Source organism: Dyadobacter diqingensis (genome assembly GCF_024220585.1).
Lineage (GTDB): Bacteria > Bacteroidota > Bacteroidia > Cytophagales > Spirosomataceae > Dyadobacter > Dyadobacter diqingensis.
Genome location: NZ_JAMXKF010000004.1, coordinates 634,386 through 692,056, shown reverse-complemented (window position 1 = coordinate 692,056; position 57,671 = coordinate 634,386). Strand labels below are relative to the sequence as shown.

The 57,671-nt window shown below is 43.3% G+C and carries 56 protein-coding genes (2 of these 56 cut by a window edge); 28 read left to right on the top strand and 28 right to left on the bottom strand.

The window, feature by feature from the left end; all coding sequences use genetic code 11:
* Window positions 1-1,155 carry the 5' portion of an aminotransferase-like domain-containing protein gene (locus tag M1L62_RS15165; protein ID WP_254560430.1) on the bottom strand. It extends 282 nt beyond the left edge of the window, so the window shows 1,155 of its 1,437 coding nt (coding positions 1-1,155); the start codon lies at window positions 1,153-1,155; the stop codon falls past the left edge of the window.
* A 131-nt stretch (window positions 1,156-1,286) separates the two neighbouring features.
* Between M1L62_RS15165 and M1L62_RS15160 the strand changes: the two genes are divergently transcribed.
* The 6 genes from M1L62_RS15160 to M1L62_RS15135 all read left to right on the top strand — a co-directional run bounded on the left by M1L62_RS15160 (window position 1,287) and on the right by M1L62_RS15135 (window position 6,837).
* Window positions 1,287-2,201 carry a DMT family transporter gene (locus M1L62_RS15160; protein WP_254560429.1) on the top strand — a complete coding sequence of 305 codons (915 nt, stop codon included), beginning with the start codon at window positions 1,287-1,289 and terminating at the stop codon, window positions 2,199-2,201.
* A 1-nt stretch (window position 2,202) separates the two neighbouring features.
* A complete protein-coding gene (locus M1L62_RS15155) occupies window positions 2,203-2,655 on the top strand; it encodes a DUF1572 family protein (RefSeq protein WP_254560428.1) in 453 nt (150 codons plus the stop codon).
* A gap of 23 nt (window positions 2,656-2,678) precedes the next feature.
* Window positions 2,679-3,026 carry a nuclear transport factor 2 family protein gene (locus M1L62_RS15150; protein ID WP_254560427.1) on the top strand — a complete coding sequence of 116 codons (348 nt, stop codon included), beginning with the start codon at window positions 2,679-2,681 and terminating at the stop codon, window positions 3,024-3,026.
* A gap of 4 nt (window positions 3,027-3,030) precedes the next feature.
* Window positions 3,031-4,422, top strand: a complete 1,392-nt coding sequence (locus M1L62_RS15145) for a pyridoxal phosphate-dependent decarboxylase family protein (protein WP_254560426.1) — start codon at window positions 3,031-3,033, stop codon at window positions 4,420-4,422.
* A gap of 94 nt (window positions 4,423-4,516) precedes the next feature.
* Window positions 4,517-5,014, top strand: coding sequence for a hypothetical protein (locus tag M1L62_RS15140; RefSeq protein ID WP_254560425.1), 498 nt, complete (start codon window positions 4,517-4,519; stop codon window positions 5,012-5,014).
* A complete protein-coding gene (locus tag M1L62_RS15135; RefSeq protein WP_254560424.1) occupies window positions 5,011-6,837 on the top strand; it encodes a M64 family metallopeptidase in 1,827 nt (608 codons plus the stop codon). The genes M1L62_RS15140 and M1L62_RS15135 overlap by 4 nt, the downstream gene beginning before the upstream one ends.
* A 25-nt stretch (window positions 6,838-6,862) precedes the next feature.
* On the opposite strand, the gene M1L62_RS15130 is transcribed toward M1L62_RS15135, so the two are convergent.
* From M1L62_RS15130 to M1L62_RS15050, 17 genes are all read right to left on the bottom strand, one after another.
* Entirely contained in the window at window positions 6,863-7,165 is a 303-nt protein-coding gene (locus M1L62_RS15130) for a hypothetical protein (RefSeq protein WP_254560423.1), read from the bottom strand.
* A 3-nt stretch (window positions 7,166-7,168) separates the two neighbouring features.
* A complete protein-coding gene (locus tag M1L62_RS15125; protein WP_254560422.1) occupies window positions 7,169-7,933 on the bottom strand; it encodes a ParA family protein in 765 nt (254 codons plus the stop codon).
* A gap of 292 nt (window positions 7,934-8,225) precedes the next feature.
* The gene (locus M1L62_RS15120; RefSeq protein ID WP_254560421.1) at window positions 8,226-8,591 is read right to left on the bottom strand and encodes a VOC family protein; all 366 of its coding nucleotides are present in this window, start codon (window positions 8,589-8,591) and stop codon (window positions 8,226-8,228) included.
* A 19-nt stretch (window positions 8,592-8,610) separates the two neighbouring features.
* Window positions 8,611-9,879, bottom strand: a complete 1,269-nt coding sequence (locus M1L62_RS15115; protein ID WP_254560420.1) for an MFS transporter — start codon at window positions 9,877-9,879, stop codon at window positions 8,611-8,613.
* An 18-nt stretch (window positions 9,880-9,897) separates the two neighbouring features.
* Window positions 9,898-10,134 (bottom strand): hypothetical protein, encoded by a 237-nt coding sequence (locus M1L62_RS15110; RefSeq protein WP_254560419.1) that lies wholly within the window; start codon window positions 10,132-10,134, stop codon window positions 9,898-9,900.
* A gap of 90 nt (window positions 10,135-10,224) precedes the next feature.
* On the bottom strand, window positions 10,225-10,812 hold the full coding sequence (locus tag M1L62_RS15105; RefSeq protein WP_254560418.1) for a TetR/AcrR family transcriptional regulator: 588 nt from the start codon (window positions 10,810-10,812) through the stop codon (window positions 10,225-10,227).
* A gap of 110 nt (window positions 10,813-10,922) precedes the next feature.
* Window positions 10,923-11,372 (bottom strand): DinB family protein, encoded by a 450-nt coding sequence (locus M1L62_RS15100; protein WP_254560417.1) that lies wholly within the window; start codon window positions 11,370-11,372, stop codon window positions 10,923-10,925.
* Window positions 11,369-12,850 carry an Eco57I restriction-modification methylase domain-containing protein gene (locus tag M1L62_RS15095; RefSeq protein ID WP_254560416.1) on the bottom strand — a complete coding sequence of 494 codons (1,482 nt, stop codon included), beginning with the start codon at window positions 12,848-12,850 and terminating at the stop codon, window positions 11,369-11,371. Before M1L62_RS15095 ends, M1L62_RS15100 begins: the two co-directional genes overlap by 4 nt.
* Before the next feature lie 6 nt (window positions 12,851-12,856).
* Window positions 12,857-13,306 carry a PIN domain-containing protein gene (locus tag M1L62_RS15090; protein WP_254560415.1) on the bottom strand — a complete coding sequence of 150 codons (450 nt, stop codon included), beginning with the start codon at window positions 13,304-13,306 and terminating at the stop codon, window positions 12,857-12,859.
* Window positions 13,303-13,590, bottom strand: a complete 288-nt coding sequence (locus tag M1L62_RS15085) for a DUF6364 family protein (protein ID WP_254560414.1) — start codon at window positions 13,588-13,590, stop codon at window positions 13,303-13,305. The genes M1L62_RS15090 and M1L62_RS15085 overlap by 4 nt, the downstream gene beginning before the upstream one ends.
* A 94-nt stretch (window positions 13,591-13,684) precedes the next feature.
* On the bottom strand, window positions 13,685-14,350 hold the full coding sequence (locus M1L62_RS15080) for a hypothetical protein (protein ID WP_254560413.1): 666 nt from the start codon (window positions 14,348-14,350) through the stop codon (window positions 13,685-13,687).
* Window positions 14,351-14,472: 122 nt separating this feature from the next.
* On the bottom strand, window positions 14,473-14,832 hold the full coding sequence (locus M1L62_RS15075) for a hypothetical protein (RefSeq protein WP_254560412.1): 360 nt from the start codon (window positions 14,830-14,832) through the stop codon (window positions 14,473-14,475).
* 83 nt (window positions 14,833-14,915) lie between these two features.
* Complete coding sequence (locus tag M1L62_RS15070) at window positions 14,916-15,932, bottom strand: acetate and sugar kinases/Hsc70/actin family protein (protein WP_254560411.1); 1,017 nt, start codon at window positions 15,930-15,932, stop codon at window positions 14,916-14,918.
* Between the two features lie 44 nt (window positions 15,933-15,976).
* Window positions 15,977-16,993: a hypothetical protein gene (locus M1L62_RS15065; RefSeq protein WP_254560410.1), complete on the bottom strand. Its 1,017-nt coding sequence runs from the start codon at window positions 16,991-16,993 to the stop codon at window positions 15,977-15,979.
* A gap of 12 nt (window positions 16,994-17,005) precedes the next feature.
* Window positions 17,006-17,683: a hypothetical protein gene (locus M1L62_RS15060; protein WP_254560409.1), complete on the bottom strand. Its 678-nt coding sequence runs from the start codon at window positions 17,681-17,683 to the stop codon at window positions 17,006-17,008.
* A 249-nt stretch (window positions 17,684-17,932) separates the two neighbouring features.
* Window positions 17,933-18,625 (bottom strand): LytR/AlgR family response regulator transcription factor, encoded by a 693-nt coding sequence (locus M1L62_RS15055; protein ID WP_254560408.1) that lies wholly within the window; start codon window positions 18,623-18,625, stop codon window positions 17,933-17,935.
* Window positions 18,622-19,659 carry a sensor histidine kinase gene (locus M1L62_RS15050; RefSeq protein ID WP_254560407.1) on the bottom strand — a complete coding sequence of 346 codons (1,038 nt, stop codon included), beginning with the start codon at window positions 19,657-19,659 and terminating at the stop codon, window positions 18,622-18,624. The genes M1L62_RS15055 and M1L62_RS15050 overlap by 4 nt, the downstream gene beginning before the upstream one ends.
* Window positions 19,660-19,841: 182 nt before the next feature.
* Between M1L62_RS15050 and M1L62_RS15045 the strand changes: the two genes are divergently transcribed.
* Window positions 19,842-20,762, top strand: coding sequence for a sugar phosphate isomerase/epimerase family protein (locus tag M1L62_RS15045; RefSeq protein WP_254560406.1), 921 nt, complete (start codon window positions 19,842-19,844; stop codon window positions 20,760-20,762).
* Between the two features lie 84 nt (window positions 20,763-20,846).
* On the opposite strand, the gene M1L62_RS15040 is transcribed toward M1L62_RS15045, so the two are convergent.
* The 6 genes from M1L62_RS15040 to M1L62_RS15015 form a co-directional block, all read right to left on the bottom strand.
* The gene (locus tag M1L62_RS15040; protein ID WP_254560405.1) at window positions 20,847-22,469 is read right to left on the bottom strand and encodes a hypothetical protein; all 1,623 of its coding nucleotides are present in this window, start codon (window positions 22,467-22,469) and stop codon (window positions 20,847-20,849) included.
* Between the two features lie 281 nt (window positions 22,470-22,750).
* Complete coding sequence (locus M1L62_RS15035; RefSeq protein WP_254560404.1) at window positions 22,751-23,752, bottom strand: alpha/beta fold hydrolase; 1,002 nt, start codon at window positions 23,750-23,752, stop codon at window positions 22,751-22,753.
* A 91-nt stretch (window positions 23,753-23,843) separates the two neighbouring features.
* Complete coding sequence (locus tag M1L62_RS15030) at window positions 23,844-25,013, bottom strand: MFS transporter (RefSeq protein ID WP_254560403.1); 1,170 nt, start codon at window positions 25,011-25,013, stop codon at window positions 23,844-23,846.
* A 318-nt stretch (window positions 25,014-25,331) separates the two neighbouring features.
* Window positions 25,332-25,754, bottom strand: coding sequence for a hypothetical protein (locus M1L62_RS15025; protein WP_254560402.1), 423 nt, complete (start codon window positions 25,752-25,754; stop codon window positions 25,332-25,334).
* 321 nt (window positions 25,755-26,075) lie between these two features.
* Window positions 26,076-26,957 (bottom strand): bestrophin family protein, encoded by an 882-nt coding sequence (locus M1L62_RS15020; RefSeq protein ID WP_254560401.1) that lies wholly within the window; start codon window positions 26,955-26,957, stop codon window positions 26,076-26,078.
* Window positions 26,954-27,541: a 3'-5' exonuclease gene (locus tag M1L62_RS15015; protein WP_254560400.1), complete on the bottom strand. Its 588-nt coding sequence runs from the start codon at window positions 27,539-27,541 to the stop codon at window positions 26,954-26,956. The genes M1L62_RS15020 and M1L62_RS15015 overlap by 4 nt, the downstream gene beginning before the upstream one ends.
* 131 nt (window positions 27,542-27,672) lie before the next feature.
* On the opposite strand from M1L62_RS15015, the gene nspC reads away from it, so the two are divergent.
* Window positions 27,673-28,830 carry a carboxynorspermidine decarboxylase gene (nspC, locus tag M1L62_RS15010; protein ID WP_254560399.1) on the top strand — a complete coding sequence of 386 codons (1,158 nt, stop codon included), beginning with the start codon at window positions 27,673-27,675 and terminating at the stop codon, window positions 28,828-28,830.
* Between the two features lie 50 nt (window positions 28,831-28,880).
* Here the strand turns inward: nspC and M1L62_RS15005 are convergent, their stop codons facing one another.
* Window positions 28,881-29,774 (bottom strand): PIG-L deacetylase family protein, encoded by an 894-nt coding sequence (locus tag M1L62_RS15005; RefSeq protein WP_254560398.1) that lies wholly within the window; start codon window positions 29,772-29,774, stop codon window positions 28,881-28,883.
* 382 nt (window positions 29,775-30,156) lie between these two features.
* On the opposite strand from M1L62_RS15005, the gene pyrG reads away from it, so the two are divergent.
* From pyrG to M1L62_RS14980, 5 genes are all read left to right on the top strand, one after another.
* Entirely contained in the window at window positions 30,157-31,803 is a 1,647-nt protein-coding gene (pyrG, locus tag M1L62_RS15000; protein ID WP_254560397.1) for a CTP synthase, read from the top strand.
* Window positions 31,804-31,899: 96 nt separating this feature from the next.
* A complete protein-coding gene (yidC, locus tag M1L62_RS14995; RefSeq protein WP_254560396.1) occupies window positions 31,900-33,723 on the top strand; it encodes a membrane protein insertase YidC in 1,824 nt (607 codons plus the stop codon).
* A gap of 121 nt (window positions 33,724-33,844) precedes the next feature.
* Window positions 33,845-35,554 carry an ABC transporter substrate-binding protein gene (locus tag M1L62_RS14990; protein ID WP_254560395.1) on the top strand — a complete coding sequence of 570 codons (1,710 nt, stop codon included), beginning with the start codon at window positions 33,845-33,847 and terminating at the stop codon, window positions 35,552-35,554.
* Window positions 35,555-35,561: 7 nt separating this feature from the next.
* Window positions 35,562-36,854, top strand: coding sequence for a glutamate-1-semialdehyde 2,1-aminomutase (hemL, locus tag M1L62_RS14985; RefSeq protein ID WP_254560394.1), 1,293 nt, complete (start codon window positions 35,562-35,564; stop codon window positions 36,852-36,854).
* A gap of 4 nt (window positions 36,855-36,858) precedes the next feature.
* The gene (locus tag M1L62_RS14980; protein ID WP_254560393.1) at window positions 36,859-37,869 is read left to right on the top strand and encodes a glycosyltransferase family 2 protein; all 1,011 of its coding nucleotides are present in this window, start codon (window positions 36,859-36,861) and stop codon (window positions 37,867-37,869) included.
* 38 nt (window positions 37,870-37,907) lie between these two features.
* Here the strand turns inward: M1L62_RS14980 and M1L62_RS14975 are convergent, their stop codons facing one another.
* Window positions 37,908-38,684, bottom strand: coding sequence for a class I SAM-dependent methyltransferase (locus tag M1L62_RS14975; RefSeq protein ID WP_254560392.1), 777 nt, complete (start codon window positions 38,682-38,684; stop codon window positions 37,908-37,910).
* 59 nt (window positions 38,685-38,743) lie between these two features.
* Between M1L62_RS14975 and M1L62_RS14970 the strand changes: the two genes are divergently transcribed.
* Window positions 38,744-39,133 carry a hypothetical protein gene (locus M1L62_RS14970; RefSeq protein WP_254560391.1) on the top strand — a complete coding sequence of 130 codons (390 nt, stop codon included), beginning with the start codon at window positions 38,744-38,746 and terminating at the stop codon, window positions 39,131-39,133.
* Between the two features lie 40 nt (window positions 39,134-39,173).
* Here the strand turns inward: M1L62_RS14970 and M1L62_RS14965 are convergent, their stop codons facing one another.
* Window positions 39,174-39,398 (bottom strand): hypothetical protein, encoded by a 225-nt coding sequence (locus M1L62_RS14965; protein WP_254560503.1) that lies wholly within the window; start codon window positions 39,396-39,398, stop codon window positions 39,174-39,176.
* A gap of 165 nt (window positions 39,399-39,563) precedes the next feature.
* On the opposite strand from M1L62_RS14965, the gene hisS reads away from it, so the two are divergent.
* The 9 genes from hisS (at window position 39,564) to M1L62_RS14920 (ending at window position 49,802) form a co-directional block, all read left to right on the top strand.
* Window positions 39,564-40,922: a histidine--tRNA ligase gene (gene hisS / locus M1L62_RS14960; RefSeq protein ID WP_254560390.1), complete on the top strand. Its 1,359-nt coding sequence runs from the start codon at window positions 39,564-39,566 to the stop codon at window positions 40,920-40,922.
* A gap of 89 nt (window positions 40,923-41,011) precedes the next feature.
* A complete protein-coding gene (gene hisG, locus M1L62_RS14955) occupies window positions 41,012-41,872 on the top strand; it encodes an ATP phosphoribosyltransferase (RefSeq protein WP_254560389.1) in 861 nt (286 codons plus the stop codon).
* A gap of 56 nt (window positions 41,873-41,928) precedes the next feature.
* Window positions 41,929-43,197, top strand: a complete 1,269-nt coding sequence (gene hisD / locus M1L62_RS14950; RefSeq protein WP_254560388.1) for a histidinol dehydrogenase — start codon at window positions 41,929-41,931, stop codon at window positions 43,195-43,197.
* Window positions 43,198-43,282: 85 nt separating this feature from the next.
* Complete coding sequence (locus M1L62_RS14945) at window positions 43,283-43,711, top strand: Xre family toxin-antitoxin system antitoxin (RefSeq protein WP_254560387.1); 429 nt, start codon at window positions 43,283-43,285, stop codon at window positions 43,709-43,711.
* Window positions 43,712-44,155 (top strand): RES family NAD+ phosphorylase, encoded by a 444-nt coding sequence (locus M1L62_RS14940; protein WP_254560386.1) that lies wholly within the window; start codon window positions 43,712-43,714, stop codon window positions 44,153-44,155.
* A 55-nt stretch (window positions 44,156-44,210) separates the two neighbouring features.
* Window positions 44,211-45,284, top strand: coding sequence for a histidinol-phosphate transaminase (hisC, locus tag M1L62_RS14935; RefSeq protein WP_254560385.1), 1,074 nt, complete (start codon window positions 44,211-44,213; stop codon window positions 45,282-45,284).
* A gap of 52 nt (window positions 45,285-45,336) precedes the next feature.
* On the top strand, window positions 45,337-45,840 hold the full coding sequence (locus M1L62_RS14930; RefSeq protein ID WP_254560384.1) for a hypothetical protein: 504 nt from the start codon (window positions 45,337-45,339) through the stop codon (window positions 45,838-45,840).
* Between the two features lie 118 nt (window positions 45,841-45,958).
* Window positions 45,959-49,300, top strand: a complete 3,342-nt coding sequence (locus M1L62_RS29580) for a UvrD-helicase domain-containing protein (RefSeq protein WP_254560383.1) — start codon at window positions 45,959-45,961, stop codon at window positions 49,298-49,300.
* Between the two features lie 16 nt (window positions 49,301-49,316).
* On the top strand, window positions 49,317-49,802 hold the full coding sequence (locus M1L62_RS14920; RefSeq protein ID WP_254560382.1) for a GNAT family N-acetyltransferase: 486 nt from the start codon (window positions 49,317-49,319) through the stop codon (window positions 49,800-49,802).
* Between the two features lie 4 nt (window positions 49,803-49,806).
* On the opposite strand, the gene M1L62_RS14915 is transcribed toward M1L62_RS14920, so the two are convergent.
* Entirely contained in the window at window positions 49,807-50,208 is a 402-nt protein-coding gene (locus M1L62_RS14915; RefSeq protein ID WP_254560381.1) for a DUF3224 domain-containing protein, read from the bottom strand.
* 299 nt (window positions 50,209-50,507) lie between these two features.
* Here M1L62_RS14915 and M1L62_RS14910 point away from each other — a divergent pair, with 299 nt between their 5' ends.
* The 5 genes from M1L62_RS14910 to M1L62_RS14890 all read left to right on the top strand — a co-directional run.
* Complete coding sequence (locus M1L62_RS14910) at window positions 50,508-53,939, top strand: response regulator (protein WP_254560380.1); 3,432 nt, start codon at window positions 50,508-50,510, stop codon at window positions 53,937-53,939.
* Window positions 53,936-54,751 (top strand): CheR family methyltransferase, encoded by an 816-nt coding sequence (locus tag M1L62_RS14905; RefSeq protein WP_254560379.1) that lies wholly within the window; start codon window positions 53,936-53,938, stop codon window positions 54,749-54,751. Before M1L62_RS14910 ends, M1L62_RS14905 begins: the two co-directional genes overlap by 4 nt.
* Window positions 54,748-55,341 carry a chemotaxis protein CheB gene (locus M1L62_RS14900; protein ID WP_254560378.1) on the top strand — a complete coding sequence of 198 codons (594 nt, stop codon included), beginning with the start codon at window positions 54,748-54,750 and terminating at the stop codon, window positions 55,339-55,341. The genes M1L62_RS14905 and M1L62_RS14900 overlap by 4 nt, the downstream gene beginning before the upstream one ends.
* Window positions 55,342-57,270 carry a response regulator gene (locus M1L62_RS14895; protein ID WP_254560377.1) on the top strand — a complete coding sequence of 643 codons (1,929 nt, stop codon included), beginning with the start codon at window positions 55,342-55,344 and terminating at the stop codon, window positions 57,268-57,270.
* A gap of 128 nt (window positions 57,271-57,398) precedes the next feature.
* Window positions 57,399-57,671, top strand: partial view of a hypothetical protein gene (locus tag M1L62_RS14890; RefSeq protein ID WP_254560376.1) — the beginning only. It continues 501 nt past the right edge of the window; the window shows 273 of its 774 coding nt (coding positions 1-273); it begins with the start codon at window positions 57,399-57,401; the stop codon falls past the right edge of the window.

Sequence of the window (57,671 nt, the reverse complement as noted above, 5' to 3'; positions counted from 1 at the left end):
GCATTGCGTGTGCAGTGCTTTTCTGAGGTTTCGCATGTGCAGGTCATATCGCCCGGTTTCAAAAAAAAGTCCGATTGCTGCCTGCGTAGGTGTGGCGGCCGATACGGTATAGTTCAGTTTAAGGCTGATCACTTTGTCGATAAACCTGCCCGGAATACACCAGCCTACGCGATAACCCGGTGCCAGCGACTTGGATACCGATGAGCATAACATCACCAATCCTTCCTTGTCAAAACTTTTACAGGTTTTCGGGCGGGTTTTGCCAAAGTACATTTCGCCGTAAATGTCGTCTTCAATCAGCGGAATCTGATGTTTTGCCAGAAGTTCAACCAGTTGTTTTTTACGTTGGTCGGGCATCAGACCACCCGCCGGATTGCAAAAATTAGGTACAAACAGACAGGCTTTTACAGGAACGGTTTTCAACGCTTTTTCGAGATATTCGATGTTAATACCCGTTTCCGGTTCCGCCGGGATTTCCAAAACTTTTAATCCCAGACTTTTCATCACATTAAATATTCCGAAATAAGTAGGGCTTTCAATCGCGACGGTATCTCCTGGTTCTGTCACTGCCTGCAAACAAAATACCAGCGCTTCCATACAGCCCTGTGTGGTTACGACATCTTCTTCGGTGATATTTCCGTTCCAGTTAAAAGCGTGTTTCGCGATCTGTTTTCTCAATGTAAGGTTTCCTTCAATTTCCTCGTAACCGGTACAGCTGTTCGGGCTGCGCCGTATCGCTTCCATCATCGCTTTATTCAGCTTGGCTTCTGGTATCAGCGATCCCGAAGGCGTGGCTCGGGACAATTTTACAATTCCCTCCTGATTGATGGATTTGTAAACGAGCCGTAACATTTCATCGACACTGGCCTTTACCGGATTAAAAGCAGGTTTGAGCGCTTGCGGCGTTTTAGGATATTGCGAAGGGCTGAAACGTACAAAATACCCGGACTTAGGCCTCGCTTCGATAAACCCTTTGTTTTCAAGTTCAATATAAGCTTTGTAGGCCGTGCTGATGCTGATACCCTGCTCTTTGCTCAATGCCCGAAGTGATAAGAGTTTATCGCCTGTTTTTAGTATATTGTTTTCAATCTGATTTTCAAGCCGTTCCGCAACAACAGTGTAAAGAAAATCTTCTTTCGTAAGTGTATCTTGCATAGGTTTTTGAATTTTAATTAACAGATCTGCATTATCTGTTATGCTGCTAATTTAAAAAAGTGAATCTGTTTTTTAATTAAAAAATGGAGAATTTTTGCAAAATCATTTATCACAAGTTTTGAAAGTATCACATGAATCCACATTTTAAAGCCTACGCAGCACTGATCCTGGTTTGTTTTTTCTGGGGGACGACCTATCTGGTCGCGAGGATCGGCGTGGCTAGTTTCCCGGCTTTTATGTTTATGGGTATCAGGAATACAATGGCCGGCAGTTTACTTTTAACTTTCCTGTTTTTTACCAAACAGCGGGCGCAGTGGAACTGGCGCGATGCCGGTTTGCAGGTGGTACCCGGGTTATGCATGATCACATTCGGGACTGGTATTGTTGGCTGGGCGGTTAAGTTTATCCCAAGCGGACTGGCAGCATTGATCTGTTCGATGATACCTATTTTTACCATTATTTTGAATCTTACGCTGAGAAAGAGCGAGAAGATCAACTGGCAGATTTTGGCGGGTATGCTGCTCGGATTTTGCGGTGTTGTCCTGATTTTTGGCGATAATCTTGAATTTGTTCATGATGCCAATGGGTTAAAAGGCATCATTGTCGCGCTTGTATCGTGTATTTTCTGGTGTCTTGGTGGCATGTATACCCAAACATACCGGTCCGGATCTGACGCTTTCTTCAACGCCGGCGTACAAATGCTGACAGGTGGTTTGGGCCTTTTTGGGTTAAGCATCCTGAATGAAGACTGGCATAATATTCCTGAAATGAATAACACTTCTTTCATGGCGTTACTTTACCTGATCCTTTTCGGCTCAATTCTGGCTTTTGCTTCTTATCTGTATGCCATGTCTAAACTGCCGGCCGGACTGGTTTCGGTATATGCCTATATCAATCCGTTGGTCGCCATTTTGCTTGGATTTATTATTTTAAATGAAAAGATCACCTGGTTTACGGCTGCGGCATTTATCGTGACCATGAGCGGCGTTTTTCTGGTTAAATCCGGTTACGTTTTACAACAGCGAAAACTACATAAAGAAATATAAAATGGAGATTGCAGTATTTGATTTTCTTTACAGACGGGACCTCAAAAAGCTACGAAACGAGATCCTGGCCTATACATCGGAGGATTCATTATGGGTGCAGATTCCTGGGACAATTAATTCGGGCGGTAACATATGCCAGCACCTGATCGGAAATCTGAGAACTTATATAGGGCTGCCGATTGGCGGATACGCCTATGTCAGGGACAGAGACGCTGAATTTTCGGCCAGGCTTTTTTCACAAGAAGAATTATTGAACGAACTTGACGTACTTCTGGAAATTATTCCGGACTCAATTATGAAACTGTCTGATGAGGCATTAGCACGCGAATATCCGCACGATATTCTGACAATCAATGCCGAACAAAGTTATAGCCTGGTACTTACCCATCTCGCGATGCACCTTGCCTGGCACACGGGGCAGATTAATTATCACCGTAGAATTGTAAATGCGTAAAACAACTTAGCAAAAAAATAGCCATGGTCAACGCCAAAGAATTTTCAGAAGAATGGGTTAGCGCCTGGAACAGCCAGGAGATCGACAAAATCATGAAACATTATGCAGAGGATATTGAATTTTACTCTCCCGTCATTCAAAATCTGGGGGTAAATCAGGAAGGTGTATTGAGAAACAAAACGGAACTGAGAGAATATTTTCAGAAGGCGCTGGCGCTTTATCCCGATCTATTTTTTGACCTGCATGAGGTGCTGTCCGGGACAAATTCCGTGATTTTATATTACACGAGCATCAATAACAAAAAGTCGGCCGAGTTTATGCAATTCGATGAGGCAGGAAAAGTAAATTTTGTAAGGGCGCATTATAATTAAGTGAATGAACGAAGTATTAAAAAATGATCTTGAAGACATTGCTTCAATTCTGGAAGAGATCAAAAGAAGCAGCATCGATTATCTGAATGAAATCAATGAAGTACCAACGACGAGGACTGATCAGCAGGTCGATTTTGCAACCCTGAATGAAGCAGGACTGGGTACGCATAAAACGCTCAAATTATTCAATGATAATTTCAGAAAGTTAATGGTTTCCAGCGCGGGGCCACGTTATTGGGGTTTCGTAGTAGGAGGGGTTACGCCGGCAGCACTGGCAGGTGACTGGTTAACCCCGGTTTTTGATCAGAATACACAAAGCACGCAAGGTAACGGTGATATTTCTGCGATTTTAGAGCTGCAAACCATTCGTCTGATGACCGAACTGCTGGGACTTCCTGATACGTTCAATGGCGGATTTGTAACGGGCGCGACGATGTCCAATTTCTCCTGTCTGGCCGTAGGGCGGCAGTGGGCGGGTGCGCAGCTGGGTCGGGATATTGCAAGAGATGGTATGGACAAAGAAATTGTCGTTTTGGCTGCCACGCCGCATTCTTCGGTGATCAAATCGTTGTCAATGCTGGGTTTTGGTAGTAATAACATCGTTAAAGTTAATAACCTTCCGGGACGTGAAGCCATTGATCTTTATGACTTAGAGCAAAAACTGATCAGTCTGCAAGGTAAATCGGTCATTCTGAATTGCAGTGCCGGAACGGTGAATACGGTTGATTTTGACGATCTGGCTGCCATTTCTTCTCTGAAACAGAAGTATAATTTCTGGATGCACGTGGATGCGGCTTTCGGCGGTTTTGCTGCCTGTTCAGACCATTATAAACACTTGGTCGCAGGTTGGGAATTTGCCGACAGTATTACAATCGATTGTCATAAATGGATGAACCTGCCCTATGACAGCGCCGTTTTTCTCGTGCAAAAGGCACATCAGCAGTTGCAGGTGCAAACTTTCCAGAATTCCAACGCGCCTTATCTGGGCAACCCGGAAGAAAACTTTTCCTATCTGAATTTCCTCCCTGAAAATTCGAGAAGATTTCGTGCATTGCCTGCCTGGTTTAGTCTGATGGCTTATGGCAAAAGCGGATTTAAGTCGATTATCGAAAACAACATCGATTGTGCGCAGCAATTTGGCCGTTATCTGGCTGGTAGCAGGGATTTTGAACTAACTGCGCCGGTACGGTTAAATGTCGTTTGTTTCAGGTTAAACGAGAAAGAGAAAACAGCCCGGTTTTTAGATGTTTTCAATAAACGCGGCAAAGTATTTATGACGCCCACGATTTTAAATGGTGAAACATGTATCCGGGCCGCTTTTGTAAATTACAGGACCTCCGGTAAGGACATCGCCATTGCTATTCAGGAACTGGAAGAAACATTAAAATTGCTGTAACCGTTTATTAGATTTCGGTAAAATATCCGTGAACTCGCAACGCTTTTTTGTAATTTAGTGTCTGTTAAGAAAGACCTTCAAAAAAGTAACACACATGCTAAGACGCTCTACGATATTGCTGCTTATTCTCTGCTTCCAGCTGGTACACTGCCGGCAGGCAAGATCGTATGTCAGAGCGCAGGAACTTCCTAATTATGACAAAGGCGTAGCAAATCACATTCTTTTTCTTGATTTTCAGATTACGCAGGACAAGGAGAAAGGCGCCGTAAAAGCAGAACTTATTAATGCCATTGCCGGTAACGGCAAAATGAAAGATCATGGCCAGGGCAGCATTTATCCCGATCAGATTAAAGTGGTTCATTATTTCAGTGACCGGAGAACACCGGTTGAAATGTTTTATGAACACCCGTTATTGAGAACGGCCGAGGTTTTTAGTCAGGATGGTAATTTAAGCAAAAGCACGCAGACAGCCCTTAAAGGAACTCTTTCAATTCGCTTTCAGGAAGACCAGGCCCGGGAAAAAATCGAGTTATACAGTGTCACTCCCGATCGGGGAGCAGTGAAAATATATAGCCTGCTGGTCAAAAAATGAAAACATCTTTTACCGCAATAGCAGGTTTGCTGCTTTTAAGTATTGGCGTAGCGGCTCAGAAATTTCCTGTGGATACCATTTATAAAGCCGGAGCAATCGACAATCGCGTTAATATCGTGATCCTTGGCGATGGTTTTACAGAGGAAGAGCTTCCAAAGTTTTTAAATGAGTCGAAAAAATTCGCTGATTTTTTCCTGAGTTACTCACCGTATAATCGTTACAGGAATTATTTCAATATTTTTTCAATCAGCACGCCTTCGAAGGAAAGTGGGATTACGAATCCGGGAACTGCTTTCGATGCCTATCCTGACCAGCCGGTTGAGACGAAGGAAACTTATTTTGGCTCTTCGTTCGGAAATTACATACATCGGCTGGTGACCATTAGCCGTTACACCACATTGTCGAATTTAATGGCCATGAATTTCCCTTCTTACGATCTGATCGTGGTCTTGGTAAATTCTCCGTGGTATGGCGGTTCCGGTGGTTCGTTTGCAGTGCATACGTTACATGAGCAGGCGAATAAAATTGGTGTCCATGAGATAGGGCATACGTTAACCCATCTGAATGATGAGTATTGGGCAGGTTCGGGATACGGGTGGGAGGCTCCTAATATGACCAGTAACAATAATACCGCTACGATAAAATGGAAAAACTGGCTTAATACTTCGCACATCGGCGTGTTCAGACATGGTGATGGTGATGCATCAAACTGGTTCAAGCCAACAACGACGAATTGCCTCATGGAGGTATTGCATAAGGAATTTTGCAATGTTTGCAGGGAAGCTACCGTAGAAAGGATTCTGGAATTGGTTGATCCGGTCGAAAAATTCACGCCCGACAATGAGGAAGCAGTGGTGATGAAAGAGAATGGCGCATCTTTCTCTGTCGAGTTATTGGCACCCAATCCGAATTCATTGATGGTTGAATGGAGTCTTGGTGGTAAGCCACTCGATGCAAAAACGCAACAAGTTGATATCCCTTTTTCTGCATTGTACACACGAATTACGGATTTGACCGCTTCGGTATTCGATTCAACTTTCACCAGCAGGCAGGACGACAGGAAAGTTAGGAGGACGAAAACGATTACATGGAAACTGGAACGAAAAGACATCCCTTTGAATTTTCATGTGGTTGCTGACCGGGATACGGTTTGTGCGGGAGAAAGTACTATCCTTACGGCGCAAGGTTGCCTGGGAACGTTAAACTGGTCAACTGGCGAGCATACCGAGGTTATTAAGGTAACACCTGCTTTGTCGGCTGATTATACCGTCGACTGTTATGAGCGGAGAACAGACAATGTTCATCCCGCGGCAATCAGGATCGTTGTGAACGCACTTCCAACAGTTTCAGCTTCCAATACCGGCCCCTATTTTAAAGGTGCACAGATAGAATTGAAAGCCAAGTCTTCGGACAGCTATGATTGGATTGGGCCGGATAATTTCAAATCTGCTTTACAAAATCCGGTAATAAAAAATGCCGATACGGTCAATCAGGGCACTTACACTGTAACAACAAAAAATAAGGCGGGTTGTATGGCGTCGGCGTCTACCCAGGTATTTGTTGATCCGCTACCAGTTGTGGACAATGATCTTCATAGTTCCGTTCAGGTATTTCCCAATCCTACGAAGGGGAGTATTTTTGTAAAAGTAAAACCGGCGGGATCTTCTGATTTTATTTTATATGACGTGGCTGGGCGGGAGATATTAAGAAAAACTTTTATCCAGACAACAGAAATCAGCCTGAATAAATTGGAGTCAGGCATTTATGTGTACAGTCTCTCGAATGGGAAAAATGAAACTTCAGGGAAACTATTGCTGGAATAAACTTCCAGCAATAGTTATAAGTTTATCAGCCTACCAATGACTTCGGTTTTCGTCCTACTTTCGTTTTGTTACGGATCTTGTCCGGGCGTGGCCGGATTTCCGCCGAGTCGAAGTAGCGGGTAAGCGCTTCGAGGATAATGTCTTTCTGTGTCAATCCTTCCCAGTATCCGTAATCCTTCATTTTTTCAAGAAGAATGTAGTCGCAGTCAAATGTGACTTTAGTGGGAGCAGAATTATTTTCAGTTATTGATGAATTTACTTCAAAATCGTCGTTGATGTCAGAGACAATGGGAAGAGGTGCGAAATCAAATTTCCTGTCCTTTGCCATATTTTAATTGTTTATACGTTCAAGAATTTCCTTGGTTAACTTATAATAATCTTCGGCTCCGTTGCTGCTTGGGGCATAGTCAAAGATATTAGTTCCGCCCGCCTGCGCTTCAGACAAAGCAATATTGTCACGAATATAGCTATTCATAAATACGTCACCAAGTTGCTCCTTCGTGGCGCTGATAAGTTCGTGGCTGATTTTCTTTCTGATTTTTGGATTATACCGTGTTGCAAACACGCCGCCAAGGTTGGTCGTCGGACTGATTTTTTTTATCTCAGCCGAGTAAACAAGGAAATTGCGAAGCCCTTCATAACTCAAAAATTCAGCCTGAAGAGGGACGTAATACTGATGACATGAAACTAGGGCCATTCTGGTGTTACCGTTCAGTGCGGGAGGGCAATCGATGATCACAAAATCATAACGATCCTTCACCTTCTCCAATGCGATTTTCAGGTTGAACGGAAATATCGGTGCCGATTTGATTGTATCCTCCTTATGGCTCATTTCTGCTGATCCTGGTAAGATATCCACTTCACCCACTTTTTTTACAATCTCGTCAAAAGTGTATTCGCCGGTTATAAATGAACCGCTGTCTTTTTTCAAACCACTGTGTGTAATCCCAAAACTTTTCGTCAAACTGGCCTGTGCATCCAGGTCAATGACCAATACACGGGCATTAGCAAATTTAGCAAGACCCGCTGCAATACTCTGTGCGGAAGTCGTCTTTCCAACACCACCTTTGTTGTTAACAATACTGATGATTTTCATTTAAAAGTATTATATGTATTAAAAGTTAAGAATTAATGATTTGTTTCGTTTGTAAATAAAGGTAAAATATTGATAGAACTAATCATTGTAAATAAAAAGTCTTTAAAGTTTTAAAAAATTAATAAGTATAAAAAATATAATAAGTATAAAATGTGAATTTCGTAAATAATTGATCATTAGGTTATTATTGAAATTGGAAATGTGCCTTAAACAAAAAAAAACCTTCAAAAGGAAGGTGTTTTTTTGTAAAAAAAATTAAATTGTTGAAAATGCTAATCTGCATTCAACGATATCAGACAGGAGTGGTAATCTCGATCATGATATTTTGAAGGTTAAAATAAAAGCCAAATGTTTTCCTGATCCTTTGCGGTTCCTGAGGCAGGTCGATCTCACCGGTTTTCAGTTCCTGGAATTTTGCCAGTACAGCTTCCTCATGATCCAGATAAAAACCGATGTGAAAAGCATCCGGATAAGTTGTACTGCCATTTTGATTAAGACGTTCATGCATTAAAACCAGTATGAAACCATCGGTTCCGGTTAAGACAGAAAGGCTGTCATTGGGTTTTGAATCGGCCGGCTTAAATTCGAAATAGGTTTGAAAAAATGTGCTGGCCATAGGCACATCCTGAACCGTTAAGTTGATATGATTTAGTTTCATTTTGTCATTACATTCATCATCAAACGGCTTCGCTGCTTACAACGGGTACAGGAGTAACAGGAGGGCCTTGCTTGGTTAAGATATATTTATGCAGGTTATACATTAAAAAGATGGTAAGGAAAACCGCGAGCACAACAACATTGCCCAAGGTGCCATAGTTGTCAAGGTATCCGGAGGTTGTTTCTTTAACGATAAGTCCGGCGATAATGGAGGCAACGCCACCGGCAATTTGCTGCACGGACGCATTAACGCCCATAAACCCGCCGCGGTCTTGTGGCTCCGGAACGGCCGTCATCAGGGCACTGGCGGAAATCATGCGTCCGGTAATGCCCACAAACAACAATACGTTCAGGATCATAATCGCCCAGAGCGGGGTGATGCCGAGGTTGCAATAGATGAGTGTCATGATGGACGTGATAACCGAGCCAACGATAAACATTTTAAATTTCCCGATCTTATCACTGAGTTTCCCGATCACCGGGCTCGCAAAAAGCATGCAAACGCCGGTCACCATGTATAGATAGGGAAGCTGGGTAATACTAATTCCCAGATTGTGAACCCCGAAAGCACTGCCAAAAGGCATCAGCATAAAGCCGCCTGTTGCCAGCAATGTTGTTGCTGCGAAGGCTTTCAGGTAATTTGCATTGGAGAATATCGCCTTTAAGTGCTGGAAAGCGTTGGATTTGTTTTGTAGTTTTAAATGGCCGTCGATCGGTTTCATATAGATGGAAATCATGATCGCCACGACGATGCTCAGTCCCACAATCATCTGAAACGGAGCATGCCAGTTAAACATATTGGCCAGGAACAGCCCTAATGGAATGCCCAAAACCTGACTGCTCGCAAACGCCATCTGAACAAATCCCATGACGCGTCCGCGGAACTCGATGGCAAACAAATCCGTGATGATGGCAAAACTGATCGAGCTCATAACACCTCCGAAGATACCGGTGACAACCCGCGCCATCAGTAAAAATTCATAGTCGGGAGCGATACCGCAAAGCAGCGTGCCGAAAATAAACCCCACGTAAAAGAAAAGCAGGATCTTTTTTCTGTCAAACTTGTCGGCGAAGCCAGCTGACAGTAATCCCGCAGCACCGGCGCTGAAAGCATAAGCTGAAACCACCAATGAAAACTGCGACGTTGTGATCGATAATTCTTTCAATAAAATGGCGCCCAGGGGAGAGAGCACCATGAAATCTAAAATGACCGTAAATTGTACTATTGCGAGAATCGCAATGATGAATTTTTGGTAGCCTGTAAATGTGTTTGGTGGAGTTTCCTGCATATATCTGGTTTTAAAATATTAATCAATGAGTTCTTCGCAATGAAATCCCTGGGTGGTAAGGATGGCGATCACGTGGTCTGTATGCGGGACATGCGACTCAACGCGGAGTACGTTGTCAATATCCGTCAGGTCGACGTTCCATTTTATAATCCTGCTTTCTGCATTCAAAACCGGCTCGATGTGTTTCATATCTCTCAAATGGAGATTCGTTTTAAATACAAGCACGTGTTTATTATCCTGATACTGAGTTTCCATGACTGATAAGTTTAAAAATTAATGAAGATTATTAACGTTTAACCGGACGACGTATGAGGAGACATATTACTTTAAATAAACTGATAATATTCAGGGTTTTAGTGCTTTCAGTACCAGCGACAATGCCTGATCGGTCCTTTCGTCATTGAATACGAACGGTTCTCTTCCCGGCATACTCGTTTTGGAAATGTGAAATTTGACCAGTTGGTAAAGCGGGGCAAAAGCAATGGACCAGTAAATCTCAACAGGCAGCGGAATCAGTTCTTTTCGTTCTATGGCCGTATGGACAAATTTTGACATGGCATCTAAAAACCTCCGGTCCATTACCGAGCGGTCGATCAGCGGCGAGTGTTTAACCTGCTCCATGAAAGTCATACTGTACGGATTTTCCAGGCAATACTTCAACCGGTTGCGCCACTGAACTTTCAGACCTATGTCGAAATGGCTTTCGGGATCAAAGTTTACCAGCGTGGCTTCCGCCATTTTCTTTGTTTCCTCGGTGTACAACGATTGGATCAGATCCTCTCTGTCTTTGAAATAAATGTATATGGTTGCTACCGAAACGCCCGAAGCTTTGGCAAGTTTGTGCATGCTCAAACCATCAAAGCCCTGATGAACAATCATTTCAATGGCTTTCTCTCTGATTATTATCTCCTTATTGATGTCTCTTTTTCTCATAATTGATACAAATATAAATGAACGTTCGTTTAGTTATAAAATATATCGAAAATATTTTTTGCGCAGGGCTGAAAAGCGCCTTGGCGTTGCAAAGAAGAGGAAAGGGAAACTTAGTAAGTCACCAGCTGTTTAAGATGATGTTCAAGATGGGTAACGTAATCCTGAATGTAAAAATGCAGCGGGAATTTCCGTCCGTCACCACCGACACCGTTCAGGCGTAGGTTTTCTTCCGGAATAAACTTGATAAGTTCGGTAAGATGCAGGTTGTATAATTTCCAGAATTTTATGAGATGGTGTGTGTCCATATCTTTATAATGGCTCAGATTCACCCACTGGTTTTGATTGTAGAAAATTATGGGCTCGTTCTCATATTGAATCCTGATGAAACGCTGGTGATTGTTGGCCGCGCTATCGATCAGATGCCCAAGAATTTCTTTTTTGTTCCATTTTTGAGGAGAAGGTTGAAACACAAAGTCTGACTCGGGAATTTGTTCCAGTAGTGGCGGAATGATGTCGCATAAATGACGAAGCCTTTCAAGTGATTCGGTTACGATAATCATTGCATAATGTCCGTTATGATGAAATTTTCGACTACTTTTTTATTATACCCTTTGTATCCGCCCTGAAAATCCCGGCCGGCTATCGCTATAAAATCGGCCATGCGCTGGGAATTGAGTTGTGATAATAAGGGCTCATATTCACCTTCATATTTAATAAAATAACCCGAATATACGGTGCAGTCGGGGTTGTCATACAACACAAAATTGGGGAAACGGTTCATCGGGGAAAAAATGATCTTTCTGCCGAAAGACGAATCCAAACCCTGGGCGCGACCAAAAGCATACCAGCCAACCGGATTTGTTTTCCCGTTATCGCGTTTCAAAAGTTCAGGCTTAACGCTTTTTAAATACTTGAAAGCATTTGGATATTTGGCTTTGAGTTCTTTTTCCGGAATGATCTTGTGTTTTCCGCATTCATCTTTTTCATAAGGGAAAAGGATGTACTCGGTAATCGGATCCGTGGACTTTTTGAGCTTGGAACCCTTCACTACGGGTTTCAGAATGTCTTTTTCAAGCCGGCTGACAATACCTTTTTTACTGACCGCATCAACGTTATGACCAATTTCTTCAACAATCGTAAACAGAAACAGATTGTCCGCCAGTGTCGTGATTCCTACTGAAATCTGGCATAATTCGCCGAGTGAAATGCCGTCCAGCACCGATGTTTTGGATACGGAAAGGTGCCACTGGCCGGCTGTTTCGAGCTCAGCAAAGGGGATATCGCGACCACCGTACTGGAACTCATAATCGCTGAGTTCATAATGGAACGTGTTTGATGATTGCTTTCCAAAAACGGTTATGGCTGCATAGGTGCCTGTGTTGCCGAAAATACGTACAGAGCGATAATTGGTGATACGGATCAGATTATTATTCTCGACAAAATAAGTGCGCAACGGTTTCCCGGCTTCTGAGCTAAGAAAAGAATTGGGCGTGATCAGTCCGCAGGTACCGTTTTCAGCCAGCAAACAGCCGGCAAGCTGAAAAAATGCAACATATGCATCGGTGGAGCCTGAGTAGCAAAAGGAATATTTTTTCTGAACGAAGCGGCGCAGTGAGGCGGGGAGGTTTTGTATCCTGATATAGGGCGGATTTCCGATGATTAGATCAAATTTTTCGTCACTGTCTATCTGTTCGAGCGCGTCCAGATGACGCAGCTTCCATGTTATTTCCAACCCGAAGGGCGATACCAGTTCGTCGAGGTTATGTCTGCAAAAGTTAATAGCCTGCTCGTCAATATCCCAGCCGTTTATATTTTCAAGATTTTGTTTTAAATCTTCTGATGCAGAGTTATCGATAATGTACTGAGCAATGGCGATCAGGAAACGTCCGTCACCGCATGCCGGATCCAGAATCGTTTGCTTCCCGAAATCCATTTGATGGAAACCCGTGTCTTGCAGGATTTTTTCCACAATATGGAGCGGTGTATATACCTGTCCGAGTAATTTTTTCTTATCGTAAGTGCGGGTTTGAGATGCCATTAACTGCTAGTAATCAATTCCTTTTTTCTTACCCAGAACCTTTGTAACAAAATCACCCGGGGTTATTGGTAGAATTTTGTCTTTTTTATTTGCCTTAAAATCAGTCACGTTTGAGGTAATGAGATAATCACATTTGGCTTTAACGGCTGTCATATATTGTAATGAATCTTCAAGATCGGTGAAAGAAGAATCCAGGCCTTTAAGCAACACCTCATTATTCGTGTCGGCAACGGTAATAAGTTTGAGGTATTCCTTCAACTTATTCCTCAGTTCTTCTCGCCGGACTCCGTTTTTCTGTAAAACATAAGCAAAGGTGTAAAAACTTCCAGAGGATATCAGAATTCGAACCTTCTCATTTTCAGCCCAAAAAATAATATAGGCAATTTCCATCGGTTGGCCGGTCTGTCTTACCAAGGCATGGTCTATTAAAGCATTGGTATCAAAAAACAAAGTCATAAATTAAACCTTTCCTTAATCCGTAAATTCTTAATCTCGTCATCCGTCATGGAGCTTATAGGTCCGTCCTTGGCGAAGCCCATCAGCTGGTATGCCAATGACTGTTTAAAATCCCTTGTGTCGGATTTCGGCTCCTGTTTATTTTTGGAATAATTTACAAGATAATCTTCCACAATATTGGACAAGGAGGTGCCAGCCTGGGAAGCATATTTTTTCGCCTCGTCAATCGCGGATTTTTTTACCGTCAGTGTGAGTTTGACCTTGGGCTCTTTGACAGATTTCATTTTAGAATCAATAAATTATTCCTTAAATAAAGATTTTCTAAGATTGAAAATATACGTGTGTTTCTGATTTTTAAGTCAAATATACGTATATTTTTCAAGCCGTCAAATAACAAACCCGATATCCTGCTGCGCTCCGAATATGATCCGTCACTACCGGCGAATCAATATCTTTCAGCAAAATTTCATAGGTATCCTCGTAGAAAGTAAAAGAGGTTTGGTCGTGTCTGATGCGTTTTGTTCCTGCTTTATAAAGCTGCCCGATTTCGCCGGTTTCCAGAGCCTGCTTGTCCATAAAGCCGATCAGGGAGGCGATGGTCCCCTGTGTTTCAGATTGATGAAAGGATATGCAGAAATAGTGAGATGTTTTTGAACCGGTTTTGCGCAGCTGATGTGCCGGGATATTCAGCACAAAATCGGCAGCTAAATTGCCCGAGCGCCTTTTCATGGATTTAATATCGACAGAAAAGGTATCGTTTTCCGATTTGATCAGGAAATCTTGTCCCCAGTCCTGGCCGTCGACAGCTCCAAATGATTTGAGGGGGCGGGGCAGGTGATAAAGGTCGGCGAAGACAATCTCACCCAGCGTTCCGGTATACCGCAACATTCTGGTCTGCGGTAACCGGTCATTGTGATGGTCCCAGATATTGGCAACCTGATGATTTTTTAGTGAATATTCAACCAGCTGACGAGCATATTGCTTCTGCTCGTCAGTGACTGAGATTTGTATGTAAAAGCTATTTCTCAAAACAGTTTGCTCCACGCAAATCTAATGAGCACTAATGCGCCGACAAAACCTACGACGATGTAGACAAAAGGTACGTAGGTGAAGGCCACCAGATGTATCCGGTCGAGAAACCACATCACGCCGATTAGCGCCGTGATCTACGTAAGAAATCCCGAGAGCTTTCCGAAGCCCGGTATCATCGAGAACGGGATTTTCTGTTTGATAATCATCAGTGTAAGTGCCATTGAAATGACAGGCAGAAACTGCATGATGATGTTGGCTTGCCAGATACTTTGCCTTTCAAACAGGAAAAGATAGATATTGAGTGTTACCGCGAAGATTCCCGGAATACAGACTGCATAAACCAGAACCGCATAAACAAAACCCCAAAACCGAACGTCACGGCTTCCGTTGGCAACCTGCCCGACGATCCAGGCAATTACAGGCAACAGAATAAAGTACAAAGCCAGAGGCCAGTAATTGGAAGAAACCTGATCAAATAAATCGCGAAGTGTCATGTATACTTTAAAAACGAAAAGGGAGCAATGGGGCAGGGGACAACCCTTCTCTCCATTCCTCCCTTCACCTTATTATGATAATTTTATAAAGTTAATAAGAAACCAATTGTAAAGTTGGCATCCCAGTCGAAAACAAATTGCTGGCAACCTGTGGCATCTCCAACAGCCTTGTAAATGTTTACACCCGCTTTTGATTTTGCATTGGTAAGTTTTGCATAATATGCCGGCGCACTCAAAACCGTGTAACGCTCTTTGTCTTTGCGAACTTCCTTCGCCATTTCGAACGGTACGCCGCCAATGATAAATGCTGTTTTACGCAAGCCCGAAGGTACTTGTTTTGACTTGGCAGTAACTTCATCATAAACTTTTTTGTCTTCCGTGCCATCCTGGAAATATTTGGCGCCGTAGGACTCAATGGCTTTGATACCGCTGCCTTCGATCCAGGAAATTTTCGTATTTCCTGATCCAATATCCACAACAAAGGCTTTGCTGGCATATTCCGTAGGTAAAACAGATTTCAGCGCAAGTTGTCCTTCCTGTTCAGCTGTTACCTGGTTAACAACATAACCAAGCGATTTCAGAGCGGCGGTAATTTTTTTGGTAACGTCTGCCTTTGCAGCACCAGAGCTTACTACAAAGTGAATGTCTTTCTTGCCAACACCGAAATCAAGCATGGTTCCGATGTATTTTTTCAGACCGATGCGCACATCTTCGTCCGTTGCCATGTTTTCTGTCACAAGGCTGTTTCCGAACTCTGACTTTTCCAGTTTCCAGCGTTTCTGGCTGTCCACTTTGATAATGAAAGAGTTAAATCCACTGGCACCAAGCTCTACGACACCTTTCAATTTCCCGTCAACAGGGTCTGGCGCAGCATAACTGAATACTTCTTTGGGGCTATCGGTAGCCTGATTGTCTGTTGAAGCGGCTTCTGAACTTTCACTGGATTCCGTAGTTGTGGTGGCAACATCCGCTTCTGATTTTTGTTCCTGCGCTACTTTTTCAAGCGCTTGCTGGCCGCCAAAATATTTATAGCCAACAAAAATGGCTCCTATAACCAGGGCTGTAATTAATAATCTTCCGGCAACGGTTAGTCTTTTCATTGTTTGTTTAAAGTAAATTGAAAAATGTAATGGTTAGAATCGGGTTAATCAAGCAAGCCTTTGTAACTGGAACCTTTCGGAGGATCGATCGAACGGGTAGGCAGATTTGACGCGGTGTCCAGCTGTATCAGTTTAAAATCTCCCTTATTGTATGCTTCAAGCATCGCCTGACCTTTGTCCGACAATAATCCGTTTTGAACGTCCACACCGTTGATAAAGTCAAGTGAAAGATCCATAGCACGTTTCATTTCTCCCAATTTCAGGCTCATGTCATCCTGGATGTACTCCATAGATTCGTCGAAATAGAACTTCTTATCAGGATTCCCTTTAAAAATGCTCACAGCGGTTCTCAGCGCATTCGAGCTCTCTTTCACGATCCGGTATTCTGCTTCTTTCAGTTTTACCTTGATTTCTGTTTCCTTGATAATATAATCAGCGCTCTTGTTTACTTTTTCCATAAATTCAAGAATCGTTTTCATATTACGTTGCAGTGGAAACAGCTTTTCGTTCATTTCCTGCAAGCCGGCGCCTTCAATTGTTGCCAAAGAAGCCGTTTCCTTCATACCAGGGCGGTCTGTCATCTGACTTGCTTTGTTGGCTTCTGCAAACTTCTGCTTGATCTCCTCGTTGTTTTCCGTGATCTTTCTATTCAGCTTCACCAGTTGCCCGGCCAGAATATTGATCTGTCCCTGCATTTTTTCCCGTTTTTCTTTCAGGTCATCAATATAAATCTTCATGATCGCAATAGGATCAAGTTTGATGATCAGCCCTGTGATTTTACGCATCAGCGTTTTAAAAAGGAAGAAAACGGCCGTGCGAACATCTTTGCTGGTAAAAAGAAAAACCAAAACTGCAAGCAATGCAAGCAAAGCACCGAGATACAAGGTGTTCTGTGTCACTTCAATTAAAAATGCCGCGAGTTTATTCCAGTAGTATAACCCTGCGGCTCCTAGGCCGCCGAGAAAAAGTAGCGAAGTAATCCCTTCCGGCTTGCTCCAATATGACCGCTTGGAAATATCCTCTTGTGAGCCGCCGATTTGAGTAAAGTCTGGTGATGCCATGGTTGAAGGTATCTATTTAAGGTATTGATTAATTTTATTGAGGTCAGAATTTATTTGCTCCACGAAGCTATGATAGGTAATCTCAAAGCTGTCACGGTTGGCGTTCAGTTTGGCGCTTTGTTCGGAAACCTCACCCGAAATCTGTCCCAAACGATTTTTGTTGTCGTCGATTTTCTTTTGAAGGTTAGCAATTTCCTGTGCATAAGCCAGGTTATTGTCTTCAAGTTTTTTCACTTCGTCCGTCAGCGAACCGACCCTTTCTTTTATAGCCTTTTCTACATCCTTTAAAAACGACTCCCGGTCTTTATTTAAAATGGCAAGGTATTGATCTGCTGATGTTTTCAGAATCGAATTATCCTTTACACCGCCCATGGCCTTAAAACTGGCCCAAGCCGCCTGAAACTGTTTTTCTTCTCCCAATCCCAGGCTGTCCATGCTTTGAAGCGCCTGTTTGAACTCGAAATAATCGGGTCCGGGCAGGTTGGCCTTTTCCAGTAAATCCACAAAATGCTCGACGAATTTCCGGTCGACATTTGCCGTTCCGGCAACGTTGGGTACGGTTGGTGCCGCAGCAGGTTTCGGCTGCTCGGCCGGTGCCTCAGGAACCGGTGTAACTTGTGTAGGTTCTGTACTCTCGTTGATGAAAAAGCTCAGTATCTTTTTACCGATACCAGGTTCAGAATCTGCCATGTTCAATTGAAATTTGTTGGTTGATACTCATTATGGAAAGCGTCATAGGGCAGGATTTTCGCCGGTTTTCCGCTTTCTTATGTCAATATTACTAAAATTCATGTGATTTATCAGTGCAGTATAGTTACAAATGGTAGCGGGGATTGATGGAGGTTATTTTTCCTTGATGAATTTATTTTGCGGCAAAAAAATCCCGGGCCTCTTTCGAAGTCCGGGTTATTCAATTTAGCAGGTTAAATAATGCAGTCGTTATGATTTAAATCTTTTCCCAAACGCTTCTTCATAGCTGGACCCGACGGGGATTTCTTCACCCGCCAGGCTGATGATTTTATTCCGGACATTTTCAATCCGGTCAAAAGGGATAATGAATGAACGGTGCACCCGGATAAAATCCTGTTCAGGTAATTTTTGAAGCATGGATTTCATCGTCATACGCACGACGAGCGGTTTTGAATTTTGGATGTGGATTTTCAGGTAGTCGTCCAGGCCTTCTATAAATAATATGTCTGAAAAGGCAATTTTGTGCAAACTGTAATCGGCACGGACCAGCAGATATTTCGAAGCCGCTGTTTCGGACGGATTTTTGAAACTGTAATAATCTTTTGCTTTGTTGGTCGCCTGCTGAAAACGTTCAAATGTGAAAGGTTTCAATAAGTAATCGACCGCGTTCAGGTTAAACCCTTCGACGGCATGTTCGGCATAGGCTGTCGTAAAAATAACCATTGCTTCATGCGGGATGACCTGATAAAATTCGAGTCCGGACATGGACGGCATATTGATATCAAGAAAAATAAGGTCAATGGGGAAATTTTCAAGATAATGCATGGCGTCGTCCGTCCTGCTGAATGTTTTTTGTAAGTCCACAAAATCGACACGACTGCTGAAATTCGTGAGAATACGCAGCGCCGGCGGTTCATCGTCCAGGGCAATGGCTCGTATCATGACAGATCAAGTTTTAAATCAATAATGAAAGTATCCGGGTTGTCCTGAATGGTCAGTACATGTTTGGCAGGGTACAGCAGTTCGAGCCTCGTACGGGTATTCCCAATACCGATACCGCCGGACGATTCTTCTTCGTTACTGCTGATTCGCAGTTTGCTATTGGCAACATGCATGGAGAGCTGGCCGTTGTTTAAGGTTATAGAGATTTCAATTAATGACTTCTGCTCCGGATTAACGCCATATTTAAACGCATTTTCGATGAATGATATCAATATTAGCGGTGCAATCTGTTTGTTTGATACGATGCCATGGACCTGAAAATCGATCGAAACGGTATCGTCCAGTCTGAATTTTTGGAGCGATACATAGTTTTTGATATACTCGATTTCTTTGTTCAACGGTACCATACTTTCGCTCGCATCACGTATCACATAACGCATGAGCGAGGAAAGCATCACAACGGCGTCGGCTGTCCGGTCCGACTTTTCTATTGCCAGCGAATAAATGCTGTTTAGTGTATTGAAAAGGAAATGCGGGTTAATCTGCGCTTTAAGGTACGACAATTGGCTATGAAGTTTTTCCCGTTCGGCTCTTTTTAGCCGGTCATTGATACGCAAGGCGAATGAAACAAATAGACCGACGAGAAAGAGGAACATGGTCTGACTGTTTTCAAAAGCACCTGGCGGCTTATCAAATTTCATGGTACGCGGGGGCGGGCCAGGAAACGCTCTGGGCATTCCATGAGGCTTGTCCAGCAGATGTATGAGCAGGATCAACCCGGCGAAAAAGCAAAGGATAGCAGCTCCGTAAATGACATACTTTTTGTTGAAGTAGTATTTTGGCAGCAACTCATAATAATGAAAATAGAAAAACGCCAGCATCAGAATATAAGAAGCCAGATGGGTTCGTTCATGGGCATTCTTTTCCAGTTCCGCGAAACTCGGGAAGCCTGTTGGGGCAAAGATGTAGGGTAATGCCAGGAAAGCAATAATGAGAAATATATGGCTGAGAATCCTGACTTTTGATATTTTCATCGGTGTCAATTTTCAGAAATGTACGAAACCGGAAGTTTACTAAAAAACCTTTGCGGTATTTGCCCGGAATGTGTCGGTAATTCGCGTTATTTTAAAAGGTAATCCTTAATTTCACGGTTATAAGTTGTAGAGATTTCCGGATTTTTACAAAAACAGATTTCAATATACTAATCCCTTTTGTTATGCTTAAATTAGGTTTTAATAGTGCCATATTAGCCGATTTTGGATTTGAACATGTCGTTAAATTTGCAAGCCACAACGGCTTTTCATGTGTGGAAATGATGTGCTGGCCGGCCGACAACGCCGATAGCAGAAGATATGCCGGCGTCACGCATATTGATGTCAATAACCTGACTGATAAAAAGGTTTCAGAAATAAAATATGCTCTGAATGAGGCTCAGGTGAGTATTTCAGCACTTGGGTATTATCCAAATCCACTGGACCCGGATCCGGTTAAGTCAGAATTTTATCTGGAACACATCAAGCAGGTTATCCGCGGAGCCGCCAAACTGGATATTCCGGTGGTTACAACTTTCATAGGCCGCGATCCTTCCAAAAGTATCAAGGATAACCTGGCGACGTTTGCCGATGTCTGGCCTGCGATCGTGAAGGTTGCGGAGGAAAATAATGTGAAACTTGCGATTGAAAACTGCCCGATGTTTTTCACGGATGATGAATGGCCGGGCGGAAAAAACCTGGCGATAAGCCCTGCCGTTTGGGACCGTATGTTCGAGATTATACCGAGCCGTATTTTTGGTCTGAATTACGACCCTTCACACATGATCTGGCAGATGATGGATGAGATAAAGCCGATTTATGGTTACAAAGACAGGTTACATCACATTCATTTGAAAGATGTGAAATTATATAAAGACAAGCTCGATCGAGTAGGCATCATGGTAAACCCTTTGGAATATCATTCTCCCAAACTGCCAGGCCTTGGTGATGTTAACTGGCGCGGATTTTTTGGCGCGTTGACGGACGTGAGATATAGAGGTCCCGTTGTGATCGAGGTGGAAGATAAGGCTTATGAGTCTAACATTCAGGATGTTCAAACGGCTATTCTAACGAGCCGCAATTATCTGAAACAGTTCCTGGGATAGACATTTCTTTGCGCTCTAAATCCGTACTATTGAATGATATCAGCTGATGATGCGTCAAATAGTACGGATTTTCTTTTGCCAGGATCAGTTGTTTCTCTTGTAGATCCGTGTCCCGTCAATGGTGTCAATCAGGTGGTAAAACCGGCTAACGTATTGTTGGACAGCGGGTATTTTTTCATGGGCAACCAAAATTTTACTGAAAATGGAATAATCCTCCGGCTGCGTTGTATCAATGAACAACAGCGGTTTATTGGTTTGTAAATCGGCCATTAAATCGGCTGTCCATGTAGGGATTAATTCAGATTTAAGCGAAAAGTGGAACGTGTGGGCATCGCGGTAGCCCATCGGCCTGTTGGCATGCACATAAAGCTGGTCGCGCCAGCCCCAAATGACAATAGGATCTTTTTCGGAGGAGTTGGCTTTGATGCGCTGCACGATTTTACGGTCGAGATCGGCGTGTGACATGTCTACACTTTCAGGTCTGGCAAGCATATTAATGCCGGCTGCGAGCGTAGACAGTGACAGAAATATCATGAGCATCAACTTCTGACGTTCAGCGGATAAAATTCCTGTCAGGAGCCCGAAGAATAATGTCAGCGGAATGAAAAGATATAACCGGTAATGCTGGAAAGAATTACCCGATTGAAAAAGGGAATACAAACTTACCAGAATGAAAAGAAAACCAAAGAGCAGGACGGTTCTGACCGGATTTTTTGCCGAAAAAACAGATTTGTAACCTGTTGCCAGACAGGCCATGATAAGGGCAGTGACCGTCAGCAGATAGACCCTGGAATTCTGGGAATTGTAAATGAATTTTGCAACACGTATCGGGTTAAAACGTTCTCCGATGGGCACACTGGAAAATTGTGTCGTGTATGAGTAATAAAAGTAATTCCAGAAGTAGTTATTCCAGAACATTTCCAGCTTTCCCTGTGAAATATAATAGATATTAATGAGCAGGGTTGGAAGAATGCCGCCTGTAATCAACAAAAACGCCTTTTTCCATTCCTTCCGGTTGATAATTTCAAACAGAAAAAATCCGGCAATGAGCAGTCCCATCGGTACATTCTGAAATTTTACGAAAGGCAGGTTTCCCAGGATAAAACCGGTTCCCAGGATTAGCAGATGGCTACTGCGTATTTTTTTGAGATAACTTGTGTAACCATACACAGCGGCCGACAACATCAAAATACCGACCTGTTCGGAGTTGTAGGAGGTGTAATCGGACAAATACATGGTTCCTATCAACAGACACAGCCCCCAACAAATCAGTAAACTTGCCTGTTTTGTGAGAAATAAATTCAGGGTTTTGAAAAGGAAAAATACCGATCCCAGCCAGAAAATAATTCCAACGCACTCAGAAACATAATACCCTGTGTGAATTCCTAAAAATGAGACGATAAGTAACGGCAGTACAGTTAACGGGCGGGAATCTGTATAATTTAAAAATGTCCAGAGCTGATCAGGATAATGTTTAATGGCGATCACGGCACTTAGCCAGGTACTGGTGTCAATATTAAGCTCCACATCGACAACGTATGGAAGACGAACCAGAAATGTTACCGTCAGTAAGAGGAATAAGTAAACAATTGCCCGTTGTGATGACAATTTATTCCCTTCCGGCAGCATGTAAAACTTTGATAAACAGCCGCTGACAATCAATAAAACAAGAAAAACAGAAAGCTTAAAATATAAATGATGAATCATAGAGAGGGTAATGTATATTCATAGGTTGAGGTTTGGCGGTTAATTGGCTATGCTATTCGTATGATGAAGTGAGATTGGTAAATCGAAAAATATGAAATTTCCTGTATGGCGTAGGATCCTTTGTCTTGACCTGCATTTTGTCTGATAGGAAAGCTCATACTAAAAATAGGCTAATCATATCAAACAAGCAAAAAATCTTAGTTATCGTGTGGTGGAAGCCTGGATTTTTGTGGGTTTTAACGAAAACTGAAATGTGATTTTTTAGATACGGAGATGATTGGTCAAGGCTGGTTCAGGAAGTTCAGCAATGGTTTGATAAACCGGTCAAAATCTTCAATATGTGGAAGGTGGCCGATATTGTCCAGCTCAACCAACTGACTGTTTTTAATAACCGAGTGCGTCTTCTTTCCAAGTTCGGGATAATTGCCCATTGTTTTCTGGTCTTCTGCGGAAGCATAGTTTTTGCCAACGGCACTGCGGTCGCGCTGCCCGATGATGAGTAGCGTTGGTGTCTGAATGTTTGGTAACTCATATACCACGGGCTGGGTCATGATCAGGTCATAAGTAAGCGCATTGTTCCAGGCGACCTTTGGATAATCCTTGTTAAGCGTCCAGCCGGCAGAAAGATTAACCCATCGCGTGTAAGCCGGTTTCCATTTTCCGTCGTAATAACTGTTGAGCTGGTATTTTTTTATGGACTCAAAATTACTTTTCAGTTCACTCTGATACCATTGATCGACTGACTGATACGGCACTTTCAGCTTGTAATCTTCCAGTCCGATCGGGTTTTCAAGCACAAGTTTTTCAACCATTTGCGGATACATCAGCGCAAATCGTGAAGCGACCATGCCACCCATCGAATGGCCTAATACAGTGACTGATGATATTTTTAAAGTGTCCAGTATTTTCCTCGTATTGGCTGCCAGCTGATGAAACGAATATTGGAAATGTGCCGGTTTGGAAGATTTTCCGAATCCGATCTGATCGGGAATAACCACGCGAAAGCCAGAATTCGTTAAAGCCCTGGCGGTTTCTGCCCAATACGCTCCGTTAAAGTTTTTTCCATGCAGGAGAACGACCGTTTTGCCGTTCGGCTTTTCGGGCCGGATATCCATAAAAGCCATTTTTAGTTTTTCTCCCTGAATAATCATGTCCAGAAATGACACGGGAAAGGGATACTGATAATTTTCAAGATTGATATCGAGGTTGCGGAGCGAGTCATTCTGTGCTTTTAGCTGAAAAGAGAGCATGGCCAGCATGGCTGTGAACAGTATTGTTTTCATATCGTAATTAAAAAATAGCCTGGATGAAAGGTTATCATCCAGGCTACTAAAAATATACCAAACTATGGTTTAATCCTAAATCAGGCTCAAACTATTGAATCAATTTTGCTTTTGAAGACAGCAGCGTTGTACAGAAAGCAAGCATCCCGACAACCGCGAAAGAAAAACGCAAGTCAGCGAACTGAGCGACGATCCCGATTAGGGGAGGACCGATCAGGAAGCCGATAAAGCTGATTGAAGATACGGCGGCTAACGCCATACCTGCCGACATCGTTGTTGATCTTCCGGCTGCGCTGTAAACCAGGGGTACCACAGAGGAAACTCCGAAACCTACTAATAATAATCCGAAAGTCGCTGTGGCCATGTATGGTAAAAATACCGCTATGGCTAAACCGCTGGCCATAAACAAACCGCTTATCTGAAGCATTTTCTTTCTGCCGATTTTGTTTGCAAGCCAGTCACCAGCGAAACGGCCGCCTGTCATGGTTCCCATGAAAGCAACATATCCCATGGTTTTCATAGATGCAGGCACTTTTACCACTTCCATGAAATACACCCCTGACCAGTCGAACATGGCGCCTTCACAAACCATTGCACAAAAACCGATCAAACCTAACATTAACAGATCGCGGTCGGGTTTTACAAACATCGGTTGTTCTTCATCCTGACTTTTTTCGCTGTCAGGCATCGTGTGTTTATAGGCAGTGAAAATAATAGCGAACGCAACAACTGCGATAACCATGAAGTGAATATGCGGCGGGATGTTAATCGAGATAAACAATGTCCCGATCATCGCACTGACGAAACCTGCAAGGCTCCACAATCCGTGAAATGAAGCCATGATCGATTTGCCATATACCTGCTCTACCGCGACAGCCTGTGTATTTACCGCGATGTTACAAAGGTTCCCCCAAAGACCGAAAGCAAAAAGTACAATTACGAGGTGTTCCGTTCTGGTAGCAAAACCGATAAAGGTCAATGTGATGGCGTAAAGAATAGCTCCGAAAAGGACCATCTTTTTACTGCCGTATTTGGTAACCATCCAACCCGAGATTGGCAAACTTGCCATAAGTCCCAGTGGTAATGCCAGCAAAACAGTTCCCAAACCTCCTTCGGTAAGGTGCAGCATATTTTTGATATCCGGAATCCGGCTCGCCCAGGCTGCAAAACTCAATCCCTGAACAAAGAAAAAAGCAGCGACAGCAAGCCGGAGATATTTTTTCGACTGGGATTGGGACGGGGCTAGAATAGTATATGACATGTGTATTAAAGTTTATCCGCGACTTGTTCTAACTATTGTTAAATATAATATTTCGCAGAAGTTCGTAAATTCTTTATGGTGTTAATCTAATCAGGGTTCGGTTCTATATTCTTCCTCTGTTTGAAGTATTAACGCTATTGGTTCAAATTAAATTTCATTAATTTGTATTATTTCAATAATAAAAAAAGGTACATTTTGTACTTTTTAAAGAACTTTCGTTTTTGAGGAACATTTGCTGGAAAAAGGGAACCGAAACCATCGGGCAACAAAAAAACCGGAACCTTTCGGAACCGGTTTTTTAATCCAATTTTCTAAACTCTAATTGCCAGTCGAGCTAACCAGCGAATCCGCTCTGCTGTCTAAACTAACGACCGTTGTTTTTTGACTTTTATCCGCAACGTTCGGCGTCTTATAATTTCTTGGCGATATCAGCGGATTAATATCAACGCCTTCTTTTTGATACGTCCTGTTCAGCACCAATGGCGTGGCACGTGGCGCATATTTAGGAGTTGTACTCACGTAACGGCTATTTTGCTGCTTACTGTATGTCTCGATGGTATTGATGTTTGACACAACAATTTCATCTGTACGCTGAGCCTTGGCTTTCGCAGCTTTATTAGGATGTTTATAATTATGCGTTGATATGCCCGGATCAACCTGATTAGATGATTGTGCATTGGCAGAGTTAAAAATTAATCCTGCCGATAACAAAACAGCTATGATGAAGGGTGACTTATACATATGAATCGATGGTTATCTGGTGAATAATAAATAACAATCCCTGAGGATCATATGCAAGTAACACGATCATTTGGAAAGTACCTAATTCGGGCGGAATCGCGGTTTTTAACAAATTTTGAAAAATCGGGAGAAGAATAATGCAATAATTAGCGGAAAATTGCAAAATGAAGGGAAGTGCCTTTTAATTTACTGTCATTACTCAAAAAAGATGATTAAACCCGAAAATTCGGGTTTAAATGACGTCCTGAAAAATAAATTAAATTTGAGTGAATTCTAATGACTTTTTAAGAATTGATCACGAAAATGTACTAAAACCGGTGGTTACTTCAACAGGGCGTTGGCAGAGGTTTGTATACCCTGGCAAATCCGGTCGATAGGCAGGTCGTTTGCGTCGACACCAAACGGATCTTCGATTTCTTCTGCGATTACTTCAAGACTGGCCAGGACGTAAAAAACGAACATGACGAAAGGAATCACCAGAAAATGCAGGCTGAAAACATAACCGATCGGAAGCGTTATGCAATACATCGAAATGAATTTCTTGATGAAAGAACTGTATGACAATGGAATAGGGGTGTTTTTGATCCTTTCGCAGGCACCGCAAATATTGGTAAAGGATTCCAGTTCAGTATTTAAGAGTAAAACATGTTCGGGCAGGATAATGCCGCTGCGCTGTAATTCGACTGATTTTCTGAACAGGGCCGCCGCGATCTGGTTAGGAATATGGTCGTCAAGGTGCAGATCTGATTGTTTGAATTCCGGTAATTCTGTAAAATCATTGGCAATGAACCGGCCCCGAAGATGGTTTTTGAAGGCAAACGCATAATTTGGGATCATAACTCTGAAAAATTCAAGTTCCTGCGGATGTTCTTTTCCGACAAGCCCGCTTATTTTCAGGGAAAGATTTCGACTGGAATTCATCAATCCGCCCCATTGTTTCCGGCCTTCCCACCAGCGGTCATAAGCCGTGTTGGTACGAAAAACGAGCAGCATGGAAATCACAAACCCGAGCAGCGAGTGCATCAAGGAGATATTCTTAAGATCGGTATTTTCGCCGACCCGCCATACGATAAGAATAAGGTAAGACAATACCGTGGAATATACACCGATGCCCAGAATGAGTGGCATCAGTTTCCTGACCGTGTCAGCTTTTTGAAAGTAGAATATATATTTTATCCAATCTTTTGGATTGTAATCGATCATATTAGTTTGACTTTGTCTATCAATTTAAAGAATTCTTTGAAACATCTGGCCGTCAGCTGCGCGTCTTCCAATGCATTGTGGGTTTCGTCTTCTCTTTCGAAACCGAAATAGCTGGCCACTGAGCCGAGACTTAATGATCTCGGAACGGATTTTCCATTCTTTTCCAGCATCATAAAAAATAAATAGGAGACGGTATGCAGATCAATCATTTTATTTGAAAAGGGCCAGTTCATTTTCTCGTTACGATAGGCGTAGCGTAGAAAATTGATATCATATATTACACTCTGGCCGCAAATAATCACATTGGACAAATTCGGTTTTCCAACATTCAGTTTTTTGATCCACTTCTCAAATTCAGGAATTACCTCGTAAATCATCGGTGCGTCTTCCAGGTCGTCAATGGACAATCCGTGCACTTCCTCGGACTTTGCCGTGAAGGCTTCTTCATTTTCCGGGTAAACATTTTGAAGATACGTGCCGAGCGAACGCCACTGATCATCAAACAATTCGGCGCCGATCTGTATGATTTCATTCCAACCTGGCTCCGGGCCGGTCATTTCAATATCAAGCACGAGGAAGGACATAGTTCAGTATTATTAATTTGAAATGAAAATTGTAAAATGCGTTTTTCGCAATTCAATCTTTTACTTTTGTGTGCAAATGTAAAAAAACATTGCTTTTAGCTCATTGATTCATCGTTCATTTGTATATAAAAATGCCAATTGATTACACTAATATCCCGTCTCCCTGTTTTGTTTTGGAGGAAGAACTGCTTCGTAAAAATCTTACCTTAATAGATCACGTTCAGAAATCCGCTGGTTGCACGATCATTCTTGCGCTGAAAGGTTTCTCGATGTACAGTGCTTTTCCAATCGTAAAGGAGTATCTGAGCGGAGCTACCGCGAGTTCGCTGAATGAGGTGAAACTGATCAACGATTTTATGGGTTATCAGGCCCACACCTACATGCCTGCTTATCTGGACCAGGAGTTTACGGAGATCATGGAGCGTAGCAGTCATATCACTTTTAACTCTTTCAGTCAGTGGGAGCGTTTCAAATCACGGGTTGAGGATTTCAAAGCTGCGAATCCGAATCATGTTTTGTCTTGTGGTATCCGGGTCAATCCGCAGTATTCGGAAGTGGAGACGGATATGTACAATCCCTGTGTGCCGGGCTCACGTTTGGGTGTAACGCGTGACAAGCTGCCTGATACGTTGCCGGAAGGAATTGATGGTATCCATTTTCACTCACTTTGTGAAAATGATTCGTCTACGCTTGAAAGAACACTTGAAGCATTGGAATCACGTTTTGCAGATCTTTTGCATCAGGCCAAATGGCTTAACATGGGCGGTGGTCACTTGATGACCCGGGAAGGTTATGATATTGACAAACTGATTGGCCTTGTTCAGAAGATTCGTGAGAAGTATAATATTGATGTGATCCTGGAACCGGGTTCGGCTATTGCGTGGAGAACCGGAGAACTTGTGACGACGGTTTTGGATGTGATGGACAGTCAGGGAATTGATGTTGCCATTCTGGATACTTCTTTTGCTGCGCACATGCCTGATACATTGGAAATGCCATATAAGCCGGTCATCCGTGGTGCTTATCACGAAGCACAATCCGGAAAACCAACGTACAGAATGGGCGGAATGACCTGTCTGGCTGGTGACTTTATCGGAGATTATTCTTTTGATAAACCGCTGGAAATCGGCGATCAGATCATTTTTGAAGATATGATCCATTATACCATGGTAAAAACAACCACTTTTAACGGTGTTAACCTTCCTTCCATTGGTATCTGGCAAAAGGACCAGACTTTCCGCCTGATCCGCTCTTACGGTTACGAAAGTTTCAAAGATCGTTTATCATAGTAAAAACTGACCTTACAGGTGTTATCCGCATCTGTAAGGTCAGTTTTTCCCTAAGGGATCATCGGAAATAACCGTTTTACTTCTTCATTGGAAGGCTGTTTTCCATACTCACAGATCTCGAAAACTTCTACCTGCTTCACCTGTTCCGCTTTCTCTTTGCCATACCATTTATCCAGTGATACCCTTATCTCCGGTGTTACGGCTGATCTTTTTTCCATAGCTGCTAAAAGCCATTTTTTTCGCGCCTCTGTATCTTTTGGAACGTTTTCCAGGTCCTGGTTTGTCCAGGGGAGCCATTCGTAGAATTGCGAAACGTGCGCGTCAAGGCCATTTACTTTCTTTGCCAAATTAGCCGTAATGTCGATTGCAATGTCGGGGCGGAATGGATTCGGGCGCTGAAACCGGTCTCTGAAATAAAGGAACAGCGGATTTTTTGTCAGTGGAGGCACACTGCTTAAAATATTGGGGACAATCACTAGATATGCCGCATCCTGCACAATTACGCCGGTAGTGCGGTGATCGGGGTGATAATCATTGGTGCGCGGAGCAATCACAATATCAGCATTCCACTCCCGGATCAGACGAATGACCGACAACCTGTTTTCCAGAGTCGGCAGAAGCTCTCCGTCATGGTTATCAAGCACATCGTATTCGATGCCAAAACGTTTGCCTGCTTCTTTGGCCTCTTTCAGGCGGCGGTTGGATAATTCACCGCCTCCGATATCCTGATGGCCTTTGTCACCGTTCGTGAGCGAAACGAACTTAACTTTATGACCCATGGAAGAATAAATGGTGGCAATGCCGCCGGCACCCAGGTCACAATCGTCGGGGTGGGCACCGAAAACGATCACGCGTATAGGGGAGGATGGTTGGGTTTTTGCAGTTTGCGCTTCTGCGCCATTGAAAAGACAAATGGCGGCGATCAGTAAAATGTATCTTTTCATAACGAAATTTGAAACAGATTAAACTGACTGAATTTTGCCTGAGCTAAGCGTTCCGGATTTTCGGTTTTACTTGTTTTCTGAGTTTTCATAAAATTAAATTTTGGTTAAGATATGGTTTAGCGAGTTGCTAAAATAGTGATTTTAATCCATTTTTAGCATTTGTAAAATGGTTGAGGTCATTCAAAAAATTGTATTTTGTGGGTTATTTATGCGGTTAAACGCATTCGCGGAAATGTTCAAATAATATTTTTTTACTAGTTAATCGTATAGACTTACAATCTCTTACGGAAAGCGATAGAAATAATTCAAGGCATAGATGTTAAATTCTGCCTTTTTTGCTGTACTTTTGTATCCCGTAATCATAGAAAAAAAGCAAAGTCTTATGGCTTCCAAAGCACGAAAGACCGCTAAGTACATTTTCGTTACGGGCGGTGTTACATCTTCATTAGGTAAAGGGATAATAGCTTCATCTCTTGCTAAATTGCTGCAAGCCAGAGGGCTTTCAGTTACAATCCAAAAATTTGATCCATATATTAATATTGATCCGGGGACTATGAATCCTTACGAGCATGGCGAATGCTACGTAACGGACGATGGTGCTGAAACGGATTTGGATTTAGGTCATTACGAGCGTTTTTTGAACGTTCGCACTTCTCAGGCAAACAATGTTACAACCGGAAGGATTTATCATAATGTAATCTCTGCCGAAAGACGCGGTGATTTCCTTGGTAAAACTGTTCAGGTAGTTCCGCACATTACCGATGAGTTGAAAAGAAACATGCTTCTGTTGGGACAGAGCGGCGATTATGATATCGTGATCACTGAAATTGGTGGTTGTGTTGGGGATATCGAGTCTCTTCCATTCCTGGAAGCGGTGCGTCAGATCAAATTTGAACTGGGGCATAACGATACCTTAATTATTCACCTGACGCTTATTCCTTATTTGAATTCGGCAGGAGAATTAAAAACCAAGCCAACTCAGCACTCGGTAAGAATGTTGCAGGAGTCGGGTATTCAGCCGGATATTCTGGTTTGTCGTACCGAACATCCTTTGCCAACAGATCTTCGTAAAAAAATTGCCTTGTTCTGTAACGTACAGATCAATTCGGTGATCGAAGCGATGGATGCAGACACTATTTACGCTGTGCCTTTGTTAATGCTAAAGGAAAGACTGGATCAGCGTGCGTTGTATATGCTTGACATCTACAATGATAAGGACGTGGATCTTGAAGCCTGGAAAACATTCCTTTCGAGACTTAAAAATCCTATCGATGCCATTAAAATCGGTTTGGTTGGAAAGTATGTGGAATTACATGATGCTTACAAATCGATCGTTGAGTCATTTATTCACGCCGGTTCTGCAAACGAGTGTAAGGTAACCATCGAATGGATCCATTCTGAAAGTCTGACACCTGAAAATGTAATTGAAAAACTTTCCGGTCTGGACGGTGTTTTGGTTGCGCCGGGTTTTGGAGAAAGAGGAATTGACGGTAAAATTGAAGCAATCCAGTACGTTCGTGAAAATGGAATTCCATTCTTCGGAATTTGTCTGGGTATGCAAATGGCCGTTATCGAGTATGCACGTAATGTCGTTGGACTGGAAGGTGCGCACTCTGTTGAGATGGATGCTGCTACGGAGTTTCCGGTAATTCACTTGATGGAAGATCAGAAAGATGTTTCAAATAAAGGAGGTACCATGCGTTTGGGAGCATATCCTTGCCGCTTGAAAAAAGATTCTCTTGCGAACCGTATCTACGGAAAACTGAACATCAAGGAGCGTCACCGTCACCGTTATGAGTTCAATAACAAGTATTTGAAGGATTTCGAAGAAAAAGGTCTTCTGGCAACAGGCATCAACCCGGACAATAACCTTGTTGAAATGGTTGAACTTCCTGGGCATCCGTTTTATGTCGGAGTACAATTTCACCCTGAATTAAAAAGTACTGTCATGAACCCACATCCATTGTTTGTCAATTTCGTAAAAGCGGCGTTGACCTATTCTCTGGAAAAGCGTTCGGTTGTGTCATGATTTGATCTATTCCTGCAATCAGGGAAGCCAATCAGGAAAAACTTATTACATTTGCCCTCCCGATGGGGTTAATATCTCAATAATTTTAAGTTAAGAATGGATAAAAATTTTGTAATCGGCTTAGTACTTATAATGCTAATGCTGGTAGGCTATCAGTTTCTGGTTCCAAAGCCAGTTGAACCTGCGCCGGTAGCACAAGTTAGTACGAACTCAGCCACGGCTGCCAAAGCACAAGCAGAAACAATAGCGGATTCCGCTCAGGCAATTTCGGCCAATGGAGATTCCACTGCTGTTAAAATTACCCCTCAGGATCTGGTTATTGAAACAACTGATTCCCGTATTGTTTTTACCAATAAGGGTGGTATCCTGAAAGAAGTGATGTTGAAAAAATACAAAACTTTTGATAAGAAACCGCTTTATCTGATTGTTGAAAATCACAATAAATTTCAAATTGATTTCCCTACACAAACGGGTAATATTAATTTAGCCAATCAATATTTTACCACATCTGCAACAGGACAAACGCTTGCTGCGAAAGATTCGGCAATTATCACTTACCGTGCTGATTTGGGTAAAAACCAGTTTGTTGAGCAAACTTATGTGGTGCACGGATCGGGTTATGTGATTGACTATGGAATTAAATCCAACAGTCTGGTTGCAGGAGATAAGTCGATCAGACTTGACTGGAAAAACGATCTTTTGAAGCTTGAAAATGATATGACAGAGAACCGTAAGGCGATCACTGTCAATTATTATACAGACGGACTTCACAGTCTTACACAAAGCCCAACGGCTAACGAAGCTGCAAAAGCGGAAGAGCCTGTTAAATGGTTCACGATTAAGCACAAGTATTTCCTTGCGGGCTTAATCTCCGAAAAACATCCATTCACGGATGTTGATGTAAAAGCTGACGTTAACATCAATGACACGACGATTGTAAAAACTGCGAATGTGGCAGCATCGATCCCAATGTCAGCCGTTCAGAAAAATGAAGCTAATTTCAAGTTTTATATCGGACCAAACGATTACCATATCGTTCAGAAAATTCAGGCGGAAAACTTTGAAGAGAACGTTTATCTTGGATATGCTTTCTTAAAGCCGATCAACAAATTCTTCCTGGTACCGTTGTTCAACTTCCTGGAAGGATTTATCTCAAACTACGGTCTGTTGATTATCTGTCTTGTATTGTTTGTAAAAACGCTGTTAACGCCGCTGACTTACAAATCCTACATCAGCATGGCGAAGATGAAATTGCTTGCTCCTGAGCTTGAAGAGCTTAAAGCACGTAATCCTGACGACATGGCGAAACAGCAGCAGGATCAAATGAAATTGTATCAGGAAGTTGGGGTGAGTCCGTTAAGTGGCTGTATACCCGTGCTGGCTACGATGCCGATTTTGTTCTCGTTATTCTTTTTGTTCCCGAACCTGATTGAGCTAAGGCAGCAAACATTCCTTTGGGCGAACGACTTATCGACATACGATTCATTTATCAAACTTCCGGTTTCACTGCCGTTTTATGGCAACCACGTAAGTTTGTTTACGATCATGATGACGATTTCAAGTATCGGATATGCTTACTATAACAACCAGATCACGCCTACACAGCCTGGCCCGGTTAACATGAAAATGTTGAGCTACATCATGCCATTGATGTTCATGTTTGTTCTTAACTCGTTCCCGGCAGGTTTGACGTTCTACTATTTTGTATCCAACGTTGTGACGATCGGTCAGCAGTTATTGATCAAAAAGTTTGTGAACGAAGATAAGATCAGAAATATTCTTGAAGAAAACCGCAAGAAAAACGCATCTGGCGAAAAGAAACAAACCAAGTTCCAAAAGTATCTGGAGAAATCGCTGCAGGCAGCTGATGAAGCCAAGAAGAAACAGGCTGACTTAGAAAAACGCACGAAACGTAAGTAATAGAGGTATTTTATTAATTGAGGAAGGGCAATGTTTCGGAATGGAAACATTGCCCGTTTCTTTTTCCCTTTAAACGGTTTTCGTAATTTGTACCACCAAATTTAACCTGACTGAAAAGCCAATGAGATTTTCCGTTATTTTGATAATACTCATTTGTCTGGGTCTGAACAATTTATCTTTTGCTCAATCTCCTGCACAAAATGAAACCAAATACAAAGCAGCTGTTTCTGACATCAAACAGGGAAGATATAATGTTGCCTTAGAGAAACTTGCGCCGCTGACCAACGCAAGTGTGCAGGCTCCATATTCAGCATATGCACATTATTATTATGGATTGGCGACCTATAATCTGAAAAGATACAGGGAAAGCAAGCAGATGCTTCTTCAGCTCGTGAGCAGATATCCTGCCTGGAATAAAATCAATGATGCCTATTATTTGCTTGGAGCGGATCATCTGGCAACCGAGCAATATAAGGAAGGGCTTGGCTTTTTACAGCGTATTAAGGACTCGTCCTACAACAAAGATATACAGGGACTAAAACAGCATTATTTTGGCGAGATAACAGATCTTGCCAAACTGAAAGAAATCCAGAAGCAATTTCCGGACGACCGTGATATCGCTATCGAGCTGATCCAGTTTATTGAGCGTTCGCCCACATCAACGAAAACGGATGACATGCAGGCCGATCAGCTGATCGCACAATTTAAGGTGAGCAGCAAGGAGAAAAATTCTACCACCGCAGATGGGCCGCAAAAAAGTATTCCGAAAAGAGCCAACCAATGGGAAAAGGGGTATCTGAACGTTTCGGTGATGTTGCCGTTTCGTCTGGATGAATTCAGTTCTTCTAAAAGACGTTCAAATCAGTTTGCTTATGATTATTATCTGGGGCTTGTTCAGGCAAAACAGCAGTTGGAAACAGAAGGGGTGAAGGTTAACCTTTGGGCTTATGACGTTAGCAATGACGATAAGTCGATGAAGGCAATTGCAGGTAATGCCGATTTTCAGCAGTCTGATCTAGTTATTGGGCCCCTTTATCCCGGCACTTTCGATGTGGCCGCCAGGTATGTGGCCGGGGCGGATATGTTTATGCTAAACCCACTGTCGACGGACGCGAACCTGCTTACCCACGGTAACAATATGTTTTTGGCACACCCGTCCATTCCTTTTCAGGTTCAGAAAGCTGCTGAATGGATGCGGACTGTCGCTCCCGGACCTTCTGTTGCCATTTATTATGGAAACAATGCGAAAGATTCGGTGATGGCTTTTGCTTATGCTAATGAGGTTAAAGCACGTGGCGGTAAAGTGATAGAAATGTTGAAAATCATTTCGGAGCGCGAGTGGCTTGAAGGAAAGGTTTCCTCATTTGCAACCGTAAAACCTTCTCATGTGGCACTTTTTGCTTCTGATGGCAACGCGGGCTCAGCTCTGATCGAAGTTTTAAATGCACGAACCTTAACAACTGTTCCGGTCGTTGCGAATTCTGCGAGCTTCAATTTGCAGCAGTCGCGTTTGGGCAAATATGGTTCGAGGTTATATCTGATTGAAACTGATTATGTAGACCGGGAAAAAGAAAAAGTACGTGAATTTCAAAAAGCGTACTGGACGCAGACCAATACATTCCCGTCGTCATATTCTTATCAGGGTTACGACCAGTTATTGTTTTTCGGACGTATGCTTTCCAAATACAAGGACGGCCTGAAAAAAGGATTGGAAATGAGAAAGTATGACGATGATTACCTCCTTTCAGGTTTTGATTTTACGAAGTCACGTGAAAACCAGATCTCACCTTTATTAAAGTATAGTGGTACCAAATGGGTGCCGGTTAGATAATTTAAATATGAATATTTCAACGAGTCAGGCCTTATTTGAAAAGGCGCAAGGTTTTATTCCGGGTGGTGTGAATTCACCCGTTCGTGCGTTTCGTGCAGTAGGAGGTTCTCCTGTTTTTATCAAGTCTGCCAAGGGACCGTACGTTTATGATGAAGATGACAATGAGTATATAGAGTTAATCAACTCATGGGGGCCGATGATTTTAGGTCATGGACATGAGCTGATCCAAAAGGCCGTTTCTGATGCCATTCAGCACTCTTTTTCTTTTGGTGCGCCTACTAGGAGAGAGGTGGAAATTGCCGAGCTGATCGTATCCATGGTGCCTTCCATTGAAAAGGTACGCATGGTAAATTCCGGAACGGAAGCTACCATGTCGGCAATTCGTGTGGCACGTGGATTTACCGGACGAGATAAGATCATCAAATTTGAAGGATGTTATCACGGACATGGCGATAGTTTTCTGATCGCCGCCGGAAGTGGGGCGGTAACTTTTGGAACGCCTGACAGTCCGGGGGTGACAAAGGGTGTTGCCAACGATACTTTAACGGCTCCTTATAACGATCTGGAAGCTGTTCAAAAACTCGTGGATGCCAATAAGGGTGCGATTGCTGCCTTGATTCTTGAACCGGTTGTGGGTAACATGGGCTGCGTGCTTCCGGCCGAAGGGTTTTTGGAAGGCCTGCGCAAGATTTGTGACGAAGAAGGTATCGTGTTTATTTTTGACGAGGTAATGACTGGTTTCCGTCTTTCAAAAGGCGGCGCACAGGAGCGTTTCGGTATTAAACCTGACCTTACAACATTGGGTAAAATCATCGGCGGCGGTATGCCGGTTGGTGCTTATGGCGGTAAGGCCGAAATTATGAACTGGGTGTCTCCGTTAGGCCCGGTTTATCAGGCGGGTACTTTATCGGGAAATCCGATTGCGATGGCAGCCGGCCTGACGATGCTGAATTATCTGAACGAGCATCCGGAAGTATATACCCAACTGGAAGTTTCGGGTCATAAACTGGTTAACGGATTTACGAATTCGATAAAAAAACTGGGATTGAATTATACCATTAATAGCATTGGGTCTATGTACACGTTGTTTTTCACCGAACAGGCTGTGACGGATTTCCCATCCGCAAAAACGTCTGACCTGCCATTGTTTGGGAAATATTTCCATGCAATGCTTGATCGCGGTATTTACATGGGGCCTTCTCAGTTTGAAAGTATGTTCCTGTCAACGGCTTTGGAAAACAGTCATATCGACCGTATTATTCAGGCCAATGAAGAATCTCTTAAAGAAGTAATCGGATAAGATAATGCGTAAATATTCGGTCATAATTCCTGTTTATAACCGTCCTGACGAGTTGCAGGAATTATTGACGTGCCTGAGCGTGCAGACTTTCAGAAATTTCGAGGTCATCATTGTTGAAGATGGTTCGAAGATCAAAGCGGATCAGGTGGTTGAGTCTTTCCAAGGCCGACTGGATATCCATTACTTTTACAAGGAAAATGGAGGACAGGGTTTTGCAAGAAATACCGGTTTTGAAAAAGCATCGGGGGATTATTTTATCCTCCTGGATTCAGACGCGTTGATCGAGCCGGATTATCTGGCGATTGTGGAAGCGAGGCTGAATCAGCAATATGTTGATCTTTATGGCGGGCCGGATACGGATCACCCCTCTTTCTCACCGATCCAGAAAGCAATCAGTTATTCCATGACCTCTTTTTTTACGACGGGTGGTATCCGCGGGAAAAAGAACAACATGGGCGGGACCTTTCATCCGCGCAGCTTCAACATGGGGCTTTCGCGTACGGTTTGGGAACGTACAGGTGGTTTTCTTACGAGCCGGATGGGAGAGGATATCCTGTTCAGCATTGCGGCGCTGCGTCTCGGTTTCAAGTCTGCGCTGATCCCGGAAGCATTTATTTATCATAAAAGACGAACCCAGTTTGCCCAGTTTTTCAGACAGCTGAAATTTTTTGGCCGCGCCAGGATCAATATTGCCAGGTTTTATCCGGATGAATTAAAGCTGGTACACACTTTTCCGTTGCTGTTTACACTCGGTGTGAGCAGTATTCCGGTCTGGTTTTTTGTGTTCAAACCTTTTTTCTATCTCGGAGTTGCGGGATTAACGCTGTATATAGTCCTTTTATTTATCGATGCCGTGAAAACGACGAAAAGTCTGGAAGTGGCCGTTCTAAGTGTAATGGCTGCTTTTGTCCAGCTTTTTGGTTATGGCGTGGGCTTTATTCAGGAAGGATGGACGAGGATATGGGAAAAAAAATCGCACCGGGAAACCGGCGCGACGATTGAATATCCTTCATAAATTTATGGAACCGACAGTATTAACAGCTGTCGGTTTTTTTATACCGTTTTCTGGCAAAAATATACAATTTCTTCCGCGGGAAGAGCATACCGTTTTACTTCTGCGGGCGTAAGTTCGTCCATCACAAAACGGTCTTCTTTAACTGTGAATCCGCCCTTTTCGAGTTCACGTCCGTAATTTCTTCCAAAAAGACGCAGGTGGTCGTTTTGCAGGAAGTGAATTTCGCGTTCACGCGGATCGGTTATGGTCGGGTCTTCATATGTTGTTGCGTATTTCATATCCTGCGGCGACTGGATCAACGCCCAGCCTCCTGGCTTCAAAACGCGGTGTAATTCACTCATGGCTCTGATATAGTCGTCTACGTGCTCCATTACGTGGTTGCAGAAAGCCACATCAAAAGTGTTATCAGGAAAAGGAATATCATGAATGTCCATTTTCACTTTTGCCAGCGGTGATTCAATATCGGCGGTGATATAATCAAGATTTTTCATGTGCTCGAAGCGGTCAATAAAACAGTACTCCGGCGCAACATGCAGAACTTTAAGATCGGCAGTGAAAAAGTTGGTTTTACGTTTTAAATATAGTCCCATCAAACGGTGCCTTTCCAGCGATAAACAGTGGGGACACAGGGCGTTATCCCGGCTGGATGTATTTCGTCCGTAAGGCAGAAACTGGCGGTATTGGCTGTCGCAGACAGGGCACTCTACTTTGTTTCCGATGTAAAAAATGCTCAGAAAACGGGCTACCCAATGGCCAATTAATTGTAAATAGGGACGCGGAATATAACGTAAAACTAAACTTATGATGGCTTTCATTAAACCAATTGATTAAAAATTAATAATTTTATGTTCTTACTCAGTAATATTCTCTTAAAATGATTCCAGCACATAATCCAAAGCCACCGGGCAAGCAACTGATCAAAAGAATGTCAACACGTACCAAGTGGCTGATTCTGGCTCCTTTGGGACTGTTTTTATTCAGTTGCGGCCTTTGGGTATTAAGCGAAGCGGCCCATCAGCGCCGTATCGGTGAACCAACGCAGGTTTGGGTATTGCTTGGATTGTACAGCCTTGCCTTAATTAATACCGGTCTGATTTTTTTTGGCGAAGCACTCAGATTTCGTATACTACTTGATGTTCGCCGGGAAACCAGACGCAGCATGCGTCAGCTTTTACGCAAGGTGAATGCCAAAGAAATCCGCAAATCACCAGCCCGGAAAGGCAAATCCGACAAAAAAACAAAAAGCCCTACCAAAACAGATTGACAGGGACTTGTTGATAACATAGTATCGGAGAGGCGTTTGATTATTGCTTGTTAGCTTCAAACTGTGCTTTGATAGCCTCAACGTCGACATTTCTTACTTCTGGCTTACGCAAAAGGTTTTTGATTGTTGCTGTACGATTGTTTGCCACAGCTTTATTTCTACGACTCTTACGTTTTAGTTCCGTAACTCCCATTTTAAAATTATTGTTTTGTGAAAGAGCCGCAAAATTAGGGAAAAATGCGTAAATAAAGTAGCAAATAGTCATAAAAATTGCATAACCTCTCTAACTTTACATTTTTAAATGCTGAATATATACGTTTTACCTGTTTCAAATTTCGGTTTCAGCACGGAGCTGTTCGCGGAAAATGAAAGGATAGGGAACTAAACATTTATAACAGCGATTGACTATTTGAAGATTTTTTAAATTAGAATGAGTAAACCAAGCCTTGCCCGCGGCACCCGTGACTTCGGTCCCGAACAAATGGTGAAACGCACCTTTATATTTGATACCATCCGGCGCTCTTTCCAACGTTATGGATTCCAGCCTTTGGAAACGCCTGCTTTTGAAAACCTTTCTGTTTTGATGGGCAAATACGGCGATGAAGGAGATCAGCTTCTTTTTAAACTTTTAAATTCAGGCGATTTTAGCGGAAAACTTACCGAGGCGGACTGGAATGCAGGTTACAAGCCACTGACAAACAAGATTTCGGAAAAGGGTTTGCGTTATGATTTGACGGTCCCTTTTGCACGGTATGTGGTGATGAACCGTGGTACGCTGGTGATGCCTTTTAAAAGATATCAGATTCAGCCGGTTTGGAGAGCGGATCGTCCGCAAAAAGGCCGCTACCGTGAATTTTACCAATGTGATGCCGATGTTGTTGGTACGGAGTCGTTACTTTGTGAAGCGGAAATTGTATTGCTGCTGCATGATATTTTACCTCAGCTGGGTATCGAAGATTTTACGGTTAAAATCAATAACAGGAAAATTTTGACCGGGATTGCTGATATGATCGGCGCGCACGGACAGGAAGGAACTTTATGCGTTGCGATCGACAAACTTGATAAAATCGGTAAGGAAAAGGTGATTGATGAGTTGCGCGAGCGTAATTTTTCGGAGGAAAGCATCACTTTGCTGGATCCTGTTTTTTCGTTAACCGGTGGTGAAAATCCTTTTGCTGACCTGCGGACCTGGCTTGCCAGTTCTGAAATCGGGTTGAAAGGAATTGACGAATTGGAGCAGGTATGGAATATGGTGGATGCGCTTGGCTTGAAAAACGCCCGTATTCAGTTTGATGTAACACTGGCCAGAGGGTTGTCTTATTACACCGGGGCAATCTTCGAAGTGAAGGCCAATAATGTGCAGATAGGCAGCATTTGCGGCGGCGGAAGATACGATAACCTGACCGGGACTTTCGGTGTGCCCGGAATTTCGGGCGTTGGAATATCCTTTGGCGTCGACAGGATTTATGATGTGATGGAAGAATTAAATCTTTTTCCTGAAAATCAGGCGATCAGTACGAAGGTAATGATCTCGAATTTTGATCAGCAGGCGTTTCAATACGGTTTGTCTATTTTGCCAAAATTGCGCGAGGCCGGAATTAATACAGAAATGTATCCGGATTCGGTGAAACTGAAAAAGCAGCTGGATTATGCCGATCGTAAAAATATTCCTTTTGTGATCCTGATCGGTTCTGACGAAATCAGTACAGGACAGCTTACTTTGAAAAATATGAAAACAGGGGAGCAGCAAAAGGGAACTGTTGAGGAATTAATAGCGGTTGTACAATAAACCGGACGGATTTATAAATAATAAACAATAGCATATAAGCTGACTGCCGGGGAGGCCCCGCCGAAAGCCCCAGCCCATTTTAAAAAATCATGAATAACATATTACGAATTGCAATACAAAAGTCAGGTCGGTTAAGTGAAGATTCTTTGAAGCTGATCAAAGAATGTGGTATTCGTTTTGATAACGGAGCCGGAAAGCTTAAAACGTCGGCTACCAATTTCCCAGCTGAAATTTTGTTTTTACGCGATGACGATATTCCGGGTTATGTGGAAGACGGCGTTGCACATCTGGGAATTGTCGGAGAAAATGTTTCGGAAGAGTCGGACAGAGATGTAAATACGGTGCATAAACTGGGCTTTTCGAAATGCCGTCTTTCGATTGGTGTTTTGAGAGAGCACGATTATAGCGGCGTTCAGGACCTTGAAGGAAAAAGTATTGCAACTTCTTATCCAAAACTTTTGGGTAAATATCTTGCTGAAAATAACGTTACCGCACAGATCCACGAAATCAGCGGTTCCGTAGAAATTGCACCGAGTATTGGCCTGGCTGATGCAGTTTGTGATATCGTAAGCTCGGGAAGTACTTTGCTGAGCAACGGGTTGAAAGAAGTGCAGACGATTTTCAAATCGGAAGCGGTGATGATCGCCAGCAAACATTTGACGGCTGAGCAGCAGGTGTTATTGGATCAGCTTTTGTTCCGTATCAAATCGGTTCAGGTTGCAAAAAACAACAAATATATTTTATTGAACTGCCCGACAAACGCAGTAGATGAGATCACTAAATATTTGCCGGGCATGAAAGCGCCGACCGTAATGCCGTTGGCTACGGAGGGCTGGTGTTCGATTCATTCGGTGATCAACGAAAATGATTTCTGGGAAAATATAGAAAAGATCAGACAGGCAGGTGCAGAGGGAATTCTGGTGATCCCGATTGAGAAAATGATTCTTTAAAATGCTGTCGGCTGTCAGCAATTGGCTTTCAGCGGAACGATGAATACTTAGTAATTATGAATATAATTTCTTATCCTGAAAGAAGTGAATGGCCGGATTTACTGACACGGCCTGTTCAGGATTCTTTTGCGATCGAAGGAAAGGTTTTGCCGATTCTGGATCTGGTTAAAACAAAAGGTGACGAAGGACTGAGGGAACTGGCGAAAAAATTTGATGGTGTAGACTTATCAGAATTTGCTTTTTCCCAGGAAGAGTTTGATGCCGCCGAAGGGCAGCTGGATTCAACATTGAAAACAGCGATCCGTCAGGCTTATCAGAATATTTATACTTTTCATAAAGCGCAATTGCAGTCGGTTGAAAAGATTGAGACCATGCCGGGCGTTACATGCTGGCGACGCAGCGTGGGTATTGAAAAAGTAGGAATTTATATTCCTGGCGGTACTGCTCCTTTGTTCAGTACCGTGCTGATGCTGGGTATTCCGGCACAGCTTGCGGGTTGTAAAGAAGTGGTGCTTTGTACGCCTTCAAACCATCCGGCTATTTTATTTGCAGCGAAACTCGTTGGAGTTACTGCTGCATTCAGAATTGGCGGCGCGCAGGCGATTGCTGCTTTGGCGTACGGAACGGAAAGTGTCCCCAAAGTTTATAAAATATTTGGTCCTGGTAATCAATATGTTACCACGGCTAAAATGTTGGTGAGCAAGGAAGGCGTAGCCATTGATATGCCTGCGGGACCTTCGGAGGTTGCGGTGTATGCCGACGATACGGCGGTTCCTGCTTTTGTAGCAGCCGATTTGTTGTCGCAGGCAGAACACGGTGCCGATAGTCAGGTGCTTCTGGTTTCTACAAGCGAGAAATTTTTAAGTGCTGTAAATGAAGAACTGACATCACAGTTGGATCAGCTTCCAAGGCGTGAACTGGCTTCCAAATCAATCGAAAACAGCAAAGCAATTCTGGTCAATTCGGCTTATGAAGCGATCGATATCCTGAACGATTATGCCGCAGAACACTTGATTCTAAGTGTGAAGGATGCAGAAGTGGTTTCTGATAAAATTGTTAATGCAGGTTCTATTTTTCTAGGAAACTATACGCCCGAATCCTGCGGCGATTATGCGTCCGGTACCAACCACACGCTGCCTACAAACGGTTATGCCCGGGCTTACAGCGGGGTTTCTGTGGATAGTTTTGTGAAGAAAATTACGGTTCAGCATATCACCGAGACGGGGATCAAAAATATTGGTCCGACGGTAGAAGCGATGGCGGAAGCGGAGTCATTGGATGCGCATAAAAGAGCGGTGAGCATCAGGTTAAATGCCCTTTTGTGATTATAATTTTCGTAAAATTATAACACACGGAAAAATGTCGTATATTTGAAAGACTAATTTCTGGTCTTCTAAATTGATAGAAAAGATGACAGCATTTATGGTTAATGAGCGTTTGGGTGGCTATAATGTCCTTAAACATTCCGTCAAAAATGATTTTGATCTTGCATACCTTGCTGAAAACGGTATTCCCAAGGCGGCAATACAGCATCTCGCTGATTCCGTTGGTCTGGAATTGAAGGATATTATTTTGCTTCTGCCCGTAACACCGAGAAATTTGCAGCGCTATAACGATACGGATCTGTTGAGCAATGTGGTTTCTGACCATCTTATTGCGCTGGCAGATCTTTTTTCTGTGGGTACCCGGGTATTGGGAAGGGAATATTTTCTGGATTGGCTGAACCGCGATATCCTCGCCCTTGGCGGTGAAAAACCAATTCAGTTCCTCCGTACGCACGCCGGAATTGAATTGGTAAAAACAGAACTGGGGCGTATCGAACACGGTATTTTTGCATAAATGGAATTATTCAGGATAACCAGATCGGAATATCAGAATGATTTAAGCGGTATCGGGGCATATTATCACGGAGGCCGGTGGAATACTCCGCAAAATTCGATGCTTTATACGGCTTCACGGAGATCGCTGGCAATGCTGGAAATAATAGTGCACTGGCAGCAACCGAATCCTCCGCTGGGTTATGTGGTGGTGGTGTTATTCGTGCCGGATTCGGCATCCGTCATCAACCTTACCTCGCCGCCCGCTGACTGGTATCAGGATCAGCAATGGAGCAAGGAAGTAGGGGATTTATGGCTTCAGAATAATGAATCACTGCTGATGAGCGTGCCATCTGCGATTGTGCCAGCCGAAAAAAATTATCTGATTAACCCGGCACACCCTGAGGCCGCTTCGGTGAAGGTGATCCATCTTGAACCTTTCCAGTTTGATAAAAGATTGTTTTAATAATAAATGAGATCAACCGCAGCTGCCGGCATGATGCTCTCAACTAGTAACAAAAATGAATAACTCTTTCGACCTGAACTCGGTCATTCGCCCCCACATTTTAACGTTGGCTCCGTATTCTTCTGCACGTGATGAATACACCGGTCATGCAGGTACATTTCTGGATGCCAATGAAAATCCCTACGGATCTGTTACAGAGGAGCATTATAACCGGTATCCGGACCCGTATCAGGCGGAAATAAAAGCGAAATTAAGCCCAATAAAAAATATCAGTACAAACCGTATTTTTCTTGGCAACGGAAGCGATGAACCAATCGATTTGTTGATCAGAGCAACCTGTACGCCAGAAAAAGATCGCGTTATTATCCTTCCGCCGACTTATGGCATGTATGAAGTAAGCGCTTCGATCCATAATGTGCAGATTGATAAAGTGTCTCTTACCACCGATTATCAAATTGACGTGGATGCGGTTTTGAAAGCGATTACACCGGACACTAAAATTATCTGGGTCTGTACGCCAAATAACCCGACGGGAAATGTGATGCAGGACGAAGCAATCGAAACGCTCCTGAATAACTTCAACGGATTGGTAGTTGTGGACGAAGCCTATGTAGACTTCACCGATTCAGTTTCATGGATCGACCGCCTGGATACCTTCCCGAATCTGGTTGTTTTGCAAACTTTTTCCAAAGCCTGGGGACTTGCGGGAATCCGTGCAGGGATGTGTTTCGCTTCGGCTGAGCTGATCAAGATCCTGAATAAAATCAAATCGCCTTATAATATCAGTCTGCCTGCACAGCGCGCTTTATTGGAAGGTTTGGGTGCTGTGGAGAAAAAAGACGAAATGGTTAAAGAAATTCTGAAAGAAAGAGCTTCTTTACGTACGATGCTGGAAAATTTATCGTTGGTGAATAAAGTATTTCCATCGGATGCCAATTTTCTGCTTGTACATTTTGACGATCCAAAATCGGTGATGGCCTATCTGATCGATGAGGCAATCATTGTCAGAGACCGGTCCCGGGTACATCTGTGTGAAGGATGTTTGCGGATTACCGTGGGGACAAAAGAGGAAAATGAGCTTTTGGTGGAATCTTTGAAAAAATTTAAACAAAATAGCGTAATTGCGTAAAACACTTTCATTCACACTATAACAAATTATTTTCCGCACCAACTGTTTAATTATGAAGAAACTAGCACTAATCTTTATTTGTACACTCTGCTTTGGATTTGCACAGGCGCAAAACGACAACTGGGCTGTCGGCTTTAAACTGGGAGAACCAACCGGAGTGAATATCCGTAAATATTTCAATAACATCAATGCCATCGATGTAACAGTTGGTACCTATGGCATGCTTAAAGAAAGTTACAGAAACGATAAGGTAAGACCCAACGTCGGCTTGTCGATACAGGTGCACTACCTGTGGCAGACACCGTTGTTTAACTCTGAATCTGTTCACGTGTATTACGGCTTAGGCGGGCAGGTTAACAGCAGAAGTTATGTCAAACGCACCGAAAAAACCAACGGCGCTGTTTCCCTGGGCGGTTCTGCGATCGGTGGAGTTGAATATTTCATCCCTAACAACCGTATTTCTGTGTTTTTGGAAGGTGGTACCTATGTGGAAATCATTCCGGCTCCGTTCTTTTTTAGCCCCAACATATCAGGAGGTATAAGATTTAACTTGTAACGTCTGGTCTTTAAAATATGATAGAAGGAAAAGCAGGCATTAAGCCTGCTTTTTTTGTATATTGGCTCTAAGCATTTATAAATGCTATTTTTACTCCTCAAAATAAGTACATTCCAACGTGTTCAAAGTATATAGCTCATCGGCTGGTTCAGGTAAGACCTACACACTTACCAAGGAATATCTCAAACTTGCCCTGCATTCCAATTCGGATACCTATTTCAGGCAAATTCTGGCTGTAACGTTCACTAATGCTGCTGCCAACGAAATGAAAGAGCGTATTTTATTGATGCTCAGGATATTTTCGGGTGCCATGTCTTCGGCGGCTCCGGAGCATCCGATGCTTCGCGATGTGGTCACGGAGTTGTATCCGTCGACTTTGGAAGACCCGGAACTTTATGCCGGCGCCAAAGAGCTTATTTCAGGAAGGGCTCAGCTGGTTTTCAGGCAAATTCTGCACCGTTATTCGGATTTTTCTGTGATGACGATCGACAAATTTACGCAGCGGCTTATCAGCAGCTTTACCGATGAATTAGGTATTCCTTTTGTCTTTGAAACACAGCTTGATGGTGATTTGCTGGACGAAGCCGTGGATCGGTTGCTGGCAAGGATCGGGCAGGAGGGTGAGGAGGTTTTGTCGGATATTGTGGAGCGATATTACCGCGAGAAGGCAGAAGAGGGAAAAAGCTGGGCTGCTTTGCCGGCGCAGATCCGGGAGACTGCCGGAACGTTGTTAAGTGAGCAGAGTTATTTGCAAATGCAGCGCGTAGCTGATCTGCAAATGGGCGACTGGGTTGCGATCCGCAACCAGATGCGGGCTTTTGTGAAGGGCAGGGAAGAGGCAATAAAAAGGCTGGCCACAAGTGGTTTTGAACTGATCGTTAACGAATATCTGGTTGACAAGGATTTCTATCAGGGAGGACGTGGAATATATGGTTATTTCAAGGACAGAAGCGAGAGTAAAAACTTATGGACTGCTCCGAATTCTTATGTCAGCGGAAAAACCATTGGGGAGGAAAACTGGTATGGAGCAAAGACGGCTGCACCCATCAAAGATAAAATCGAGTCGATCCGTATTGAACTGGAACGACTATATCATGAAATTGAAAATATCAGAAATGGCGAGTCGGAGAAAATAACGTTATACCTCCAGCTAGACCGGCATCTATATAACCTGTCCCTGCTTGGGGAAATACGCAAGGAATTTGATGCACTTTTAAGGCAAAACAATCAGGTCCATATTTCGGATTTTAACAGACGGATTCTTGAAATTGTATCAAAAGAGCCTGTCCCGTTTATTTTTGAAAGACTTGGAGAAAAATATAATCATATTTTGGTTGATGAATTTCAGGATACTTCAAAATTGCAGTTTGCCAATTTGCTGCCGTTGATCGAGAATGCATTGGCGGACGGATATTTTAACCTGATCGTTGGTGATGCCAAACAATCCATCTATCGTTTCCGCGGAGGGGATATGGACCTTATCCTGCATCTTGCTCAAAATCAGGTGATGCAGCTGGCACCGATCCTGGGCGATAATATTTATAACGAGGAGCGGTTATGGAGTGTTGATAGTCATTTGGAGATAGATCACTTGCGGACAAACCGACGGAGTTTCCGGGAAATCACAACGTTTAATAATCAGTTTTTTGGATTTATTTCAGAAACGGTAGGAGAGGAATACCCGCTGATCAAAGGGGTTTATGATGAAAACTTCAAACAGGAAATTCCCCCTGGGGTTAACGAAGGCGGACATGTTCAGATTGAATTTCTGGATATGCAGGAATACGGGGATGATTTTTCCGAGGTCGAGACAAAAAACGACGCGATTGTAACGAGAAGCCTGGAACTGATTTCTGAATTACGTGCAAGTGGTTATCAATGGCGGGATATTGCTATTTTGTGCAGAAAAAAGAAAGAAGCCACCTCGCTGGCGAATGCTTTAAAGGAAATCGGATATCCGTTAATTTCCGATGATGCTTTGTCGTTGGGTTATTCAAGGTCGGTGCATTTTGTGATTTCTTTTATGGAAGTGCTGCATACGGATCAGCGCCTGAAACGTTATGAAGCCGCTTATTTGTTTCACCGGGTGATACGAAAGGAAAACCCGACGGCGGAAGAACATGAAGCGCTTCGTTTGCTTTGTACGCAAAAAGGTCTGGACAGTTTTCTTTCGTATTTCTCAAAATATGGAATTGAACTGACAGCTTTCCGGATGCGCCAGCTTACCGTTTTTGAGCTAAGCGAGCTGCTGATGCAAACCTTTGGCCTTTTTGAAAATAAGACAGAAAACGAATATTTATTCCGGTTTCTGGACGTGGTTTTGGAATTTGGGACGAGGCGGAGCAATCACCTGGGTGATTTTCTTCAGCATTGGGAAACTGCCAAACATAAGCTTTCCATAACCATTCCGGCGGATACGGATGCGCTTAGAATTACAACGATCCATAAGTCCAAAGGTCTTGAATATCCCGTGGTGATTGTTCCCTATGCGAACTGGAAAGTTACCCCCAATGCAAAACTGGACAGGTTGTGGATTGATCTGGATGAGATTTCTTATGATGAGCTGAGCCTCACAGACAATCAGGTTGAGGAATTGCCCGATAAAAAGTTGCGAAGTTCGCTTGTTTCGGTGGTTAAGGATTTGGAAAATACACAGGTGGCCGATCAGTACCGTGATGAAAAAACGAGAACACTGGTTGAAAACCTGAATTTGCTTTACGTGGCATTTACCCGGCCCGTGCAGCGATTGTATGTTTTGGCAAAACGTGAGAAAAACTGGAAACAATCGACCTTGGTGAGTACCTGGATGCACGATTATCTGAGTGCCCCCGAGGCAGTGCCGGCTTATGACGACGTCGAAAGCCGATACATTATTTCACAGGGTGACGATCAGTGTTTTCACGCCCATTCAAAAAACGATTCAGAATCTTTTGTTATTGATCATGTGATCAGCAATGACCGGAGCGAGTCGTTGCGGCTAAGGAGAATGGCGGAACGAATTTTTGATATCGAAACTTTTGAACGTAAAAAAGATCACCTGCAAAAAATGCGTCATCTGCTGATCCGGATGAATTTGGTAAGCGACTTGCCGCAAACAGCAGGCCAGCTTGTCCGCGACGGGATTATGACCCGGGAGGAGGCGAAAACTTTGTATTTACAACTTACGGAATTGTTCAGGAATGATTCGCTGAGCAGCTTGTACGATGCAAATGCGAAGGTTCAGATCAACAAAGAACTGCTGCTTCCGGGCGGTAAAATGCTGCACGTTGACAGACTCGTTTACTTGCCGGATGACAGTTATGTTTTCATGACTTTTATTGCGGGTGTCGGGAGCGATCAGGCGCGCAATCATTTAAAACGACTTGTCAAAATATATTCAAATGAAGGAAAACAGGCCAGGGCGGTTTTAGTTACATTGGAAAACGATGGCATTGAATGGATATCGCCGCATGAAGCCTAGATAATTTATTGTAATCATGGATATTGAAATAAGAGAAATTCAAAAAACTGACGATCCGGAACTTGCACTGGTGATCAGACAAACGCTTAAGGAATTCAAAGCTGATAAACCCGGTACGGTTTATTACGACGCGAGCACCGATCATTTAAGCGAACTGTTTAAAGTCGATAATAGCGTGTATTTTGTGGCAACGCGGGATGGGAAAGTGCTTGGAGGAGCCGGAATTTTCCCAACCGAGGGATTGCCGGCAGACACGTTAGAACTTGTAAAAATGTACTTGCTCCCCGAGGCACGCGGCCACGGATTGGGGAAAACCCTGATTTTGAAATGCATCGAGGAAGCCCGTAAGAAAGGTTTTAAAAGAATTTATCTGGAAACGATGGCAGAGCTCGAAAAAGCCGTTAAGGCTTATGGAAAGCTCGGCTTTGCTTTGCTGGATGCGCCGTTGGGCAATAGCGGCCACCACTCCTGCGAGTTATGGATGGTAAAAGAAATTGTATAAAGGTTCATTCGATAAACCAATAGTCCAGCTTCAGGTGAAACTCCCGGTTTTCACCTGAAGTGAAAACCGCTTCTCCGCGTAATCCCGCCAGTTCGTTTGTACCCGTTCCGGCTACAACCTTTCTGGTAGAGGTGATCACACCATTTTCAAGATTCCCCGAATGTTCCAGGACGAAGCTACCGGATCGTCCTGCGACTTCGCCGGTAAACCTTTCCAGACCATAAACAGAGGCTTTTTTATCGGTCAGATAGTTTTTTAGTTCCATCAATACACTTTCTCCCGACAGCTCACCCTCATAAAAAATATAGAATTTGCATGTCGTGAGTTTTTGACCATTTTCATTTTTACTGAAAGATTCTTCATATCCATCCGTGATATGGAAAACAGCAGAGGCGGATAACTTCATCTGTCGGATTGGTGATTAGGTTGATTCCCAAAAATAGAAGAAAACGCATTAGGTTGTTAGCTTTTCGCAGATTTATTACGACAGCGGAAATGCCTGAGAAATGCTTTAATAAATTGAATATTCCCGATATTTTGCATGGAGATTTCCATGTCACCGAAGCAGACGAGAAAATGTAGAAAAAACTCGGGTGTTTACGTGGTTAAAACCGGATGAAATCTAGTTCTGCTTGGTATTTTTAGTGATATTCACGGCAAAATAGAGATTTCGTAATTCACTACTCTTCGTTCCACTATCGTTTTATGCGTTTTTCTTTTCAACAGCAGGTTCTTACAGGGATAATTGTCTCCATTCTTCTTGTAATAATCGTAGGATACACCTCTTTTAACGCAATTATTCTTCAACAGGAAAATGCTGGCTGGGTGAACCACACCCGCGAGGTGATCAGGGCCTCGGCAGAAGTCAGAAATCAGCTTTTGACTGCCGAGACAAACTTGCGTGGCTTTGCTTTGCTGAAAAATAACAATTTCGAAAACGCACATCGCAAAGCGAGTGAAAAAGTATTGGATCAGTTTAATTATTTGCAGAAACTGGTTATCGATAATCCGCTGCAAACGGCCCGGCTGGACACTTTATCTCCGATTGTAAAAGACCGGCTCGATTTAATGGGCCGACAGCTGGAAATGCTGAATGAAGGCGGTTACAGTTCCGATTCTCTGAAAGACATGGTACTGGGCGCTCAAAAACTATCTTCGCAGCTGAAATTTTACTTCGACAGAATAGAAAATACGGAAAATACGCTGCTGAAAATTCGGGAAGACGAAGCTGTGATAAGCTCTGGCCGTGCCAAAGAAATCATCCTGGGCGGAACGGCCGTCTTCACGCTGGTCATTTTTGTCCTTTTCTATTTTATCAGGAAGACTTATATCGCCCAGATAAACTCGGAAAAGCAGACGATGAAAGCAAACCAGGAACTGGCTATTCTTTCACTTGAAGATCAGCGGAAAAACTGGATTTTATCTGCTGCGGTAGAGGTAAGTGTGGTGATCAGAGGAGAGCCCACCGAGGAAGAACTGGCCAAGAAATTCATTGACAGAATTGCCGAAGTTACGGGTGCTGTTACAGGCGTGCTATATGTGGTAAACCGTCTGGGTAACGTTTGGGATCTGACGGCCACTTATTCGGTGGATCGTAATAACGAGCTCCTGCAATCCATTACGAAGGATACAGGTGTTTTGGGACAGGTTATTTATGAAAAACAAAGTCTTAAAAAACTTGAAGTTGCACCGGGATATCTTAAAATTAAAACAGGACTGGGCAGCACTACACCTGATACTGTTTTGATAAAATCGCTGATACAGGGAGGGAAGGTAATCGCGCTCTTGGAATTGGGTTATGCGCAGACACCGGATGACAATGTTATCCAGCTCCTGGAAAGAATTTCTGATGGCGTAGCGATATCTTTCTCGGCGGCAAGAGAGCGCCAGCTGATGAAGGAACTCCTCGACAAAACGCAGCTTCAGGCAGAAGAACTTGAAAGTCAGCAGGAAGAATTAAGAGTTACCAATGAAGAGCTGACGAGACAAACCTCGTTACTACAGGTGTCAGAAGAGGAGCTTCGTGTACAACAGGAAGAGCTGAAACAGATCAATACCGAACTTGAAGAAAAAGCGTTCCTGCTGGAAGAGCAAAAAAGCACGATTGAAGAAGCCCGTGATCAGGTGCAAAGAAAAGCCGATGAACTTGAAAGAACAGGCCGTTTCAAAAGTGAATTTTTGGCGAATATGAGCCATGAGCTCCGTACACCGCTGAATAGTATCCTGATCCTTTCGAGGATATTATCAGAAAACAAGGGGTTGCGGATGAGTGATGAAGAGCAAAAATACGCTGCCGTTATCAATAATTCGGGGAATGACCTCCTTACGCTGATCAATGATATTCTGGATCTGGCAAAAGTAGAATCAGGAAAGATAGAGCTGCATTCTGAACACATAAATACGGAACTGCTTATTGTTGAGATCAGAAATACGTTCCAGAAAGTTGCTGAAAATAAAGGTCTCAATCTGGAACTTGTTCGTGGAGAAAACTGCCCGGATACTTTGTTCCTTGACCATGTCAGAATATTGCAGATTCTCCGTAATCTGCTTTCCAATGCGATCAAATTTACGTCCGCTCCGGGGACAGTTTCGCTGATCATTTCTCAAATGGATGGCAAACTTCATTTCGAGGTCCGGGATACCGGAATTGGAATTCCTATGAGCAAGCAGAAAACGATTTTTGAAGCGTTCCAGCAGGCCGATGGATCAACGAGCCGGAAATATGGCGGAACTGGTTTGGGCTTATCGATCAGTCGCGAACTGGCCAATCTTTTCCAGGGATCCATCACGCTAAAAAGCGAGGAAGGAAAAGGATCGTCGTTTACACTGATCATTCCATTTCAGCATGCGTTAAATAACACGCAGGAGGTTGTTGAGGAAACCGTTGTAAAAGTTGAGGAGATAAAAATTCCCGTTGTAAAACCAGTTGTGCCTCTTGAAAATACAAGGGAAAACCGGTTGCTGTTAATTGAGGATGATCCGATTTTTGCCGAAGATATGGCCAACAAGGCGCGTGACAACGGTTTTGAAGTGGTTGTGGCAGGCACTGGTTTTAAAGCGTTGAGTCTGGTTCAAAGTTTCAAACCGACTGCAATTATTCTGGATATGCATTTACCTGATATTTCTGGCGATGATGTTTTAAAGGAATTGAAAGCGGATCCGGCTACAAGACTGATTCCCGTTCACACGGTCTCTGCTGGTGAAGAGAGTATTGCGAAAGTCATAGAGGAAGGCGCGATAGGTTTTATGCAAAAACCGGTTGACAAAAAATCTGCTGAGATTATTTTTGACCTGCTGAAACTGGAAGGCTCAAAAACAGAGCGAAAACGTATTTTGCTGATTGAAGATGATGCGTTCCAAAGCAAACATTTCGGCGATTTCCTTGAAGAAAACAATCTGTTTGTGCTTTACGCATATTCGGGTGAAGAAGCGCTGTCGCTGCTTGAAAGAGAAGTTGTTGACGGAATTATTCTGGATATCAGATTGGCGGATATAAACGGTCTTGATCTCCTGGACAAGATTAAAGCGGAACCCCGGTGGGCAGCTTTGCCTGTTATTGTGAATACGGCTGAGGATCTTTCGCAGGAAGACCTGACACGCGTGATGAAGTATTCGCACCCTGTCGTTATGAAAACGCGTAAATCCAATGAGCGCCTGCTGGATGAAGTTAATTTGTTCCTTAAAAAGATACAACCAAAACCAGCTCCATCGATTCAGAAACCGCAAATGTTCAGTAATCCGGTGGTGCATGCCGACCGTGTTTTTGTTGGGAAAAAGGTGTTGCTGGCTGACGATGATATGCGGAATATTTTCGCATTGAGCGCTGTTCTGGAAGAGGCCGGGTTTTCAATTGTTATTGCTATGAACGGTCGTGAGGCACTGCAAAAGCTTGGAGAAAGCAACGATATTGATCTGGTTTTGATGGACGTGATGATGCCTGAAATGGACGGTATTGAAGCTACGAAACGCATACGTAAAGAACAAAAATGGAGTAGTCTGCCTATAATCGCTGTAACGGCGAAAGCCATGCAGGGCGACCGGGAATTGTGTCTGGCCGCGGGAGCCAACGATTATATCTCGAAACCTGTCGACATAGATAAATTATTATCACTAGTAAAAGTTTGGTTACATTCATGATCGCGCTGGAATATCAGGAACTGGAAATGCTGATAGTCAGGGTTCGTGAAATATCGGGCTTCGACTTTTCGGGTTATGCGCGGCCTTCGTTGCTGCGCCGTGCTTCAAGATATCTGACCAAACATGCCATGAATCTTTCCGAACTCATTGTGCATCTGGAACAGGGCGGAAAGGCCGTTTATGATTTCATTCAGGAACTCACGGTCAATTATTCTGAAATGTTCCGTGATCCGGATTTCTTTATCAGTTTGAGATCGGAGGTCTTCAGTTATCTTGAATCATTTCCTGCGATCAGGATCTGGGTTGCCGGCTGCGCTTCCGGAGAGGAGGCATTTTCGCTGGCTATTTTGCTGAAAGAAACGGGGTTATACAACCGTTCTCTGATTTATGCTACCGATTTGAGCGAGCGCGTTTTGTCCTCTGCCCGCGAGGGTGTTTTTAGTCTGGGGCACATGCGTACTTTTTCAGAAAACTATTTGTTAGCCGAGGGGAAACACTCTTTATCAGATTATTATCATGTCGCTTACAGCCAGGCCGTTATGGTCCCCGATCTTCGGAAGAACATTGTATTTTCCCTGCACGATCTGACCGGTGACGGCGTATTTAATGAATTTCAGATGGTTAGCTGCCGGAATGTGATGATTTATTTTAACCTGGAACAACGACAGAAAGTTTTTAAGTTATTGTACGAAAGTCTGGCTATGTTTGGATTTTTATGTCTCGGCAAACGTGAAACACTGCGTTATTCCGGTTATGAAGAGCATTTCAGGATAATTGATACCCGACTGAATATTTACCAGAAGATAAAATGAAAACCTCAAAAAGTGATCCCTTAAATCTGATACTCATGGGAGGATCGTCAGGGAGTTTTGTGCTTTTTGAAGAGATTATAAAGTTAGTTAACAAACCATTGCCTTGCGCTTTGATTTTTGTTTTGCATCGTGGAAAATCCAGTTTATCTGAACTCCCGGTTCTGTTTAAATCAAAAACAAAAGTAAGAATGGAGGAGCCGCAGCATCTTGATTTGCTGGACACGAATTGCATTTATTTCGCAGTGCCCGACTATCATTTGTTGATCGGTCCGGACCGGCGGTTTTATCTGGATGCAACAGAAAAGGATTTTTTTTCACGTCCGTCCATTGATGCCACTTTTATCTCCGCGGCACAGTCGGGGATACGCATCAAGGCCGCCATGCTGTTTTCAGGAGCGAGTGAGGACGGAGCAGCAGGAATAAAGCAAATTGCAGAAAAGGGTTTTAGTACGTATGTACAGAACCCGGACTTTGCGGAAGTACCAAGAATGCCACTGGCAGCCATCAACGAATACGATAAACACCAAATTCTGAATGAAGAAAATTTTTTTGACGAAATTAGAAGTATCCTTTACAGCTACTCAACTTAAATGATGGAAAATACGAAAATTCTGCTGCTCGACGACAGGGAAGAAAATTTATTATCCCTGAAAGCGATTCTGAACAGGGACGATATTACCATTTTTGCCACTACTTCACCAAATGAGGCCTTGCGTATCGTTTGGGAAAATGAAATATCGGTGGCTTTGGTTGATGTTCAGATGCCGGGTATGGATGGTTTCGAGTTTGCTGAAACACTTGCTTCAAATCCTAAAACCAAGGAAATTCTGATCGTTTTTGTAACGGCGATTTCAAAGGAAACGACTTACGCTGTGCGCGGTCTGAAGACCGGAGCGATTGATTATCTTTATAAACCGCTTGATCCCTATATCACCAATGCCAAGGTTGATTCTCTGATCCGCGTGGCAAGAAGTCAGCGGGAGATCAGAGAAAAGAACAAGCTTCTTGAAAATTACGCTACGATTGTCACCAATTCTCCTGATATCATCGCAACGGTTGCGGCAGATTCGGGAAGGATATTATCGATAAATCCGTCGGTACAAACCATTTTAGGGTTGGATCCGGCTGCGCTGATCAATATTTCGATGCTGGATTTGCTGGTGGAACCAAACCGTTCCGGCCTTCAAAGCGTGTTGGTGAACCAGACCTACATGAGCGGAGAAACGATTGTGGTCGAAGACCAGTTTATAGGAAAACTCCGTCAGCCGGTTTGGCTTGAACTGCGGATCATGTATAAAAACCGTCTTCTTTTTATCAATCTGCATGATATTGAAAAAAGGAAGGCGCATGAACTGGCGCTCGTGGAAGCACGAAGCCTGGCCGATAAATCCAGAAAGGTCAAGGAATCTTTTCTGGCCAATATGAGTCACGAGATCCGTACGCCTTTGAACGGTATCATCGGCATTGGCAATTTGCTGGAAGCTACGGAACTGGAAACTTACCAGCGCGAATTGCTTGAAATGCTTCTGCATTCGTCGGGTTCACTTTTAAATATTCTGAATGATATTCTGGATATTTCCAAAATTGATGAAGGCAAGTTTTCAATCCTTCCAACACCCACGAACCTGTTTGTTCTGGGTAAGGGCATTATCGATCTGATGCGGTTTAAGGCCGATGAAAAAAGGCTGGAACTAAGCCTCATATGTGACAAGGAAATTCCTGAGAGTATATTGATCGATGGCATGCGTCTCAACCAGATTTTGATGAACTTGGTTGGTAATGCACTGAAATTCACCCACGCAGGTCATGTGAAACTGAAAATCGAGCATCAGGGAATGGAAGGTTCTTTTCACAAAATACGACTGGCTGTGGAAGACTCGGGCATCGGGATTTCAGAAGACCGGATTTCGGCGATTTTCTCCGAATATGGCCAGGCGACTCAGGAAACTTCGCATAACTATGGCGGCACAGGTCTGGGGCTGACAATTTCCCAGAAGCTGGTGCTGCTGATGGGTGGAGATCTCCGAGTAACGAGCCAGTATCAAAAGGGAAGTGAATTTTATTTCACATTGCTGCTGAAAGACGCCAACCAGAAAATGAGCGAAAAAGCGCCGGTGGTGTCATTCAAAAGTCTTAGCCCGTTTTTTGGAAAGAGAATTTTGGTTGCCGAGGATAACCATATCAACGCCTTGCTGATCAATAAATACCTAACCACCTGGCTGATTGATGTGACCCTGGTGGTTAACGGAAAGGAGGCGATCAAAGAGCTGCGTGAAAATATTTTTGACCTGATCATCATGGATACCCGGATGCCGGAAATGGACGGATTTCAAACGGCACAATATGCCCGAAAGCAAATGGGCATCACCACACCGATTTTGTCGCTATCGGCTACGGTGCTTGAAGAAGATACGCGCCAGGCTCTCGAATCAGGTATGAACGATACGTTGTCTAAGCCATTTGAACCCATCCGGCTTCATGAGAAAATCGGTAACCTGCTCGCGCAATCGGGTATTTAGGAACAAAAGAAGATGAGATGGGCTGATTAAAGTAACATTAAATGCAACGAATTTTTCTAATTAATCGTAATGTTTTAAGAACGGTTTCGTTTAATTATAGTTGAAATTTAGTGTACATAAATAGCAAGATGAAAAGTAAAAATAATAGCTGGTTCCTCCTTGCCCTGGTGGTACTGGCAGGGTGTAGTTCTTCGAAAACGATCCCTTATGCATCAAAATGGAATGCGCCTTTCTCTTATGTAGATGAGGTGAAACCGGATGGAAAAGATCAGGTTTCAAGACTGGCATATGGCATCATCAATGATGACCATTACTTATACATGACCATGACAACCCGTGATCCCGCGACGATCCAAAAGATTTTGGGTAACGGTTTGAAAGTATCTTTCAGTCCCGAAGGA

Bases quoted from the DNA above. Each gene is read 5' to 3' on its own strand.
- nspC (WP_254560399.1), top strand. From the start codon at position 27,673: ATGCCAATTGATTACACTAATATCCCGTCTCCCTGTTTTGTTTTGGAG.
- M1L62_RS15025 (WP_254560402.1), bottom strand. From the start codon at position 25,754: ATGTATAAGTCACCCTTCATCATAGCTGTTTTGTTATCGGCAGGATTA.
- M1L62_RS14940 (WP_254560386.1), top strand. From the start codon at position 43,712: ATGGAATTATTCAGGATAACCAGATCGGAATATCAGAATGATTTAAGC.
- M1L62_RS15105 (WP_254560418.1), bottom strand. From the start codon at position 10,812: ATGAGAAAAAGAGACATCAATAAGGAGATAATAATCAGAGAGAAAGCC.
- M1L62_RS14895 (WP_254560377.1), top strand. From the start codon at position 55,342: ATGATGGAAAATACGAAAATTCTGCTGCTCGACGACAGGGAAGAAAAT.
- M1L62_RS15160 (WP_254560429.1), top strand. From the start codon at position 1,287: ATGAATCCACATTTTAAAGCCTACGCAGCACTGATCCTGGTTTGTTTT.
- M1L62_RS15120 (WP_254560421.1), bottom strand. From the start codon at position 8,591: ATGAAACTAAATCATATCAACTTAACGGTTCAGGATGTGCCTATGGCC.
- M1L62_RS15090 (WP_254560415.1), bottom strand. From the start codon at position 13,306: ATGACTTTGTTTTTTGATACCAATGCTTTAATAGACCATGCCTTGGTA.
- M1L62_RS14975 (WP_254560392.1), bottom strand. From the start codon at position 38,684: ATGAAAGCCATCATAAGTTTAGTTTTACGTTATATTCCGCGTCCCTAT.
- M1L62_RS15015 (WP_254560400.1), bottom strand. From the start codon at position 27,541: ATGTCCTTCCTCGTGCTTGATATTGAAATGACCGGCCCGGAGCCAGGT.
- M1L62_RS15100 (WP_254560417.1), bottom strand. From the start codon at position 11,372: ATGATTATCGTAACCGAATCACTTGAAAGGCTTCGTCATTTATGCGAC.
- M1L62_RS14910 (WP_254560380.1), top strand. From the start codon at position 50,508: ATGCGTTTTTCTTTTCAACAGCAGGTTCTTACAGGGATAATTGTCTCC.
- hisG (WP_254560389.1), top strand. From the start codon at position 41,012: ATGAATAACATATTACGAATTGCAATACAAAAGTCAGGTCGGTTAAGT.
- M1L62_RS15095 (WP_254560416.1), bottom strand. From the start codon at position 12,850: ATGGCATCTCAAACCCGCACTTACGATAAGAAAAAATTACTCGGACAG.
- M1L62_RS15065 (WP_254560410.1), bottom strand. From the start codon at position 16,993: ATGGCATCACCAGACTTTACTCAAATCGGCGGCTCACAAGAGGATATT.
- M1L62_RS14965 (WP_254560503.1), bottom strand. From the start codon at position 39,398: ATGACTATTTGCTACTTTATTTACGCATTTTTCCCTAATTTTGCGGCT.
- M1L62_RS15135 (WP_254560424.1), top strand. From the start codon at position 5,011: ATGAAAACATCTTTTACCGCAATAGCAGGTTTGCTGCTTTTAAGTATT.
- M1L62_RS14905 (WP_254560379.1), top strand. From the start codon at position 53,936: ATGATCGCGCTGGAATATCAGGAACTGGAAATGCTGATAGTCAGGGTT.
- M1L62_RS15145 (WP_254560426.1), top strand. From the start codon at position 3,031: ATGAACGAAGTATTAAAAAATGATCTTGAAGACATTGCTTCAATTCTG.
- hemL (WP_254560394.1), top strand. From the start codon at position 35,562: ATGAATATTTCAACGAGTCAGGCCTTATTTGAAAAGGCGCAAGGTTTT.
- M1L62_RS15075 (WP_254560412.1), bottom strand. From the start codon at position 14,832: ATGACACTTCGCGATTTATTTGATCAGGTTTCTTCCAATTACTGGCCT.
- hisC (WP_254560385.1), top strand. From the start codon at position 44,211: ATGAATAACTCTTTCGACCTGAACTCGGTCATTCGCCCCCACATTTTA.
- M1L62_RS15035 (WP_254560404.1), bottom strand. From the start codon at position 23,752: ATGAAAACAATACTGTTCACAGCCATGCTGGCCATGCTCTCTTTTCAG.
- M1L62_RS15155 (WP_254560428.1), top strand. From the start codon at position 2,203: ATGGAGATTGCAGTATTTGATTTTCTTTACAGACGGGACCTCAAAAAG.
- M1L62_RS15140 (WP_254560425.1), top strand. From the start codon at position 4,517: ATGCTAAGACGCTCTACGATATTGCTGCTTATTCTCTGCTTCCAGCTG.
- M1L62_RS15125 (WP_254560422.1), bottom strand. From the start codon at position 7,933: ATGAAAATCATCAGTATTGTTAACAACAAAGGTGGTGTTGGAAAGACG.
- M1L62_RS14900 (WP_254560378.1), top strand. From the start codon at position 54,748: ATGAAAACCTCAAAAAGTGATCCCTTAAATCTGATACTCATGGGAGGA.
- M1L62_RS15050 (WP_254560407.1), bottom strand. From the start codon at position 19,659: ATGAAAATATCAAAAGTCAGGATTCTCAGCCATATATTTCTCATTATT.
- M1L62_RS14920 (WP_254560382.1), top strand. From the start codon at position 49,317: ATGGATATTGAAATAAGAGAAATTCAAAAAACTGACGATCCGGAACTT.
- M1L62_RS14930 (WP_254560384.1), top strand. From the start codon at position 45,337: ATGAAGAAACTAGCACTAATCTTTATTTGTACACTCTGCTTTGGATTT.
- pyrG (WP_254560397.1), top strand. From the start codon at position 30,157: ATGGCTTCCAAAGCACGAAAGACCGCTAAGTACATTTTCGTTACGGGC.
- M1L62_RS15060 (WP_254560409.1), bottom strand. From the start codon at position 17,683: ATGGCAGATTCTGAACCTGGTATCGGTAAAAAGATACTGAGCTTTTTC.
- M1L62_RS15070 (WP_254560411.1), bottom strand. From the start codon at position 15,932: ATGAAAAGACTAACCGTTGCCGGAAGATTATTAATTACAGCCCTGGTT.
- M1L62_RS14970 (WP_254560391.1), top strand. From the start codon at position 38,744: ATGATTCCAGCACATAATCCAAAGCCACCGGGCAAGCAACTGATCAAA.
- M1L62_RS15130 (WP_254560423.1), bottom strand. From the start codon at position 7,165: ATGGCAAAGGACAGGAAATTTGATTTCGCACCTCTTCCCATTGTCTCT.
- M1L62_RS15005 (WP_254560398.1), bottom strand. From the start codon at position 29,774: ATGAAAAGATACATTTTACTGATCGCCGCCATTTGTCTTTTCAATGGC.
- M1L62_RS14990 (WP_254560395.1), top strand. From the start codon at position 33,845: ATGAGATTTTCCGTTATTTTGATAATACTCATTTGTCTGGGTCTGAAC.
- hisS (WP_254560390.1), top strand. From the start codon at position 39,564: ATGAGTAAACCAAGCCTTGCCCGCGGCACCCGTGACTTCGGTCCCGAA.
- M1L62_RS15085 (WP_254560414.1), bottom strand. From the start codon at position 13,590: ATGAAATCTGTCAAAGAGCCCAAGGTCAAACTCACACTGACGGTAAAA.
- M1L62_RS14945 (WP_254560387.1), top strand. From the start codon at position 43,283: ATGACAGCATTTATGGTTAATGAGCGTTTGGGTGGCTATAATGTCCTT.
- M1L62_RS15020 (WP_254560401.1), bottom strand. From the start codon at position 26,957: ATGATCGATTACAATCCAAAAGATTGGATAAAATATATATTCTACTTT.
- yidC (WP_254560396.1), top strand. From the start codon at position 31,900: ATGGATAAAAATTTTGTAATCGGCTTAGTACTTATAATGCTAATGCTG.
- M1L62_RS14915 (WP_254560381.1), bottom strand. From the start codon at position 50,208: ATGAAGTTATCCGCCTCTGCTGTTTTCCATATCACGGATGGATATGAA.
- M1L62_RS15150 (WP_254560427.1), top strand. From the start codon at position 2,679: ATGGTCAACGCCAAAGAATTTTCAGAAGAATGGGTTAGCGCCTGGAAC.
- M1L62_RS15040 (WP_254560405.1), bottom strand. From the start codon at position 22,469: ATGATTCATCATTTATATTTTAAGCTTTCTGTTTTTCTTGTTTTATTG.
- M1L62_RS15030 (WP_254560403.1), bottom strand. From the start codon at position 25,013: ATGTCATATACTATTCTAGCCCCGTCCCAATCCCAGTCGAAAAAATAT.
- hisD (WP_254560388.1), top strand. From the start codon at position 41,929: ATGAATATAATTTCTTATCCTGAAAGAAGTGAATGGCCGGATTTACTG.
- M1L62_RS15115 (WP_254560420.1), bottom strand. From the start codon at position 9,879: ATGCAGGAAACTCCACCAAACACATTTACAGGCTACCAAAAATTCATC.
- M1L62_RS15045 (WP_254560406.1), top strand. From the start codon at position 19,842: ATGCTTAAATTAGGTTTTAATAGTGCCATATTAGCCGATTTTGGATTT.
- M1L62_RS15110 (WP_254560419.1), bottom strand. From the start codon at position 10,134: ATGGAAACTCAGTATCAGGATAATAAACACGTGCTTGTATTTAAAACG.
- M1L62_RS14980 (WP_254560393.1), top strand. From the start codon at position 36,859: ATGCGTAAATATTCGGTCATAATTCCTGTTTATAACCGTCCTGACGAG.
- M1L62_RS15055 (WP_254560408.1), bottom strand. From the start codon at position 18,625: ATGATACGAGCCATTGCCCTGGACGATGAACCGCCGGCGCTGCGTATT.